Source organism: Vibrio sp. Isolate33 (assembly GCF_022397895.1).
Classification (GTDB): Bacteria; Pseudomonadota; Gammaproteobacteria; order Enterobacterales; family Vibrionaceae; genus Vibrio; species Vibrio pomeroyi.
Genome location: NZ_JAKEUP010000013.1, coordinates 115,343 through 155,837, shown reverse-complemented (window position 1 = coordinate 155,837; position 40,495 = coordinate 115,343). Strand labels below are relative to the sequence as shown.

The 40,495-nt window shown below is 45.5% G+C and carries 34 protein-coding genes and 1 tRNA gene (1 of these 35 only partly in view); 19 read left to right on the top strand and 16 right to left on the bottom strand.

The window, feature by feature from the left end; translation table 11 throughout:
• Positions 1-407, top strand: a 407-nt coding sequence (locus L1D37_RS17530; RefSeq protein ID WP_239848600.1) for a transposase, incomplete at its 5' end; no start/stop codon positions are given.
• 447 nt (positions 408-854) lie between these two features.
• Here L1D37_RS17530 and L1D37_RS17525 read toward each other — a convergent pair.
• The 6 genes from L1D37_RS17525 to rpsU form a co-directional block, all read right to left on the bottom strand.
• Positions 855-2,123, bottom strand: coding sequence for an O-acetylhomoserine aminocarboxypropyltransferase/cysteine synthase (locus L1D37_RS17525; protein WP_239848599.1), 1,269 nt, complete (start codon positions 2,121-2,123; stop codon positions 855-857).
• Between the two features lie 203 nt (positions 2,124-2,326).
• Positions 2,327-2,402 (bottom strand) — tRNA-Ile (locus tag L1D37_RS17520).
• Between the two features lie 163 nt (positions 2,403-2,565).
• Entirely contained in the window at positions 2,566-4,410 is a 1,845-nt protein-coding gene (rpoD, locus tag L1D37_RS17515) for an RNA polymerase sigma factor RpoD (protein ID WP_017629389.1), read from the bottom strand.
• A 99-nt stretch (positions 4,411-4,509) separates the two neighbouring features.
• A complete protein-coding gene (gene dnaG / locus L1D37_RS17510) occupies positions 4,510-6,261 on the bottom strand; it encodes a DNA primase (RefSeq protein ID WP_176680876.1) in 1,752 nt (583 codons plus the stop codon).
• A gap of 119 nt (positions 6,262-6,380) precedes the next feature.
• Entirely contained in the window at positions 6,381-6,824 is a 444-nt protein-coding gene (locus L1D37_RS17505) for a GatB/YqeY domain-containing protein (RefSeq protein WP_123326438.1), read from the bottom strand.
• Between the two features lie 25 nt (positions 6,825-6,849).
• On the bottom strand, positions 6,850-7,065 hold the full coding sequence (gene rpsU / locus L1D37_RS17500; protein ID WP_004396009.1) for a 30S ribosomal protein S21: 216 nt from the start codon (positions 7,063-7,065) through the stop codon (positions 6,850-6,852).
• 258 nt (positions 7,066-7,323) lie between these two features.
• Between rpsU and tsaD the strand changes: the two genes are divergently transcribed.
• The gene (gene tsaD / locus L1D37_RS17495; RefSeq protein ID WP_123284137.1) at positions 7,324-8,340 is read left to right on the top strand and encodes a tRNA (adenosine(37)-N6)-threonylcarbamoyltransferase complex transferase subunit TsaD; all 1,017 of its coding nucleotides are present in this window, start codon (positions 7,324-7,326) and stop codon (positions 8,338-8,340) included.
• 106 nt (positions 8,341-8,446) lie between these two features.
• Positions 8,447-9,262 carry an alpha/beta fold hydrolase gene (locus L1D37_RS17490; RefSeq protein ID WP_239848598.1) on the top strand — a complete coding sequence of 272 codons (816 nt, stop codon included), beginning with the start codon at positions 8,447-8,449 and terminating at the stop codon, positions 9,260-9,262.
• Between the two features lie 43 nt (positions 9,263-9,305).
• On the opposite strand, the gene plsY is transcribed toward L1D37_RS17490, so the two are convergent.
• On the bottom strand, positions 9,306-9,902 hold the full coding sequence (gene plsY / locus L1D37_RS17485; RefSeq protein WP_017629384.1) for a glycerol-3-phosphate 1-O-acyltransferase PlsY: 597 nt from the start codon (positions 9,900-9,902) through the stop codon (positions 9,306-9,308).
• Between the two features lie 138 nt (positions 9,903-10,040).
• On the opposite strand from plsY, the gene folB reads away from it, so the two are divergent.
• From folB to L1D37_RS17470, 3 genes are read left to right on the top strand one after another with little or no spacing between them, the layout of a single operon-like run.
• On the top strand, positions 10,041-10,400 hold the full coding sequence (folB, locus tag L1D37_RS17480; protein ID WP_004735969.1) for a dihydroneopterin aldolase: 360 nt from the start codon (positions 10,041-10,043) through the stop codon (positions 10,398-10,400).
• Entirely contained in the window at positions 10,397-10,879 is a 483-nt protein-coding gene (gene folK, locus L1D37_RS17475; protein WP_123287345.1) for a 2-amino-4-hydroxy-6-hydroxymethyldihydropteridine diphosphokinase, read from the top strand. The genes folB and folK overlap by 4 nt, the downstream gene beginning before the upstream one ends.
• A 15-nt stretch (positions 10,880-10,894) precedes the next feature.
• A complete protein-coding gene (locus L1D37_RS17470) occupies positions 10,895-11,698 on the top strand; it encodes an undecaprenyl-diphosphate phosphatase (RefSeq protein ID WP_239848597.1) in 804 nt (267 codons plus the stop codon).
• A gap of 91 nt (positions 11,699-11,789) precedes the next feature.
• On the opposite strand, the gene L1D37_RS17465 is transcribed toward L1D37_RS17470, so the two are convergent.
• On the bottom strand, positions 11,790-13,106 hold the full coding sequence (locus tag L1D37_RS17465; RefSeq protein WP_239848596.1) for a multifunctional CCA addition/repair protein: 1,317 nt from the start codon (positions 13,104-13,106) through the stop codon (positions 11,790-11,792).
• A 36-nt stretch (positions 13,107-13,142) separates the two neighbouring features.
• On the opposite strand from L1D37_RS17465, the gene L1D37_RS17460 reads away from it, so the two are divergent.
• Together L1D37_RS17460 and L1D37_RS17455 are read left to right on the top strand one after the other, a co-directional pair.
• Positions 13,143-14,813 (top strand): AAA family ATPase, encoded by a 1,671-nt coding sequence (locus L1D37_RS17460; protein WP_239848595.1) that lies wholly within the window; start codon positions 13,143-13,145, stop codon positions 14,811-14,813.
• Positions 14,813-15,790 carry a general secretion pathway protein GspB gene (locus L1D37_RS17455; protein ID WP_239848594.1) on the top strand — a complete coding sequence of 326 codons (978 nt, stop codon included), beginning with the start codon at positions 14,813-14,815 and terminating at the stop codon, positions 15,788-15,790. The genes L1D37_RS17460 and L1D37_RS17455 overlap by 1 nt, the downstream gene beginning before the upstream one ends.
• Before the next feature lie 124 nt (positions 15,791-15,914).
• On the opposite strand, the gene L1D37_RS17450 is transcribed toward L1D37_RS17455, so the two are convergent.
• The 3 genes from L1D37_RS17450 to L1D37_RS17440 all read right to left on the bottom strand — a co-directional run bounded on the left by L1D37_RS17450 (position 15,915) and on the right by L1D37_RS17440 (position 18,803).
• Positions 15,915-16,526 (bottom strand): TIGR04211 family SH3 domain-containing protein, encoded by a 612-nt coding sequence (locus tag L1D37_RS17450; RefSeq protein WP_017629377.1) that lies wholly within the window; start codon positions 16,524-16,526, stop codon positions 15,915-15,917.
• Between the two features lie 205 nt (positions 16,527-16,731).
• Positions 16,732-17,994 carry an inorganic phosphate transporter gene (locus L1D37_RS17445; protein ID WP_017061418.1) on the bottom strand — a complete coding sequence of 421 codons (1,263 nt, stop codon included), beginning with the start codon at positions 17,992-17,994 and terminating at the stop codon, positions 16,732-16,734.
• 128 nt (positions 17,995-18,122) lie between these two features.
• Entirely contained in the window at positions 18,123-18,803 is a 681-nt protein-coding gene (locus L1D37_RS17440; RefSeq protein WP_017629376.1) for a TIGR00153 family protein, read from the bottom strand.
• A gap of 207 nt (positions 18,804-19,010) precedes the next feature.
• On the opposite strand from L1D37_RS17440, the gene L1D37_RS17435 reads away from it, so the two are divergent.
• Positions 19,011-20,528 (top strand): inorganic triphosphatase, encoded by a 1,518-nt coding sequence (locus L1D37_RS17435; protein WP_017629375.1) that lies wholly within the window; start codon positions 19,011-19,013, stop codon positions 20,526-20,528.
• Between the two features lie 51 nt (positions 20,529-20,579).
• Here the strand turns inward: L1D37_RS17435 and L1D37_RS17430 are convergent, their stop codons facing one another.
• Positions 20,580-21,329: a potassium channel family protein gene (locus tag L1D37_RS17430; protein ID WP_239848593.1), complete on the bottom strand. Its 750-nt coding sequence runs from the start codon at positions 21,327-21,329 to the stop codon at positions 20,580-20,582.
• 97 nt (positions 21,330-21,426) lie between these two features.
• Between L1D37_RS17430 and L1D37_RS17425 the strand changes: the two genes are divergently transcribed.
• From L1D37_RS17425 to hldE, 3 genes are all read left to right on the top strand, one after another.
• Positions 21,427-22,683, top strand: a complete 1,257-nt coding sequence (locus L1D37_RS17425; RefSeq protein WP_239848592.1) for a methyl-accepting chemotaxis protein — start codon at positions 21,427-21,429, stop codon at positions 22,681-22,683.
• Between the two features lie 211 nt (positions 22,684-22,894).
• Entirely contained in the window at positions 22,895-25,744 is a 2,850-nt protein-coding gene (gene glnE, locus L1D37_RS17420) for a bifunctional [glutamate--ammonia ligase]-adenylyl-L-tyrosine phosphorylase/[glutamate--ammonia-ligase] adenylyltransferase (RefSeq protein WP_239848591.1), read from the top strand.
• Between the two features lie 120 nt (positions 25,745-25,864).
• On the top strand, positions 25,865-27,295 hold the full coding sequence (hldE, locus tag L1D37_RS17415) for a bifunctional D-glycero-beta-D-manno-heptose-7-phosphate kinase/D-glycero-beta-D-manno-heptose 1-phosphate adenylyltransferase HldE (RefSeq protein WP_176680887.1): 1,431 nt from the start codon (positions 25,865-25,867) through the stop codon (positions 27,293-27,295).
• Between the two features lie 98 nt (positions 27,296-27,393).
• Here the strand turns inward: hldE and tolC are convergent, their stop codons facing one another.
• Positions 27,394-28,719: an outer membrane channel protein TolC gene (tolC, locus tag L1D37_RS17410; RefSeq protein WP_176680888.1), complete on the bottom strand. Its 1,326-nt coding sequence runs from the start codon at positions 28,717-28,719 to the stop codon at positions 27,394-27,396.
• 227 nt (positions 28,720-28,946) lie between these two features.
• Between tolC and nudF the strand changes: the two genes are divergently transcribed.
• The 6 genes from nudF to parC all read left to right on the top strand — a co-directional run bounded on the left by nudF (position 28,947) and on the right by parC (position 35,891).
• Positions 28,947-29,576 (top strand): ADP-ribose diphosphatase, encoded by a 630-nt coding sequence (gene nudF, locus L1D37_RS17405; protein ID WP_239848590.1) that lies wholly within the window; start codon positions 28,947-28,949, stop codon positions 29,574-29,576.
• A 4-nt stretch (positions 29,577-29,580) separates the two neighbouring features.
• A complete protein-coding gene (locus L1D37_RS17400) occupies positions 29,581-30,021 on the top strand; it encodes a DUF1249 family protein (RefSeq protein WP_008222561.1) in 441 nt (146 codons plus the stop codon).
• Between the two features lie 58 nt (positions 30,022-30,079).
• Entirely contained in the window at positions 30,080-30,904 is an 825-nt protein-coding gene (cpdA, locus tag L1D37_RS17395; RefSeq protein ID WP_239848589.1) for a 3',5'-cyclic-AMP phosphodiesterase, read from the top strand.
• Positions 30,904-31,509: an esterase YqiA gene (gene yqiA, locus L1D37_RS17390; RefSeq protein WP_239848588.1), complete on the top strand. Its 606-nt coding sequence runs from the start codon at positions 30,904-30,906 to the stop codon at positions 31,507-31,509. Before cpdA ends, yqiA begins: the two co-directional genes overlap by 1 nt.
• 239 nt (positions 31,510-31,748) lie before the next feature.
• Positions 31,749-33,629, top strand: coding sequence for a DNA topoisomerase IV subunit B (parE, locus tag L1D37_RS17385; protein WP_017629367.1), 1,881 nt, complete (start codon positions 31,749-31,751; stop codon positions 33,627-33,629).
• A 3-nt stretch (positions 33,630-33,632) separates the two neighbouring features.
• A complete protein-coding gene (gene parC, locus L1D37_RS17380; RefSeq protein WP_239848587.1) occupies positions 33,633-35,891 on the top strand; it encodes a DNA topoisomerase IV subunit A in 2,259 nt (752 codons plus the stop codon).
• A 119-nt stretch (positions 35,892-36,010) separates the two neighbouring features.
• On the opposite strand, the gene degS is transcribed toward parC, so the two are convergent.
• The 3 genes from degS to zapG form a co-directional block, all read right to left on the bottom strand.
• Positions 36,011-37,075 (bottom strand): outer membrane-stress sensor serine endopeptidase DegS, encoded by a 1,065-nt coding sequence (gene degS, locus L1D37_RS17375; RefSeq protein WP_176680892.1) that lies wholly within the window; start codon positions 37,073-37,075, stop codon positions 36,011-36,013.
• Positions 37,076-37,233: 158 nt separating this feature from the next.
• The gene (locus tag L1D37_RS17370) at positions 37,234-38,589 is read right to left on the bottom strand and encodes a Do family serine endopeptidase (RefSeq protein ID WP_239848586.1); all 1,356 of its coding nucleotides are present in this window, start codon (positions 38,587-38,589) and stop codon (positions 37,234-37,236) included.
• Positions 38,590-38,716: 127 nt separating this feature from the next.
• Positions 38,717-39,172 carry a Z-ring associated protein ZapG gene (zapG, locus tag L1D37_RS17365; protein ID WP_017629363.1) on the bottom strand — a complete coding sequence of 152 codons (456 nt, stop codon included), beginning with the start codon at positions 39,170-39,172 and terminating at the stop codon, positions 38,717-38,719.
• 220 nt (positions 39,173-39,392) lie between these two features.
• Between zapG and zapE the strand changes: the two genes are divergently transcribed.
• A protein-coding gene (gene zapE, locus L1D37_RS17360) for a cell division protein ZapE (protein WP_239848585.1) crosses the window boundary here: on the top strand, positions 39,393-40,495 show its 5' portion. The gene runs 1 nt beyond the window's last position; only the first 1,103 of its 1,104 coding nucleotides appear in the window; it begins with the start codon at positions 39,393-39,395; only part of the stop codon is in view: it crosses the right edge, with 2 bases visible at positions 40,494-40,495.

Sequence of the window (40,495 nt, the reverse complement as noted above, 5' to 3'; positions counted from 1 at the left end):
CTATTGTTAATAATAATGAAAGTGCTCAATTATTAAAAACTATCCCTGGGATTGGCGATCTTACCTCCACATTGTGTATTGCCGATGTAAGCTCTCCGAGTAACTTTACCAATGGCCGTGAGATGGCGGCTTGGTTGGGGCTTGTGCCAAGGCAATTCTCAACGGGAGGAAAGACCAAACTACTTGGTATGAGTAAACGAGGGAATAAACACCTCAGAACTCTGTTTGTCCATGGGGCAAGAGCTGTACTCTCTAGACTAGAGACGACAGGGAAAGTGTTTGGAGAGTGGCTTGTGAGCCTACGAGCCACCAAACCATTTAATGTAGTGGTAGTCGCATTAGCCAACAAGCTAGTAAGGATAGCTTGGGCGGTGTTATATCACCGCCAAGCTTTTAAGGCTGTTTAGCTATAACCAAGTTTGCAACGCCAATGAACGTGATGACAAAAACGGTCAATCGGCCAGATTAAGAACCTGACACAAAAAATAGCAATCAATGCTTTGGGCTTTTTAAGGATAATCTGGCGCGGNAGCTTTTAAGGCTGTTTAGCTATAACCAAGTTTGCAACGCCAATGAACGTGATGACAAAAACGGTCAATCGGCCAGATTAAGAACCTGACACAAAAAATAGCAATCAATGCTTTGGGCTTTTTAAGGATAATCTGGCGCGGATATCATCKTGGAGCTGGGAAGCTAGTGCTCCCAACAAGGACTCCGAATACATTAGCGCAAACCAACTCCGTTATTACTTAATTGTAGTTGCAATAACGGGGCGGACCATACATTTTTATATCTGTTACTTTTTGAAGCTACAGGGCACTTGGCGCTTTAATCTCTTGGTGTCGCAACCTTGATTAAGCGTTAAGGGCTTGCCCTAAGTCAGCCAAGATATCTTCGATGTGCTCAATGCCTACTGATAAGCGAATCATCTCTGGTGATACACCTGCTTGTTTTTGTTCCGCTTCGCTTAATTGACGGTGTGTCGTAGAAGCAGGGTGACAAGCAAGAGACTTGGCGTCGCCAATGTTCACTAGGCGCTTGAAGATTTGTAGCGCGTCGTAGAAGCGAACACCGGCTTCATAACCATCCTTTAAACCAAAAGATAAAATAGCCGATGGCTTACCTTGCATGTACTTTTCAGCGAGCGGGTAGAATTCTGAACTAGGCAAGCCAGCGTAGCTTACCCAGCTGACTTTCTCATGTTGGCTGAGGTATTCTGCCACTTTTAATGCGTTCTCTGTGTGTCGCTCCATGCGTAGCGACAGAGTTTCCAAGCCTTGCATCAGCATGAAGGCATTCATTGGCGACAGTGCGGCGCCTGTATTGCGTAGTGGAACCGTTCTAGCACGACCGATAAACGCAGCCTCACCAAAGGCTTCAGTATAAACCACACCATGGTAAGAAGGCTCAGGCTGATTAAACACAGGGAAGCGATCTTTATGTTCTGCCCATGGAAATTTACCTGAGTCGACAATCACGCCACCTAAGGTTGTACCGTGGCCACCAACGTACTTGGTGAGTGAATGAACCACGATGTCAGCACCAAAATCGATAGGCTTACAAAGCACTGGAGTCGCGACTGTGTTATCGACGATCACAGGCACACCTTGTGCGTGAGCAAGCTCTGCGACACGTTCTAAGTCGATAATATTACCTGCTGGGTTACCAATACTTTCACAGTAAACCGCCTTGGTTTTCTCATCGATCAGCGCCGCTAAGCTTTCTGGTTTGTCGTCTTTAGCAAAGCGAACTTCAATCCCTTGGTTTGGCAGCATGTGAGCAAATAGGGTGTAAGTCCCACCATAAAGTTGAGGTGTTGAGACGATGTTGTCACCGATTTGTGCCAAGGTTTGAATCGCGTAATTAATCGCAGCACTGCCCGCACTAACCACTAAACCTGCAATACCACCTTCTAAGGCAGCCATGCGTTTTTCTAACACATCATTGGTCGGGTTCATTATGCGAGTATAGATATTACCTGGCACTGCAAGGTTAAAGAGATCGGCGCCGTGTTGTGCATCATCGAATTCATACGCGACGGTTTGATAGATAGGTGTTGCTACCGATTTGGTCGTTGGATCGGTTTCGTAGCCGAAGTGAATCGAGAGCGTTTCGTCTTTCATGTATCTTCCCTGAACAATTGAGTAATTTGTGAACATTTATATTGCCGATTTTTCCATAAAAGAAAAGTAAGCTTAGTCACAGAGAGACAATTGGAGTTGTGTGCGGGATGATTCGTAATCGTTAGGAAGTACAGGGCGTGGTTTGTGCTGTTTCAGAAAAGCAAAAAGCCAGAGCAGTGTGAACTGTTCTGGCTTTTCTAATTTGGTGGCCCCTCCCAGATTTGAACTGGGGACCGAACGATTATGAGTCGTGCGCTCTAACCACTGAGCTAAGGGGCCGTAGGGCATAGATTATAGGGGAAGCATTCAGTGGTGTCTAGACACTATAAGGGGCAATTCCGCTTACATCTTAGCCACTTAAATCACACGGATAAAAAAAAGGTGAGCCAACGCTCACCTTTTCTTATTTATGCTTAAAAGCTAACCACACTTGAGTGTGTGATTACTCGTCTAGGAAGCTACGCAGAGTTTCTGAGCGGCTTGGGTGACGAAGTTTACGCAGTGCTTTTGCTTCAATCTGACGAATACGTTCACGAGTTACATCGAACTGCTTACCAACTTCTTCAAGAGTGTGGTCAGTGTTCATGTCGATACCGAAACGCATACGCAGTACTTTAGCTTCACGAGGTGTTAGGCCAGCAAGAACGTCTTTCGTTGCACCGCGTAGGCTTGTTGCTGTTGCAGAGTCTAGAGGCAGTTCTAGCGTTGTATCCTCGATGAAATCACCTAGGTGCGAATCTTCGTCATCACCGATTGGTGTCTCCATTGAGATTGGCTCTTTAGCGATTTTCAGTACTTTACGGATCTTGTCTTCAGGCATTTGCATGCGCTCAGCCAATTCTTCCGGAAGTGGTTCACGACCCATCTCTTGTAGCATTTGACGAGAGATACGGTTTAGTTTGTTGATCGTTTCGATCATGTGAACCGGAATACGGATAGTACGGGCTTGGTCGGCAATCGAACGAGTGATTGCTTGACGGATCCACCAAGTAGCGTAAGTAGAGAACTTGTAACCACGACGGTATTCAAACTTATCAACGGCTTTCATCAGGCCGATGTTACCTTCTTGGATTAGATCCAGGAATTGTAGACCACGGTTTGTGTACTTCTTAGCAATCGAGATTACTAGACGTAAGTTCGCTTCAACCATTTCTTTCTTCGCACGACGAGCTTTCGCTTCACCGATAGACATACGACGGCTGATGTCTTTAATGCTTTGAACAGTAAGAGATGTCTCTTTCTCGATCATATCCAGTTTTTGGATTGAGCGACGAATATCGTTCTCGTTACGTTTGATCTTTTCTGCGTATGGCTTGTCAGAAGCAAGAACTTCATCCAACCATGCTTCGCTAGATTCGTTGCCAGTAAATAGAGCAATGAAAGATTTCTTCGGCATTTTGCCGTACTCAACCGTTTGACGCATGATTAGGCGTTCTTGAGTACGTACGCGATCCATAGAGTTACGCAGTTCGTTTACTAGGTAATCAAACTGTTTCGGTGTTAGACGGAACTCTTTGAATACGTCTTGCATCATTGTCGTTGCAAGCATAGCTTTCGGGCTTTCATGGCCGTACTCGTTGATCGCTAGTTGACGATTCTGGTAGCTAGTACGAAGTGCTGTGAACTTCTCAAGAGCAAGCTCAGGATCAATACCTGTATCTTCTTCTTCCTCTTCCTCGTCGTCTTCAGCGTCTTCTTTGTCTTCGTCTTCCAGATCAGTTTCAGCAAGTTCTGAACCGATGTGAGTTGCCGTTGGCGCAGCAGTGCCATCGTCATCTGGGTCAACAAAGCCATTGATTAGGTCTGTTAAGCGAATCTCTTCTGCTTGTACGCGGTCAAACTGTTCCAAGATGTATGGAATAGTGCCTGGGTACTCAGCAACAGAAAGTTGAACCGTATTGATACCATCTTCAATACGTTTCGCAATGTCGATTTCGCCTTCACGAGTCAGTAGTTCAACCGTACCCATTTCACGCATGTACATACGAACTGGGTCAGTAGTACGGCCAATCTCGCTTTCTACGCTTGAAAGCGCAGCAGCTGCAGCTTCGGCTGCATCTTCATCTATATTGGCATCGTCATCATTAAGCGCTAGATCATCAGCATCAGGTGCAGTTTCAACTACCTTGATACCCATGTCGTTAATCATTTGAATGATGTCTTCTACCTGTTCAGAATCCACGATTTCTGCAGGTAGGTGGTCGTTTACTTCGGCGTAGGTCAGATAGCCTTGTTCCTTGCCTTTAATAACAAGTAATTTAAGCTGTGACTGCGGATTTTGATCCATAGATGATATCCAACTTCAGGTCTGGTGAAGGACGTTGCATTCTCAAATGCAAACCAATTATGTTAACAAATTTATTAAATGCTGACTAATCAAACAGGGTTACGCTTTTAGATCTAGCATTAAAGCTAGTAGCTCCCTTTTTTCTTCGGCTGATAAACCGACGCTTCTTGCTTTGGCCTGCAGGTTTTCAATTTGTTTTTCAACGCACTGGGCAAGTATATTGTCCAATGAGTCTAAAAATATGTCTTCTTGATTGTCTTCGTCGAGGGGGATTTCCCAGCTCGCGAGACGAGACAGAAGAGCCTCATGTTTATTGTGTCGCCAATGCTCTAATAATTGGCCTGTGTTGATATGGGGATGCTCGTGGCATTTATCAAGTACTTCGACGAATAAACTTAGTCCAGGCAACTGTAAGCCTTTGACACTTGATAAATCCGGTACCATATCAGCATAGCTCGGATTTTGGATAAGCAAAGCGATAACTTCACGCATTGGAGTGCGCTTCAGCTCTTTATGCGGTTGAGGTGTCGGGTTCTGTGTATGAACTCGCGCACGTCGCAATTGGTTATCAAACCCAGTCCGCTCATCGAGCAGTTTTTCGAGCAGTTCTTGGAAGTAACTGTCAGGAATTTTGTTAATCAAGGCGCTAGCGTGTGCACGCAGTGCCGATTTTCCTTCCGTTGTTCCCAAGTTCAACTTGTGTATTTCAATCAGGTTATCGAACAAATAAGTAGAAAGCGGCGTCGCATTATGAACCAGCTGTTCGAAAGCGGCTTTGCCGTGTTCTCTTATATAGCTATCTGGGTCTTCACCGTCTGGCAAGAATAGAAACTTGAGTGTGTTACCTGTTTTCAGGTACTCAAGAGCATTTTCTAAAGCACGCCACGCGGCTTCTTTACCTGCTCGGTCACCATCGTAACAACAAACCACAGTGCTGGTTTGGCGGAACAACATTTGAATGTGGTCGCCAGTTGTTGAAGTGCCCAGTGATGCCACTGAATAATCGACACCGTATTGCGCCAGTGCTACGACATCCATGTAACCTTCAACCACAAGCACTTGCGGCGGTTCACGGTAGGCTTGTAACACTTCATAAAGGCCGTAAAGCTCTTTACCTTTATGGAAGATAGGCGTTTCCGGCGAGTTCAGATATTTTGGAGTGCCATCTTCTAATACACGACCACCAAAACCAATCACACGGCCGCGACGGTCACGAATCGGGAACATCACGCGTCCACGGAATCGGTCGTATCGGTTGCCTTTATCGTTCTCTATTAACATGCCGCCAGTCACGAGCATGTCTTGGGCTTCTTTCTGTTGGCCAAAGTTCTTACGAACTAAGTCCCACTCATCCGCCACATAACCAATGCCAAACTTCTGGACGATTTCGCCAGATAGGCCGCGATTCTTTAGGTATTCAATCGCTGGTTTGTTGGCTGATATTTTCAGCTGAGAGCGATAGAACTGGCTGATGCCGCCCATCAAATCATATAGGTTACGTTTTTGTTCGCTGTTGGCTCTAGGTGTTGTTGATATCTCGCCGCTGCGCTGTTCTCTAGGAACATCGAGCCCTAAGTAAGAAGCTAGTTCTTCAATGGCTTCAACAAAATCGAGACGTTCGAACTCCATAATGAAGTCGATAGCATTACCGTGTACGCCACAACCAAAGCAGTGATAAAACTGTTTTTCTTGGCTTACGCTAAAAGAAGGGGTCTTTTCGTTGTGGAATGGGCAACAAGCACCATAGTTTTTGCCTTTTTTCTTAAGTTTCACGCGTGCGTCCACAATGTCGACAATGTCGAGACGCGCTAGGAGATCATCGATGAAACTACGCGGGATGTGTCCTGCCATAAAACCTTAGAAAAATGCACTAACTGAGAGTGTGGATAATAATAGTTTGAATAGGTTACAGATACAAACAAGCCGTGCGTTCCGAAGGATTGCACGGCTTGTTGCAATTTGATTTGGGATTAAGCGAGTTTAGAACGAACTAAACCACTAACTTTACCCATATCTGCACGCCCTTGAATTTGTGGTTTCAAGATAGCCATTACTTTACCCATGTCTTGCATGCCCGCAGGTTGAGCTTCTGCAATTGCGCTATCAAGTAGTGCAATAACTTCTTCATCAGTTAGCGGTTGAGGCATGAAGCCTTCAAGTACAGCAATTTCTGCTTTTTCCACGTCAGCAAGATCTTGACGATTTGCCGATTCATATTGAGCAACAGAATCGCGACGTTGCTTAACCATTTTAACTAATACAGCAAGAATGTCGTCGTCGTTCAGAGTGATCCGTTCGTCAACTTCACGTTGCTTAATTGCTGAAAGAGCTAAGCGGATAGTGCCAAGGCGCGGTTTGTCCTTGGCTTTCATCGCTAATTTTTGCTCTTCTTTGAGTTGTTCAATAAGAGCCATAACTCAGTCCTTATGGATTAAGTTATTAGTACAGGCGAACGCGACGTGCGTTTTCGCGAGCTAGCTTCTTAGCGTGACGCTTTTGAGCTGCTGCTTTAGCGCGTTTGCGAACTGTAGTTGGCTTTTCGTAATGCTCGCGACGGCGAACTTCAGAAAGGATACCTGCTTTTTCACAAGAGCGCTTGAAACGACGTAGTGCAACGTCGAACGGTTCGTTTTCACGTACTTTAACTATTGGCATATGCCTTTCACCTCAGGGGTTATTCATTATCGCTGGCTACTCAGTACCAAATCAGAGAAGTTACCCATCGAGCTAACTCTCTATTCGCGTTTGGCCATTAACCAGCTTGATCAAAAATGGTGCGGAATTTTAATCCGATCACAGTAGCTTTGTAAAGCACTTTGTCGATTATAGTCTGTACAATATTTGTTTGAAGAGCTTAGGCAGGGTAATATTGCGCTAATTTCCCATTTTAGACGAAAGCGTGCCGAGAAAATTATGCGCATTATTGGTATTGAAACCTCTTGTGATGAAACAGGAATCGCAATTTATGATGATGAGCAGGGGCTGCTTTCTCATCAATTATATAGCCAAGTAAAATTGCACGCCGATTACGGTGGTGTGGTACCTGAGCTTGCTTCACGTGACCACGTGAAAAAGACCATTCCACTGATTAAAGCCGCTTTAGCGGAAGCTAACCTAACATCGAAAGATATTGATGGTGTGGCTTACACGGCTGGTCCAGGTTTGGTTGGCGCACTGCTTGTGGGCGCAACGATTGGTCGCAGTATTGCTTACGCTTGGGGTGTGCCTGCAGTACCTGTTCACCACATGGAAGGTCACCTTCTTGCACCAATGCTAGAAGATAATCCACCGCCGTTCCCATTTGTGGCACTGCTGGTTTCTGGCGGTCACACCATGATGGTTGAAGTGAAAGGTATTGGTGAATACAAGATCCTTGGCGAATCGATTGATGATGCGGCGGGTGAAGCCTTTGATAAAACGGCTAAGCTGATGGGCTTAGATTACCCAGGTGGCCCGTTGCTTTCTCGATTAGCAGAGAAAGGCACGCCAGGTCGCTTTAAGTTCCCTCGTCCTATGACCGATCGTCCGGGCCTAGACATGAGCTTTTCTGGTCTAAAAACATTTGCAGCGAATACGATTCGTGACAATGAAAACGATGATCAAACTCGTGCGGATATTGCTTACGCATTCCAAGAAGCGGTTTGTGGCACCTTGGTAATCAAGTGTAAGCGTGCCTTGGAACAGACGGGCATGAAACGTATAGTGATTGCTGGTGGTGTAAGTGCAAACAAACAACTGCGTGTTGAGCTTGAAGCGCTTGCTAAGAAAATTGGTGGTGAGGTTTACTACCCACGCACTGAGTTCTGTACTGATAACGGTGCAATGATCGCTTATGCGGGTATGCAACGCCTAAAAAATGGTGAGACTGCTGACCTTTCAGTTCAAGCTACACCACGTTGGCCGATTGACCAATTAGAGCCAATTGCTTAATACATCAAGATGTTTCGATAAACGGTCGCCTAGTGCGGCCGTTTTTATATCCTAGCTTACCGACTATATGTCGATAAATAATTGCTGATAGAGATTAGGGAAGAAGATGAACAAGTTCACTGTAGATAATCAATCGATGGCTTACCTAGACGAAGGTGAAGGCCCGGTTGTTGTATTGGGTCACAGCTACCTTTGGGATAGCGCAATGTGGAAGCCACAGATCGAGGCATTGAAAGCTCAGTACCGTTGTATTGTGCCTGAGCTTTGGTCTCATGGTGAATCTGAAGCGGCACCGAGTGCAATGCGTAACCTGAAAGATTACGCTCAACATGTTTTGGCACTGCTTGATCACCTAAACATCGAGAAGTTTTCAGTTGTTGGTTTATCGGTTGGTGGTATGTGGGGAGCGGAGCTTGCCGAATTAGCACCCGCGCGAATTCAGTCATTGGTATTAATGGATACCTTTGTGGGTTTAGAGCCAGAAGTTGCGCACGCTAAATACTTCAACATGTTAGACATCATCACTCAAACTAAGATGGTTCCTCAACCGATTGTAGAAGCGGTTGTGCCGTTGTTCTTTGCTAATGGCGCACAAACTAACACGCCAGGTTTGGTAGAAGGTTTTACTCAGCAGTTATCGGCATTACAGGGCGAGCAAGCAGAGCAAGTAGCTCGAATTGGTCGTATGGTGTTTGGACGTCGTGACATGATTGAAATGATAGAAAACTTTGCGCTACCTGTATTGGTTGCTGTCGGCCAAGAAGATAAGCCACGCCCAGTACTTGAATCTTACCTGATGCATGATTGTATTTCGGGTAGTGAATTAGTGGTGATCCCTGGCGCAGGACATATTAGTTCGCTAGAGCAGCCAGAGTTTGTAAATACTATGCTGAAAGAGTTTTTAGGTAAGCACCTGCTGTAGTTTATCTATCGCTCAAAATGGTCAGCTTAACTTTAAATTAAGGTTAAGCCGATTTTTTTTGCCCGAGTTTTGGTTCGCTGCCATCGAGTAGGCGGCGGATATTTTGGTGGTGACGTAACACGATCAAACAGCACAGCATGGCTACTGGCAATGTGTATTGAGGTTTGACTAACCAAGCGTAGAAAGGCGCAAGTAGTACGGTGACCAGTGCCGCTAAAGAAGAGTAACGAAACAAAAACGCGACCACTAACCACGTCGCCATGATCATTCCCGTTAGATCGAATCCTATTGGAGCGATAGCGCCAAGTGCTGTAGCGACACCTTTACCACCTTTGAAGTGGAAGAATATTGGGTACATATGGCCGAGGCAGGCTGCAATGGCAACAACGCCTAAGATGATTGGGTCGATCTTGAGGTAGTAGCCAAGCCAGACAGGAATGGTTCCTTTGAGCATGTCGCAAAGCAGTACTGATGCGGCAGCACCTTTACCGCCGACACGTAACACATTGGTTGCTCCAGGATTATTCGAACCCACCGTTCTTGGATCAGGTAGCCTCAAGACTCGGCATATCAAGACCGCACTAGAGATTGAACCTAGTAAGTAGGCAGCAATGATCATGATAAGTGCCAATGGGGTCATGTCTGTCCTTAAACGGTTATAAGCCTAACGATGGGAAAATAATGCTCAATCCAAGAGTAATTGATATCATATCTCGAATTACGCAAATAATACGTTTTTTTCCCCAATATGGGTATCCGACCTCTAAAAGGACAAGTCATGGCACTGGATAAAGTTTTCATTGAGCAGCTAGAAGTAATTACAACGATCGGTGTTTACGATTGGGAACAAGAGATCAAACAAAAACTGGTGCTTGATATTGAAATGGCTCATGACAACCGCCCAGCCGGTAAGAGTGATGATGTGGTTGACGCTTTGGATTACTCAACAGTGAGTACCGCTGTGCTTGATCATATTGCTAACGGTCGCTTCCTATTGGTTGAGCGTGTGGCAGAAGAAGTTGCTGAGTTAATCATGACTCAATTCTCTGTGCCTTGGATTAAGATCCGCCTAGCGAAGCCGGGTGCCGTTCCACAAGCAAAAGCTGTTGGCGTGATCATTGAACGAGGCCAAGCATGACAGTAGCCTATGTTGGTGTTGGCACGAACATAGACCGCGACAAGCATGCAAGGGTGGCATGGACAGAGCTTCAATCGTTAGGGATTAACCTTAAATGCTCTAAAATCTATCACTGTGAGCCTGTGGGTTTTAATAGCCACCCGTTTTATAACTTTGTGATAGAGCTCGACACATCACTTTCATTGACTGAATTTTCACAGCAACTTCGTAAAATTGAGTTTAAATGGGGTCGCTCTCAAGATGCGCACAAACTTCAAGATCGAAAACTCGATCTTGATATTGTGCTGTTTGGAGACGTGGTTTCTGAGCGCGAACCAGAATTACCACGCAGTGATATCTATAAATATCCTTTTGTAACACAACCACTTTATGATCTCTGTCCTGCGAGAGTGATCCCGCAAGACGGACGAACCGTCAGTGAAATATGGCAGAAGATGCAGCAATTAGACTCGCTCTCTGTTGTAGATATAAAACTATAATTTTTAAGGTAAGTAATGAGTTATTTTGAAGCGTTTATATTGGCGTTGGTGCAAGGCTTTACTGAGTTTCTACCTATTTCCAGTTCTGCACACTTAATCCTCCCTTCTGCTGTTTTAGGCTGGGAAGATCAAGGCTTGGCTTTTGATGTCGCGGTCCATGTTGGTACTTTGGCTGCCGTGGTTATCTATTTCCGCAAAGAAGTGGTGTCTCTGTTGAGTGCTTTCTTTGGTTCGGTATTTAAAGGCGATCGCAGCAAAGAAGCGAAGCTGGCGTGGATGATCATTCTCGCAACGATTCCTGCGTGTATCTTTGGCTTGCTAATGAAAGACATTGTTGAGCTTTACCTGCGTAGTGCATGGGTGATTGCGACAACCACTATCGTCTTTGGTCTGCTTTTATGGTGGGTGGACAAGAATTCAAGCCTACGTGATGACGAATACCAAGCGGGTTGGAAAAAAGCCTTGTTCATTGGTCTTGCTCAAGCAATGGCGATTATCCCGGGCACGTCTCGTTCAGGCGCTACGATTACTGCAGCGCTTTACCTTGGCTTTACTCGTGAAGCGGCGGCTCGATTCTCTTTCTTAATGTCTATCCCAATCATCACTTTGGCTGGTGGCTACTTAGGTCTTAAGTTGGTGACAAGCGGTGACCCAATCCATGTTGGCACTCTGCTAACGGGCGTTGCAGTGTCTTTCATCAGTGCTTACATCTGTATTCACTTCTTCTTGAAGCTTATCTCTCGCATGGGTATGACACCATTTGTCATCTACCGCCTAATTCTAGGTTGTGGTCTGTTTGCTTTCTTAATGATGCAATAACAGACGCGATAACAGTCTCGTCGTAAAGATTGAAATAAAAAGCCCGCTTAATCGCGGGCTTTTTCATGCGTGTTTACTAGTGTACAGAAGATTACTGATTAGCGAGTTCTGCTAGAGCGCTTTCAATTGCCGCAGCTCTACGCTTTTCTTGCTCTTCTCGAATTGCTTTACCTTGGAAGCCATCGGCAATGATCGCTTTTACCTCTACTTGGAGTGCCGCTTGGTAAGCTGCTTCAAAGCGAGCCTTTTGAGGATAAGGCTGATCTTCTAAACCTTTACGACCAGCGTGGTCAGCTTGGCAGCATAGAAGAATGTCGTTGAGTCTGTCTGGTTTACGCCAAACATCGAACTTGTTCAAAACCTTAAGGAAAGTCGTGGGCTTAAGTTCACCCGCGCGATGAATATTAGAGTGCTGCTCACACACTAACAGTGCGAGATCTCTGAATTCATTGGGTATTCTTACTCGTTCACAAAGCTTCTTGATGATCTTCACGCCTGTATGACAGTGCATTTTGTGGCTTGGCCATTCGGCTTTTGGTGTCACGCCTTTGCCTAAGTCATGCACTTGAGCGGCAAAGCGTACTGGTAACGATGGGCTTAATAACGCTGCTTGTTGAGCCACCATCAGCGTGTGAATACCTGTGTCGATTTCAGGGTGCCATTTCTCAGGCTGAGGGACACCAAATAGAGCGTCAATCTCTGGCAAAACAACCGCGAGTGCTCCGCACTCTTTCAACACAGAAAGGAATACTTCTGGGTGTGGTGTGCTAAGAGACTTATGCCACTCTTGCCAAACTCGCTCTGCCGTAAGATGTGCGAGTTCACCAGATTGAACGATTTCACTCATCATCAACATGGTTTCAGCTGCAATCGTAAAGTTGAGGTGGTGAAGCTTGGCAGCGAAACGAGCAACACGCAGCACACGAAGTGGATCTTCAATAAAGGCATCGGATACGTGTCTAAGAATACGATCTGAGAGATCTTGCTGGCCGTGGTAAGGATCGTGCAGGTTGCCTTCGTCATCTTGAGCTATGGCGTTGATCGTTAGATCGCGGCGCATCAGATCTTCTTCTAGGCTGACATCCGGAGCGAAGTAACATTCGAAGCCTGTGTAACCAGAGCCTGATTTTCTCTCAGTGCGAGCCAGAGCGTGCTCCTCCTTGGTTTTTGGATGCAGGAAGACTGGGAAGTCTTTACCCACCGCAGTGAAACCAAGGCTTTCCATTTGTTGAGGGGTACTGCCGACCACGACCCAATCTTTATCATAGCTATCAATATTGAGTAGCTTATCGCGCACCGCCCCACCGACTAGATAGCGCTGTAGCCCATTCTCTTTTGGTAGGCTATCGTATATTTGCAACTTATCACCTCGAAATGTTTTATCACTGCTGGACTTTACGGCAAGCAATGGTACTTTCCATTAATCGTAATTATAGGGCAGCACATGTATAAGGAATATTTTGGCTTCGTTGAGATGCCATTTTCGATTGTACCAAATTCTCGTTATTTGTTTTTGAGTCAGCGTCATCAAGAAGCGATGCAGAACCTACAAGCCGGTTTAGGCGAGGGTGGGGGCTTTGCGATGCTTACTGGTGAGGTCGGTACAGGTAAAACAACCGTCGCCAAAGCGATGTTGTCTTCACTCGATAATCAGACTCAAGCTGGCCTTATACTCAACCCTACGTTTTCCAACACCGACTTGCTTGAAGCTATCTGTGATGAGTTTGAGGTCGACTACCCTGAACAAGCATCGCTTAAGCAGTTGAGTCAGGCAATTCATCATTTCCTGCTTGATAGCCATGCAGACGGTATTCAAACCTTATTGGTCATTGATGAAGCTCAACACCTCGCTGCCGATGTGTTGGAGCAACTGCGTCTTCTAACCAATTTGGAAACCGACAGTCGTAAGCTGTTAAAAGTGCTGCTGGTTGGTCAACCGGAATTGCAGCAACATCTACAAACCACGCAGCTACGTCAGCTAGCGCAGCGCATTACTGGTCGTTATCACTTACTGCCTCTTAACACGGAAGAAACCGGCAAGTACATCGCGTTTCGTTTGGAAACCGCGGGTGGCGAACAGATGCTGTTTTCGAACCGTTCTATTAAGCTGATCGCCCAATACACTCATGGTATTCCACGGTTGATCAACTTGGTGTGTGATAAAGCGCTGCAATTGGCTTTTCATGACGGAGAGCAGTTACCGAGTAATGAAACTGTCAGCAGAGCCTGCCAACAGGTTATGGCTTTTCAGGCAGACGTATATCATGTCGAGAAACCACGTGGTGTCGGTGTCGCGCCAAAAGTGTTTCAGTATGCAGGTATTGCTACATTAAGTGTCGGTCTTGCCATTGCTACCTTTAATTTCGCGCCATCCTATATCGATTCATGGTTACCTGCAGAGACGGAAAGTGAAGCTAAAACAGAGGTGTTGGCACACGCTCAGCGCTCACTAGTAGCCGATGCTCCTAAGTTGGTTGCTGAACCTAAGCCAACCAAGTTCGCGCTGCCACAACATATCCAACAACACTTGATGCAGGGAACTAACCGTTCTCTTGCGATTAAAGATCTCTACACACTATGGGGGTATCAATCCTCTTTGCGTGATGGCTTGTGCTTAAGTGAGCCACAGAGTGTTTTTGTGTGTGAACAGCATCATTCTGATTTAGCGTCTCTGTTAGAACTCGGCGTGCCTGTGGTACTCAATCTCGAAATAGACCAAGAGCCTGTATTTGCAGTTCTTTATGGTGTGTCTGAGGATTCAGTCGAACTGCTCGTTAACGAAAAGCTACTGGCGATGCCAAAGCAATCGTTAGAACAAGTATGGCTAGGCGACTATGTCGCGATTTGGAAACAGCCGTTAAGAGAGACCCTTAAAGAGGGCTATCAAGGTGAGGCGATTGCTATGCTGGATTTACTGCTTTCAGAAGTCTTGGGTGAAGTGGTGTCTGGCAGTGATGTGTTTGATAATGAGTTAAAAATGAAGGTGGAAGCCTTTCAGATTTGGCAAGGGATGTCTGTCGATGGCATCGCTGGTAAGCGCACGCTAGCAAGATTACAAAGATTAGCTCAGCTTGATTCCCCGAAGTTGATGTCACTGGAAGGAGGGGCAAGTTAATGTCACGCATTATGCATGAGCTTAAACACTCTTCTGGAAAACTGTCGTCTCTGAATCAGCGCTCTCTTAGCAAACCAAGCTTCAAAGGCTACCAGAATCATCATGTGCCTAGCCCTGCTAAAGGGATGAACAACAAACGAGGTTCATCGTTAGCGATGGGGCTGCTCCTAATTTTGGTTCCTTCTTTGCTGGTGGGCGGCGTTCTTGTCTATCAATCTTATAACCAGCAACAGACACACATAGCAAATCAACCAGTTAATGCCGTGATGGCAGAGTCAAAGCTTAAGGCAGAGCCAGAGCTTGAACCGCAAACCGTTGAAGCCGGAACAAAGAGTGAAGCAACAGCAGGCGAGCCTGCACATGATGATGCCTTGTTTGCTGTTCGTGTTGCTCCGACAAGCAAGACGTTAAAAGCCTTACCGCGCCAAGAGGTGTATGCGCAGGTTGAGCTAGAAAGTAACAATGCCGCTGGTGGAACAACAGTAGCGATGGCCAATACCGATAACACACAGCAAACAACAGCGAGTGCAGAACCAGTACCAACCCAACCAACGGTTCAATCCAATGCGAATGATAATACTGACCTACAAGCGGACAGTGATTTGCTGCAAGGGCTGGATCTGACCGAGCTACCACCTGATTTGGCATTAAAGCTCGAATCCATCATGGGTGAGCAACAAAATAATGCACCTGAACCAATGGATTCTAGACCTGCCGGACAAATGGGGTCACAGGTCATCGAGTTAGAAACGCATACTAATAGCCTGTCTGGAGTGCTACCTAAGTTAGATCTACAGACTCACATGTACTCAAGCAGTGAAACCAAGCGTTGGGTAAAAGTGAATGGTCACGAAGTGACGCAAGGGGACTGGATCGACCAAGACATTCAGTTACTCGAGATTAAACCGCAATCGGTGATTATTGAGTTCAATCAGCAGAAGATAGAAATCCCTGCACTGTATGAATGGAAAGGTTAATGACGTTACTGTTGGCATGGTAGCTGAGTAGAAATTCAAGACAAATAAAAAGGAGCACCTCGGTGCTCCTTTTTGATATTCGCTACTGGATTTACCTTATTGAAAGGCAAGTAAAGCGGTTAGCTTACGCCCAGCCGTTTGGTGACTTTCTGCGACGAGGCATGATGTGTGGTAGAACAAGGCCTAGAAGTAGACCAATACCTGCAACACCACCACCGTACATGAAGTACTTCAGTAGTAGGTCATCTTTCTGCGTGTCTAGCTTAGCGCGCAGTTCACGGTTTTCTGTTTGAGAGCTTGTTAGCTGTTGGCTAATTTCGCTGTAGTTCTGTTCAAGCTCAGCAATTTGCTTGTTACGAGAATCTAAAGAGCTCGCTAGGCCAGCTTTTTCACTGTCAGCACTTTGACGAGCGTTTGCTAGCTTGCCTTTTACTTCAGTCAGCTCTTTCTCTAGTTTAGGCATGCGCAGTGCCATGCTTTCTTGAGTGCTTACAAACTTACTTTCAACCCAACCTTTACGGCCGCGGTTGTCTTGAATCTGGGTGTACCCCGTACTCTTATTAGTTTGTAGGTATGTAATCTTCTCACCAGCGTCAACACTACCGATGATACGGAAGGTATTGTTTGGGCCAGAATGCATATAAGTAAATAGTTTGTCAGCAATATAACGGTCTTGTGCAAAGGCAGCTGGAGCCGCAAGCATTGCGAACAAAACTAAGCTAATCAGTTTTTTCACAGTAAATCCCTTAACGATTCAAATTGGGTAGGCGGATGAGTCAGCCTCAATTAGCAAATAATATTTAGTTTCTTTATGCGGTGCAACAAAGAAGGGAGGCAAAGCCTCCCTTTCTGTGCGTTTGAGTCAATAATGACATGGCATTTACATATCGTTACTGAAGCTCACACTATTCTGACGCTAGTTATCACTAACGCAGTCGCGATTACATAGTAAACGCAGCTTGAATTCCGTAGAAGAACACAACAGCAAGTAGAGCACCTGCAGGTAGTGTCACAATCCAAGAAGCTACGATATTACGTACAACGCCTAAGTTCAGTGCTGCGATACCACGAGCAAAACCAACACCCAATACAGCACCAACAAGTGTTTGTGTAGTAGAGATTGGAAGGCCAGTACCTGAAGCAAGTACAACCGTACATGCAGTTGCAAGTTGTGCAGCAAAGCCACGGCTTGGTGTTAATTCTGTAATACCAGTACCAACGGTTGCCATTACTTTATGACCCATTGTTGCAAGACCAACAACGATACCGAAGCCACCTAGAGGAAGAATCCACCATGCGATAGTACTCTTACCTGTGATTTCACCCATGTGCTCAACCGTTGATACAACAGCAGACAGTGGACCAATCGCGTTTGCAACGTCGTTTGAACCGTGTGCGAAAGCCATCGCACAAGCTGTGATAACCATTAGTACAGAGAAGATACCTTCAACGCCAGCAAAGCCGTGGTCTTCTTCGCGGTTAGCGAATTTCTTCTGGATGTATAGGTAACCGCCGATCATAACAAGAGCAGAAACGCCAGCAGCCCAAACCCATGCTTCAGTGTTGCTTAGGTGAAGACCTACGTGCTTAAGACCTTTCTTGATAGTTACAAGTGCAATTACCATTGTAGTAATGAACATGTATACCGGAACAAAGCGCTTCGCATTGAATAGCGGGTTTTCCGTATCAAAGATCAGTCGCTGCGCACTCACAAATATCACGTAAGCAAAGAAGCCGGAAATAACAGGTGTGATAATCCAACTGCCCACAATGCCTTGAACACTGTTCCAGTCAACCGCTTCTGTACCTACAGAGATACAAGCAAAACCGATGATTGCACCGATGATTGAGTGAGTAGTAGAAACAGGCCAGCCCATGTATGAAGCTAGAAGTAGCCATGTACCTGCAGCTAGAAGTGCAGACATCATACCGTACACAAGTACGTCTGGTTGATGAGCGAATAGAGATGTTTCGATTACACCTTTACGGATCGTATCGGTAACTTCGCCACCGGCAAGATATGCGCCAGCGAATTCAAAGATCATTGCGATAATGATCGCTTGTTTAACGGTTAGAGCTTTAGAGCCTACTGAGGTGCCCATTGCGTTCGCAACGTCATTTGCACCAATACCAATAGCCATCAAGAAACCGAAAGCTGCTGCAACAATAATCAGGACAGTGCCGTAGTTAGCAAGGATATCCATCGTAATACCTAGTTGTTTGATAACAAGCGGAGCAAATTTAGACGCAAAAAACCGCTCAGCGAGAGAAATACTCAGCGCATAAGTGGTTTGTTCAAAAAGTGCTCTTCGTTATATGGTTAACGTATGATTTAAGATCGAGAAAGCATTACTTCAAGACGAGCGCCTACACGCTGTGCTTGATCTGCAATACCACCAACCCATTCAAGAATTTTGTATAAGAACATGATATCAACTGGATTTAGACCGTCTTCGATCGCCATCAATTGTTGGCGTAATTCGATCTGCATCGCATCCGTGTCATCTTCAATTACATCTAATTGATGAATCATTTCAGCAACGAGTGTTACTTCGCGGCCTTTAAAGCCAGTTTCAAGTAATTCGTCTAGTTCATTGATTACGTTTTGTGCTTGGTTCGCTGCATCTAGACAACGTTTAACGTAAGCGATGAAATTTTCTTGTAGAGGAGCAGGAATGACAAGTTGACGACCATATACACGGCCAGCAATGTCTTTCGCTAGGTTTGCTAGTTTGTCTTGCTGCGTTAATAGCTCCAACATATCGGTGCGATCAACTGGCATAAACAAACCACGAGGAAGTTTAAGGCGAATTTCACGTTTTAGTACGTCAGCTTCTTTCTCAAGGTGAGAAATTTGAGCTCGAATTTCAGCTGCTTTTTCCCAGTCACCCTTTGAAGAAACTTCAAAGAAATTAACCAGGTGAGAACAACATTCGTTCACGCATACTACGTGACGCTGCAAAGGTTTAATTGGGGACTTTGCAAATAACCCCATAATTGTATTTACTGGCATGGTCATCCAACCTAATAAATAATAACCTTAAAACAACATACACCATATTCATGGTGAAATGTTAAGCGATGGCTACAAAGTCGCGCATGTTAACCTAATCAATCTCTCATTAAAACTGTTTTAGATCATCATAAGGGCGATATTTCTGACTTGCCGAGTTTTTAAATTGGCAATATCCTGTCCCTATCTTCACAGAAAGGTATAACTATGGAAACCGAGATAGAACTGAAGTTTTTTGTTTCTCCTGATTTTTCAGAGACTTTACGCAATAAAATTGCTGAAACTAAAGTACTTCAGCACAGTTGTCGCGAGCTAGGTAACATCTACTTTGACACCCCTGACAACTGGCTACGTAAGCACGATACTGGCTTGCGCATTCGACGCTTTGATGACGTATTTGTACAAACCGTAAAGACCGCTGGACGTGTCGTTGCTGGCTTGCATCAAAGGCCGGAATACAACGCGGAACATGACAGCAATGAGCCTAAGCTCGCCCTGCACCCAGAAGATATTTGGCCAGCAGGTAAAGACATCGAAACGTTGCAAGCTGAGCTTACACCTCTGTTCTCTACTAACTTCACTCGTGAGCAGTGGTTGATTGGTATGCCAGATGGTAGCCAAGTTGAAGTGGCTTTTGATCAAGGCTTTGTTGAATCAGGTGACCAGCAAGAGCCAATTTGCGAAGTCGAACTGGAGCTTAAATCCGGTCAAACCGATGCTCTGTTTACACTGTCTCGTCAATTCTGCGAGCAAGGTGGCATGCGCCTAGGTAATCTTAGCAAAGCAGCTAAGGGTTATCGTCTTGCTCAAGGTTATCAAGGAGATGAAGTTACTCCTTTGACCTTAGTTGATACTGACAAAAGTGACACCGTTGAATCGTGTTTCATTCAATCTTTAGAGCATGCTCTCGCTCATTGGCATTATCACGAGCAGATCTTCACTGAGCGTCAATCGATTGAAGCGTTGCATGAGATCAGTCACTCACTGAGTTTTATTCGCCAAACCTTCACCATCTATGGCGGCATTGTTCCAAGACGAGCAAGTGCGATTTTACGTCAAGAGTTAAAGTGGCTTGAGCAAGAGCTTGAGTGGCTAAAAAGCTATGACCACTTCGAAGATTTGCTCGAAGATAAAGGCCATGTGCTGCGTAAACTTGATGCGCGTAAGTTCTTGGTGGCTGAGCTGAAAGAGATGCAAGAGCAACTACCAGACCGTGAAGACCTGCTTACTTTGCTGAGTTCGGCTCGTTACACTGGTTTATTGCTAGACCTGAGCCGTTGGATTCTGTCTCGTGGTTGGCAGCCTTTCTTAGACGAAAAAGCGCGTGAGCAAATGGCTCGTGGTATCGAATGGTTTTCGGTGAAGCAGCTTGATCGCACATGGGCGGACTTGATGGAAGCTTTCCCACCTGAACGCGTGATGACCAGCCAAGCCTATATTGATCAGCAATACCGTTTGATGCGCAATCTATACTCTGGTGTGGGTTTCGCGAGCTTGTACGATGACGAAGAGCGTAATAGCTTCCGTCTGCCATGGGCTGACATGGTGCAAGGTATTGATGACTTGCTGGCACTTAAAACATTAGAGCCGTTAACTGAGAAGTTAGAAGGCGATGAGAAGGTTCAGCTAGAGCGCTGGTTGGCTCGTCAAGAGGTCTCTATCCTGCATGCGATGGAACAGACACGTCAAATCAGTGTAGAGGTTGAGCCATACTGGCAAGACTAACCTCAACACCATTATTAATATAAGTATGAATTTGAAAATAGGGCTTCGGCTCTATTTTTTTGTTTGTTTTTCCAGAGCATCTAGCCGGGCAAGTATCAGTTGTTGCTGTTCTAAAATCTTATCTAACTTGCGCTCTTTGTTTTCTCGTTGCTGATTTTGAAGATCAGTCGGAGAGGTAATCAGAGAGGTAATCAAACCTGAGATCATACCGAATACACCCACCCCACAGATGATCACCATCGAAGCCACTAACTGACCGGAAGTTGTCACTGGGTAATGGTCGCCATAGCCTACAGTACTAATGGTCACAAACGCCCACCATAAAGCATCATGACCCGTAGTTATGTTGGCGTTCGGATCTTTGTGCTCCAACAGTAAGATCGTGCCAGCGCCGATAGTCAGTAAGATCACCAACAGCAGAATGATCGAGGCGAAGGTGGTTTCTTTACGGTTGCGAAATAGCTCTCTGAACACTCGTTTACTTGAGCGCAGAACGAGAATGACACGCAGGATCTGAAAAATGCGAGCGAAACGAAGCGGTTCGACCATAGGGATGCTTGCTAAGAAATCGATCCAGTGTACTTTTAGGTATTCTTTCTTGTTTTGTGATCTGAATAGATCAATCGTGAGCTGAAAAAGAAAAACACTACAGATTATAAAATCGAGGCCGATAAGGACTTGTTTCGATTCTTTATCAATCGGCGCAAACAACAAGCCAGAGATCACAAATAACGCTAAGAAAGAGAGAATCAGTGATAATAAGCTCATCGGCTTGGTTGTGTCTTTGATACTATTTAACATTCATACGAGGCTCAAAATAAATCGCGAACTGTGACTCCAATAGCCATCTCGCGGATATAGAAGCCATCAATATATAAGAGTTAATGGAGAACTGACAATGACTAAACTGTCATTCAAGCCGTGGGAAAGGGTAATCTCTGACGTTCGTCTCGTTCCAAAAATGGTCATGCTGATGATATTCAGCACTATCTTGATCATTTCGAAGCAACTGTGGGACGCGAGCACGTTTTACGATTCATTGCTTGCAGTAACGAACAATGCGCAAGTTGCACAGCAGCATTACGAGACTTACCTAGTTCAAGTGGTTTGGCAAACAGCCTTGATGATCATTGTGTTTGTGGTTCTTCTATTAGCAGCGGCGCGAGTGATGCTGCGCCAAACTCAATACCTAAATGATGCAATCAAAACCATGGCAGACAAGAACCTGTCAGTGCCAATTCACATGGATTGTAAAGATGAATACGGCGACGTAGCACGCGAGCTTGAGAAAACACGAGTTCAACTGCATGACATGGTTAAAGCTCAGGTGGCATCCTCAGATGAACTGTTTGCTTTGACAGAAGTGATGACCATCAGCATGTCTGAAACCAAAGAGTCGGCTCAAGAAGAGTTCAATGAGATCGACCAACTGGCAACGGCAATGAGTGAGATGACCTCTACGGTTCAAACGGTTGCTGAACATGCACAAAGTGCTTCTTCTCTAACGGAGCAGGCATCAGGCCAAGCATTGACGGGGCAGAAATTCGTTCAGGGCTCTGTGTCTAAGATGAGTGAACTGTCTTCAGATATCGCAGCATCAGCGGCAGCGGTAAACCAAGTTGAAGAGCGCGTTGATTCAATCGGCAGCGTAGTGGGTACTATCCAAGGTATTTCAGAACAAACCAACTTACTGGCACTAAACGCAGCGATTGAAGCGGCGCGTGCTGGTGAAGCGGGTCGTGGTTTTGCGGTTGTTGCTGATGAGGTTCGTAACCTTGCACAACGTACGCAACAAGCGACGGTAGAAATTCAAGACATGATCAGCCACCTACAAACTAGTGCGAACTCTGCGGTAGAGCTGATGGAAAAGAGTGTTGTGGAAGCGGCTGAAGGTGTGGATCTGGTGACCAATGCGGGTTCTGAACTGGATGGTATCGTAAGCCAAGTAAACCAAATCAATGACATGAATTTCCAAATCGCAACCGCTGCAGGCCAACAGAGCAGTGTTGCTGAAGAGATGAGTGTGAACCTAACCAATGTTCGTGAGCTTGTTGAAGCCTCTGTCGTCGTGGTTGGTGAGCTGCTTGAGACCTCTCAACTAATGGAAAGCAACGCGCAAGAACTCGACGGTAAGATTAAGCAATTTAAAGTATAGCTTTGCGCTCTAAATCCTTGTTGCTAGAGCTTGTTTTCTAGAGAGAAAGGTCTAACTCGATAAGTTAACCGATAAAACGCCCACATTGCTAATGTGGGCGTTTTTTATTGGCCCAACTTTGGTATAACTTATCTTTAGTTTTAAAACTCGCTATTGAAGACTAGAACCGATAACCCAAACGTTCGTCGCGCAGCTTATACAAGGAAGAAACATGCCATTGCCTTCTCAACTCGTTACTCACTCACAGTCTGCTTTTGAGCAATTGCTAGAACATCAAAGTGAAGCCATTAATACTTGGTCTGAGCCACTTATTGAAGATCTCAAACGTGTATTAGGCTTGAGTTGTTTTGTGGGTGATTGTTTACAACGCGACACGATCTTATCTACGACCTTGCCTGAGATGTTGGCATGCGAAGAACGTGCAGAAGGGTATCGTGGACGATTGGCTGAATTACTTTCTGGTTGTGCTGATGAGATGAGCGGCCAACGAGTGCTGCGCCAATTCCGTAACCGAGAAATGACCTATATTGCGTGGCGTGACTTCATGGGGTCTTGGGAGTTAGAGGAAAGCTTGAATCATCTATCGATGCTGGCTGAGGCGATGATCTTCGAGACCTATCAATGGCAGTACGATATTTGTTGTAAAGAATGGGGCACACCTTGTAATGAACAAGGCGAAGCGCAGCCGATGCTTATTATTGGCATGGGCAAACTAGGTGGTGGTGAGCTGAATTTCTCTTCTGATATCGACCTGATTTTTACTTACCCTGAAAATGGCGAGACGCAAGGTGCAAGACGCAGCATTGCCAATGCACAATTCTTCACGCGTTTAGGGCAACGTATTATCAAGGCGCTCGATCAGCAAACCTTTGACGGGTTCTGTTATCGTGTCGACATGCGCCTGCGTCCATTCGGAGAGAGTGGACCATTGGTAATGAGCTATGCAGCACTGGAAGATTACTACCAAGAGCAGGGGCGTGATTGGGAGCGCTATGCCATGGTTAAAGCGCGAGTGATGGGTAGCGAAATGTACCCTGAATATCAAGAGCTTCGCCAGATGCTGCGCCCGTTTGTTTTCCGTCGTTATATTGATTTCAGTGCGATTCAATCTTTGCGTCGTATGAAGTCTATGATCAGCAGCGAAGTACGCCGTCGTGGCTTATCAAACAACATCAAGCTGGGGTCTGGTGGTATTCGTGAAGTTGAGTTTATCGCGCAAGTCTTCCAATTGATTCGTGGTGGGCGTGAACCAAGCCTTCGTGGCCGAGGGTTGCTGGAAACCCTAACGGCTATCGAGTCACTGCATTTATTAGAAACAGAAGAGGTAGGTCACCTACGTGATGCTTACCTATTTTTACGTCGCCTTGAAAATCTACTGCAAGCAATGGCCGACAAACAAACTCAAACCCTGCCTGATGGGGAGTTCGAACAACTGCAACTTGCGGTCGCGATGCAGTTTTCTGATTGGGATAGTTTGATTATTGCAACTCGCGCTCACATGGCTAATGTACACACAGTGTTTGAAGACCTGATTGGGGTTGATGAAGAAGACGCCAACCCTATTGCGAGTCACTTTAGTGAGTTGTGGGATATGGCGCATAAGCCGGACGTTATTGAACATGTATTAGAGCATGATATTGCTATCGCCAACCCACCAGAGGCGGCGAAAACGATCATCCAGTTTAAAGCGGACTTGGCGAAGAAGACTCTAGGCCCACGAGGACGCGAAGTTCTCAATCGATTGATGCCAAAAGTCTTCCAAGCTTTGTATACCGCCAAAGATGCAGAGTTTGGCTTATCTCGAGTGCTTCATCTACTACATAAAATCGTTACACGTACCACTTACCTAGAGCTACTGGACGAACACCCTGCCGCGCTGACTCAGCTTGTGCGTTTATGTACCGCTAGTCCGATGATCTCGGAGCAGCTTGGTCGCTATCCAATTCTGTTAGATGAACTTATCGACCCTCAGCAGCTCTATAATCCAGTGCCTTTGGAGTCTTATAAGACGGAACTGCGTGATTATCTTGCTCGTATTCCGGAAGACGATATGGAACAGCAGATGGAAGGTTTACGTCAGTTCAAACAGACTTGTATTTTGAGAATCGCTGCCGCTGATATTGCGGGAGTACTGCCTGTGATGAAGGTCAGCGATCACCTTACTTACTTGGCCGAAGCGATTGTTGAGGCGGGTGTTAACCAAGCTTGGCTGCAGGTGTCGGCTAAATTCGGTGAACCGACTTATGTGAAAGATCGCGAAGGACGCGGTTTTGCGGTTGTTGGTTACGGCAAGGTCGGTGGTTGGGAGCTTGGCTACAACTCAGACCTAGACATTGTGTTTATGCACGACTGTCCGGTACATATCTATACTGATGGTAAGAAAGAGATCGATGGACGCCAATTTTACCTGAGATTGGCTCAGCGCATTATTCATATATTCTCGACCAGAACAGCTTCTGGGATTTTGTATGAAGTCGATACTCGTCTGCGTCCTTCGGGTGCTTCAGGTTTGTTGGTTAGCCCGACCGATGCCTTTGATGAGTACCAGCACAATGACGCGTGGACATGGGAGCATCAAGCACTGACTCGTGCTCGCATGATTTATGGAGATGACCTGTTGGCGTCTGCGTTCAACAAGACACGTCATGATGTGTTGTGTTTGGAGCGCGATGAAGCCACGCTTAAAAAGTCTGTTGTGGATATGCGTGAAAAAATGCGCGGTCATCTTGGTGGTAAAAAAGCAGATAGATTCATGCTGAAACAAGATGCGGGTGGTATTACCGATGTTGAGTTCTTGGCTCAATACTTAGTACTGCGATACAGCAATGAAAAGCCAAAACTGACTCGTTGGTGTGACAATGTACGAATCTTTGAAAGCCTGTTGTCACAAGGAATCATGGACGAGCAACAAGGCATGGCATTGACCAACGCCTATACAACGCTAAGGGATGAAATCCATCATCGCAATCTACTCAACCTAGATGCGGATGTGGCGATTGATAAGTTTAAAATGGAAAGAGAACATGTAGTTCAAGCTTGGAAGCAGTGGATGGAAGCATAAGTTGTCTTTTGCTTATCTATCACAGTACCTATCGAGATAGGTTTTACCCATTTTTATATGGTTTAGCCACTGTAATCAGTGTGCTAGACTCTAGCCAGATTCGATTTTTGGAGTTCAACAATGAAACCAATTCTACCTGACTACAGCCAATCAGGTGTTCTTATTGTCGGTGACGTCATGCTTGATCGTTACTGGTATGGTCCAACTGGCCGTATTTCGCCAGAAGCACCTGTACCCGTTGTAAAAGTAGAAAATAACGAAGAGCGCCCTGGTGGTGCTGCCAACGTTGCAATGAACATTGCCTCTCTTGGTGGTCATGCTCATGTTGTTGGTTTAACTGGTAAAGATGAACCAGCCGAGGTGTTAAAAAATACCTTAGGTGCACTTAAGGTTAAGTGTGATTTCGTTGAGCTAGAAGATTACCCAACGATCACTAAGCTACGAGTGATGAGCCGTGGTCAACAGTTGATCCGTCTTGATTTTGAAGACAAATTTGAAAACACCGACCCTGAATTGGTTTTATCTCGCATGGAACAAGCGCTTCCTAATGTTCGCTCTGTAATCCTGTCTGATTACGCGAAAGGTGCATTGGAGCATGTGCAGAGCTTTATTCAAAAAGCGCGCGCGGCCAACGTTCCTGTATTTATCGATCCGAAAGGTGCTGATTTAGAACGTTATCGTGGTGCGACTCTGCTTACGCCAAACATGGCAGAGTTCGAGCTGGTAGCTGGTAAGGTTAAATCTGAAGAAGACCTTATCGAGAAAGGCATCGCTTTGATTGAGAAGTATGACTTCGAAGCTTTGTTAGTGACTCGTAGTGAGCATGGTATGACGTTACTACGTAAAGGTCAGGCACCATTCCATTTGCCGACTCAAGCGAAAGAAGTGTATGACGTGACGGGTGCTGGTGATACGGTTATCTCTGTCCTTGCTGCTTCTGTTGCCGCTGGTAAGCCACTGGATGAAGCGTGTGCATTAGCGAATGCGGCGGCTGGTGTGGTCGTTGGTAAGCTGGGTACATCGACCCTGTCTACGATTGAATTAGCGGAAGCGATTCACGGTAGCCAAGATACAGACTATGGCGTGATCTCTGAAGCGGCACTGGTCGAAGCGGTGAAGCGTGCTCGTGCTAAAGGCGAGAAAGTGGTGATGACTAACGGCTGTTTTGATATTTTGCATGCTGGCCATGTTTCTTACATGAACCACGCTGCTGAATTAGGCGATCGTTTAATCGTTGCTGTGAATACTGATGATTCAGTGAAACGTTTAAAAGGCCCTGGTCGCCCTGTAAATCCTACCGATCGTCGTATGGCGGTCCTGGCTGGCTTAGGCGCAGTTGATTGGGTTGTTCCGTTTTCTGAAGATACGCCTCAACGTTTGATCTCTGAAGTGCTACCAAGCATCTTAGTGAAAGGTGGCGATTACAAACCTGAAGAGATTGCTGGTGGTGCGGAAGTGATTGCTGCTGGCGGTGAAGTGAAAGTGCTTAACTTTGAAGACGGTTGCTCGACTACTGAAATCATTAAAGCGATCAAAGGCGGTCGAGGTTAACCTTCGGTCTTTTAGCTTCTATGCTCGCTTTTGAATAGATAATAAAAATGCCGCTCAATGAGCGGCATTTTTATAACTGTAACTTTAGTAACTAAGAATTACTTACTTGCTACTTTTAGACCTGCGTTTACATCAACAATGTCTTGTTCACTTAGCGTACCAACCGCTTGGCGAAGCTGAAGCACACTTAGGATGTAGTTGTAACGAGCATCTGAAAGGTTTTTGTTCGCATCGTATAGACGACGAGTCGAATCAAGTACGTCAACAATAGTACGAGTACCAACATCAAAACCAGCTTCTGTTGCTTCTAGAGCAGACTGAGCAGACACTACAGATTGTTCATAAGCGCGTAGAGCACCAATCGAAGCACTGATGTTGTTGTTGAATGCACGTACGTCTTTCACAACGCTACGGTAAGTCGCTTCTAGATCTTCACTTGCTGCAACGTAGTTGTATTCAGCCTGTTTAGTCAAAGAAGTTGTGTTACCACCCGTGTATAGAGGCACAACTAAGTTCAAGCCAATGTTTAGGTTGTCTTGGTCGTAATCTTGGGTGCTGTTTGATTGATCTGAAAGAGCGTAGCTACCATCTAGTGTTAAGCTTGGTAGGTGACCAGAGCTTGCTAGAGAGATGTTGTCTTTTGCTACGTCTTGAGAGATACGTGCAGCCAATAAGCTCAGGTTCTTTTGTTCTGCTTGTTCAACAAGCGCAACGGCAGACTCAGAAGATTTGCTTGCTGAGAAACGATCAGTATCTAGGATGCTTAGGTTAGAGTGTTCCTGACCTGTAATCTCACGAAGCCCTTCGTAGCTATTCGTTAGGTCGTTCTCTGCAAGAACTTCATCAGCCAAAACGGCATCGTACTGAGCTTGCGCATCATGTACATCGGTGATTGCTGAAAGACCTACTTCAAAACGCTGTTTAGTTTGCTCTAGTTGACGAGCAACTGCTGCTTTCTCTGCACGAACAAACTCTAGGTTATCTTGAGCGCGAAGTACTTCGAAATATGCTGTCGCAACACGAAGAATCAAGGCTTGTTGTTCTGCCGCGTAAGCTGAATCAGATTGACGAGCGGTTTTCTCTGCCGTATCTAGTGTGATCCATGAAGAGCGCTGATAAAGCTCTTGGCTGAAGCCGATAGCAGCTCCCCAAGTGTTGTTATCAATGCTTGAATTACCAACACCTGATGTATCTCGATCACCACGATTAATGTCGTAGTTTGCTGTTAGATTAATTTGTGGTAGCAAATCACTACGGCTTGACGTTACTGCTTCAAAAGCGGCATCGCGCTGCGCTGCTGAACGAAGAAGTTGTGGATCGTTCTGTTTTGCTTGGTCGTAAACTTCAGCTAGCGTATCAGCAAAAGCTGACGAACTCAGGCTGCCAATTGCTGCACTGATAAATAGTGGAAGCAGTTTTTTCATTTTCCTATTCCTGCCTTTTATGGAATTTTCTTTAAAAGAGTTTAACCCAGTTTGGTGGTAATTTACTCGAAACTTTGCACTTTTTTACAGTTAACTGTCCACTTGTGCAATATTTATTTTTTAAAACTTAACTTTAATTATAAATTTTATATAAAAAGTTGAACCTTATCCTTGGTAGTTAACTCGGACAATGAGTAAACTATAAAGATCACTTAGTGAGGTACCAAATGCAACAGTATGACAATCAACGACATGAGTTTACTCCGCAAGATGTGGAAATAGTCTCAAAAGAGACGCTGTTTCGTGGTTTTTTCAAAATGGTTAAGTACACATTTAAACATAGACTGTTTGAGGGAGGCTGGAGCCAACCAATACAGCGTGAGATGTTTGAGCGTGGTCATGCTGCCGCTTTGCTACCTTATGATCCTGTGCGTGATGAAGTTGTGATCGTCGAACAGATTCGTGTTGGTGCTTTAGAGCATGAGAATCCATGGCAATACGAAATTGTTGCCGGGATCATTGATACCGAAGAATCACCGCAAGACGTTGCCCGTCGTGAGGCGATGGAAGAAGCGGGAGTCGAAGTCGGATCTGTGTTGCCTATTACTTCGTATTACCCTTCATCTGGTGGTTGCTCAGAAAAGCTCGACGTTTTTGTTGGCTGTGTTGATGCAACGACTGCGAAAGGGGTGCACGGATTGGATTACGAAGGTGAAGACATTCGTGTGCAAGTGATGAGTCGTGAAGCCGCTTATCAGTTAGTAAAAGACGGTGTGTTCGAAAATGGAGCCACGATCATTGCGCTACAGTGGCTACAATTGAACTACCAAGAATTACAGTCAGAGTGGATAGATTAACGTCATGCCAAATATAGCGGTCAAAAAACCGTATCATGTTGATCTTGCTGAATTGATGCGAGTTTACGAGACTAACTATGCCAAACTTAACGCTTTGTTACCGGTTGGGCATGAGGTTGGTGACGTGCGCTGTTACCAAGCCGTTAATATGGTGTATCAATTGACAGTGAATGAGGTCACAAAATACACCACATTAATAGATATATGTCAGAGTGACGCGATGCCAGTGTTTCCTTTGCCAAAAATGTCTGTCAGGCTATATCACGACGCTCGAGTTGCAGAAGTGTGCGCTAGCGGGGATTTTTCGCGTGTCAAAGCGAAATATGACTATCCCAACACTAAGCTTCTGCAAAAGGACGAGAAATTTCAATTGAATAAATTTCTTGGGGAATGGTTAACGTTTTGTTTAAAAACTGGTATCAGCCGAACCCCAATTGCCTTTTAATTGAGCCTATTTAAGAACACTTTAAAGTCTAAACAGTAACGTATCTGGATTTGTTATTTTGGAATTATCACACACTTCAAAATTTGATGAGAGCAGTATTAAGCTTGTGCAGCTAACGGACACGCATTTATTTGCGCCGAGCAATGGCAGCTTATTAAGCATCAACACTCAAGATAGCTTTCGTGCTGTAGTCGATGGCATTGTTAGTCAGGACTTTGACTACCAAGCGATCTTAGCGACGGGTGATATCTCGCAAGATCACAGTGCTGAGTCTTACCAGAAATTTGAATCAGGGATTCAGCCTTTAGAAAAGCCTTGTTACTGGCTTCCGGGCAACCATGACTTCAAGCCGAATATGGGTAGCGTTTTACCATCACCACAAATTCAATGCGTTGAGCATGTCTTGCTAGGTGATAACTGGCAAATGGTGATGTTGGATTCCCAAGTCGTGGGTGTGCCTCACGGGCGACTGAGTGATCAGCAACTTGATCTACTCGAGCAGAAACTATCAGAATTCCCAGAACGCAACACCTTAGTTCTCTTGCACCATCATCCGCTTTTGGTTGGCAGTGCATGGTTGGATCAACACAATCTTAAAGATGCTGACCAGTTTTGGGATGTGGTTCAACAACACACCAATGTGAAAGCCGTGTTGTGTGGTCATGTTCACCAAGACATGAATCGAGACCATCATGGTGTACAAGTCATGGCAACACCGTCGACTTGTGTTCAATTCAAACCTAACTCGAATGACTTTGCGGTGGATACTTTGTCTCCGGGTTGGCGAGAGATTGAATTGCATCAAGATGGCACGGTGACCACGCAAGTTCGCCGTTTACCTCATGGGCAATTCCTACCTGACTTTGCTGCAGGCGGTTATTAATGGCTGGCACCGATAAACAAACAGTTAAGCCATCACTGCTTCTTTATATTCACGGATTTAACAGCTCATCACGTTCCCACAAGGCGACGGTGATGGCTGATTACTGTGCAGAGCATCGCGCTGATATCAAGGTGATTACACCTCAACTGCCGAGTTTTCCTCAGCAAGCGGCACTTCATTTGCAAACGCTGGTGGAGCAATATAAAGATCAGTACCAGATCGCATTAGTCGGCAGCTCGTTGGGGGGCTACCTTTCAACATGGCTTAATAGTCACTATGGTTTTAAAGCGGTTGTGGTTAACCCTGCAGTGAAGCCTTATGAGTTGTTGGCTGACTATTTAGGTGAACAAGTAAACCCATACACAGATGAACGATATGTACTGGAAACAAAGCATATTGATGAATTGAAGGCGTTAGATGTGCCGGCTATCGAAAAGCCGAGCGACTTCTGGCTGCTTCAGCAAACGGAAGACGAAGTTCTGGATTACCGACAAGCGGTAGAGAAGTACCAAGGTGCAACACAGACAGTAGAAGAGGGTGGGGATCATAGCTTTGTTGATTTTGAACGCTACCCACAGCAAATCATCACCTTTCTAAATCTTTAATCTGTTCCACCAATCGAGTGATTTTCTCTTGTTTGCCTGTTATTTCATCTATCAATGGTGAAATATCATAGTTTGATGTCTTAGTTTTTGAACTAGCTTGACATCATTACTCAGCTTCCAGACTATATTCCCCAATACTTCGCTCGTTCGCTCTACTATGACGGTTCATAGTAATGATTCTGCTTTAGTGAAACTAGAGCCAGCGAACTGACGCAAACTTTTTGAGTAAACTCCGTATTATGACTGAACAATATAATGCAAAAGACCTCGAGGTACTTGAAGGTCTCGATCCTGTGCGACACCGCCCGGGAATGTATACCGAGACAGAAAGACCTAACCACCTTGCCCAAGAAGTCATTGATAACTCGGTCGATGAAGCACTAGCGGGACACGCTAAGAAGATCAAAGTTGTGCTTCATGCAGACCAATCGCTAGAAGTTACCGATGACGGCCGTGGTATGCCCGTTGATATCCACCCTGAAAAAGGGATCTCAGGTGTTGAGCTAATCTTAACTAAGCTCCACTCTGGCGGTAAATTCTCAAACAACAACTACAAGTTCTCTGGTGGTTTGCACGGGGTAGGTATCTCGGTTGTAAACGCACTATCAAAACGTGTTGAAGTGACCGTTCGCCGAGAAGGTCAGGTTCACGAGATCGCACTTGAAGGTGGTCATGCCGTAACAGAGCTGACTGTAACAGGCACTTGTGGCCATCGTAACAGCGGTACATCAGTACATTTCTGGCCTGATCCAAAATACTTCGACAGTCCTAAATTTTCGACACTTCGCCTTATCAACAACCTACGAGCAAAAGCAGTACTTTGCCCAGGTTTAGAAATCACCTTTGTCGACAAAGTTGGCGGTGAAGAGCATAAATGGTTCTATGAAGATGGTCTAAAAGACTACCTTGCTGAAGGCGTGAAAGGTTATACCCTGCTACCAGAAGAACCTTATGTGGGTGAATTCGTTGCTGAAACGGAAATGGCTAACTGGGCTATTATCTGGCAACCAGAAGGCGGTGATATGATCACCGAGAGTTACGTGAACTTAGTACCGACCAAGCAAGGTGGTACACACGTAAACGGTCTTCGCCAAGGTCTGCTTGATGCAATGCGTGAGTTCTGTGAATTCCGTAACCTATTACCACGTGGCGTAAAGCTAACGGGTGATGACATCTTCGATCGTTGTTCATACGTGTTGTCTGTGAAGATGCAAGACCCTCAGTTTGCTGGCCAAACAAAAGAGCGTTTATCTTCTCGTCAAACCGCAGCGTTTGTTTCTGGTGTGGTAAAAGATGCGTTCAGCCTTTGGTTGAATGAAAAGCCGCAATTGGCAGAGCAACTGGCTGAAGCATGTATTGCTAATGCTCACCGCCGTATGCGCGCGAGCAAAAAGGTTGTGCGTAAGAAAATCGCATCAGGCCCAGCACTGCCGGGGAAACTAACTGACTGTTCGGTTCAAGATTTAAGCCGCACCGAAATCTTCTTCGTGGAAGGGGACTCGGCGGGTGGTTCTGCTAAACAAGCTCGCGATCGTGAGTTCCAAGCAGTCATGCCACTGCGCGGTAAGATCTTAAATACATGGGAAGTGTCAGCAGACCAAGTTTTGGCTTCACAAGAAGTGCACGATATCTCTGTTGCTTTGGGCATTGACCCAGACAACGACGATTTATCAGGCCTGCGTTACGGTAAGATCTGTATCCTTGCCGATGCGGACTCGGATGGTCTTCACATCGCAACACTTCTATGTGCGCTATTCACTCGTCACTTCAGCGCATTAGTTGAAGCGGGTCATATCTATGTAGCAATGCCGCCACTGTATCGTATCGACTGTGGTAAAGAGGTGTTCTACGCATTGGATGACGATGAAAAAGATGGCGTGCTTGAGCGTTTGTCTAAGAAGAAATCCAAAATCAACGTACAACGATTCAAAGGTCTGGGTGAGATGAACCCACTTCAGTTGCGTGAAACCACCATGGATCCAAACACTCGTCGTCTTGTTCAATTAACCATTGATGACAACGAAGCGACTCTTGAGATGATGGACATGCTGCTAGGTAAAAAGCGCGCTGATGATCGCCGCACATGGCTACAGACTAACGGTGATATGGCCGAGGTATAATGGATGTCTAACGAAATTACATTTGATGGCGTTGAACAGTTGCCAATGCGCAAGTTCACCGAAGACGCCTACTTAAATTACTCAATGTACGTGATCATGGATCGTGCATTGCCTTATATCGGTGATGGCCTTAAGCCTGTACAGCGTCGTATTATCTATGCGATGTCTGAGCTTGGTCTATCGGCCGCTTCGAAATATAAAAAATCAGCACGTACCGTTGGTGACGTACTAGGTAAGTACCACCCACACGGTGACTCTGCTTGTTACGAAGCGATGGTACTGATGGCGCAGCCGTTCTCTTACCGCTACCCATTGGTAGATGGTCAAGGTAACTGGGGTGCACCGGATGACCCGAAATCATTTGCTGCAATGCGTTATACCGAAGCGAAACTGTCTAAGTTTGCTGAAGTTCTTCTGGGTGAATTAGGCCAAGGCACGGTTGAATGGCAACCAAACTTTGATGGCACGATGAAAGAGCCACAAATGTTGCCAGCACGTTTGCCTCATATCCTACTGAACGGTATCACGGGTATCGCGGTAGGCATGGCAACCGACATTCCACCACACAACGTGCGTGAGATTGCGGACGCAACCATTAAGCTGATTGATAGCCCTAAATCTGAGCTATCGGACATCATGGAAAGCGTGCAGGGTCCTGACTATCCAACAGAAGCTGAGATCATCTCTCCGAAGTCGGATATCGAAAAGATCTACAAAACAGGTCGCGGCAGCATCAAGATGCGCGCAGTTTGGCACAAAGAAGGCTCTGATATTGTTATCACAGCTCTGCCTCATCAAGTATCAGGCGCTAAACTGCTTGAGCAAATCGCTAACCAGATGCGAGCTAAGAAGCTACCAATGGTTGACGATCTGCGTGATGAATCTGATCACGAGAACCCAACGCGTATCGTAGTGGTTCCTCGTTCGAATCGCATCGATTGCGATCAGCTGATGAGTCACTTGTTTGCTTCGACGGATCTAGAGAAGAACTTCCGTGTTAACTTGAACATGATTGGCTTAGACAATCGCCCTCAAGTTAAAGGTCTGGTTCAAATCCTGAAAGAGTGGATTGAGTTCCGTCGCACAACCGTTCGTCGTCGTCTGCAATACCGTCTAGACAAAGTATTAGCTCGCCTACACATCTTAGAGGGCTTGCTGGTTGCTTACCTCAATATTGATGAAGTGATTGAAATCATTCGTACAGAAGACGACCCATGTCCTGTACTGATGAGCCGCTTCAATATTACTGAGACACAAGCGAACGCTATCTTAGATATTAAACTTCGTAACTTAGCTAAGTTAGAAGAGTTTAAGATTCGTGCCGAGCAAGAAGAGCTTGAAGCTGAACGCGATAAGCTTGAAAAACTACTCGGTTCTGAGCGTCGTCTAAACACCCTAATCAAGAAAGAAATCCAAGCGGATGCCGAGAAATATGGTGACGCCCGTCGTTCTCCATTGGTTGAACGTGCAGAAGCGAAAGCGCTAACAGAGCGTGACCTTGTTCCAAGTGAGCCAATCACGGTTGTGCTGTCTGAGAAAGGTTGGATTCGTCATGCGAAAGGGCATGAGGTTGATGCTGAGGGCTTGAACTACAAGTCAGGTGATAAATTCTTAGCGAGCGCTAAGGGTAAGAGTAATCAACAAGCGGTGTTCCTTGGCAGTGATGGCCGAAGCTACTCCCTTGAATCTCATTCATTACCGTCGGCACGAAGCCAAGGTGAGCCGATTACAGGCCGCCTGAACGTGAGCCCTGGTACTTCTATTCGCCAAGTGGTGATGGGAGAGAATGAGCAGCTATGGTTAGTCGGTTCCGATGCCGGATACGGGTTTGTTTGTAAGGGCAGTGATCTGCTTTCGAAGAACAAGAGCGGTAAAGCGTTAGTGAACTTGCCACAGTCTTCTGAAGTGATGATGCCAAGCCCGATTGCTGATTTGGACAGTAACCAGATTCTAGCGATTACCAACCAAGGGCGTATGTTGTTGTTCCCGATTAAAGACCTACCTCAGCTGAGCAAAGGTAAGGGTAACAAGATCATCAACATCCCTTCTGCGAAAGCAAAAGAGCGTGAAGAGTTTGTATCGCACTTGATGGCTATCCCTGAGAACGCGACGCTGACTATCTACGCGGGTAAACGTAAGCTTGGTTTGAAACCATCGGATCTTGAAAACTTCCGTGGTGAGCGTGGTCGTCGTGGTGGGTTACTGCCGAGAGGATTACAACGAGTGACTCGTATCGACATCGATGAGCCAAGTGAATCATAGAGAAACTTGATACCATCTTCGGATAAAAGAAAACCCAGCCTGATAGCTGGGTTTTTTGTATCTGTATTCTTTTGTATTCGTACTTTAGTGCTTTGAACAGCTAACCTATAGAGCTTAACTTACAAACGAGTATCTTCAGCGATGGTGACCTTAAGCGTCTTGTTCTCACCTTGGCGTAAAATACCGACATCAATAACCGTGCCCGGGCGTAAGTCAGTAACAATGTCCATCACGCTCTGACGTCCATTAACTTGGGTGTTGTTGATGCTAACAATGATATCTTGCGCTTCAAAGCCTGCATCAGCAGCTGGCCCGTTCGGGTCTATACCTAATACAACAATCCCGCCAATATTCTTGGTGCCAAGCAAACGTGACGTGACTGAATTGATGTCTTGACCATCGATGCCGATATAACCACGAATGACACGACCATCCGCGATGATCTTCTCCATGATTTTATTAGCCAGTGGGTAAGGGATAGCAAATGAGATCCCGTAGGTTTCCATATCCGTAGCTTGCTGGAAAGAAGCGGTGTTGATGCCAACTAACTCACCTTGTGAATTAACCAGTGCACCACCAGAGTTACCCTCATTGATCGCCGCATCGGTTTGGATAAAGGCTTGATGGCCATCGGCACTGATCGAAGAGCGACCCGTTGCTGAGATGATGCCGAAGGTTGTTGTTTGGCCTAGGTTATATGGGTTACCGATCGCCAGTACCACATCACCGACATTGGCTTTGTAGCTTGGGTTTAATGGAATCACTGGTAGGTTGTCACCGCTGACTCTCAGTATCGCGATATCGGTGCGTTTGTCTGAGCCGACAAGTTGTGCGGCAGCGACTCGGCCATCTTGAAGTGCCACTACGATTTGGTCTGCCTGAGCAACCACGTGGAAGTTGGTAATGATGTAGCCTTTTTCGCTGACAATTACTCCTGAACCCAAACCTTGAGTCAGCAGTTTGTTGCGATCGCTTTCTGCGTATTTACGGCTATAAATATTGACTACAGCTGGCGCCGCGCGGCGTACAGCTTGATTAAATGAAATCTGAAGTGAACCGATGTTATCCACTTTAGGGCTGGTAACATCAGAAACAATAGCGGGTCTCAAGCTTGGAAATGCAAGAAGGATAAGCGCCGCTGAAACAAGTCCAAGGGAAATAGAACGAAATAGAAAGGACAGCATGTTTCCCTCTTCAACAAGTAAGGTGTAAAGCCTCCGTAGATGGATGACTGACTTGATTACTAGTGAAGCATAGCATTTTGATTCATCTAAAGAAAAGGGAGACTGAGTAAGTTTAAAGCAAACTTACTGAGCCTCCCTGTTATTACGCTGACGTATGACTATCTAATAACGAGGTAGATAGTCCTGTCGCCACGTTGGATATTTAGCGCTAGTACGCCCGGCTGTTTCTCAAGTATCTCTCTAAATTCAGCAAGATTCTTAACGGTTTGGCGATTGACGCCAATAATGATGTCGTCTTTGAGAAGTTGATAAGCTTCTGCTGGTGAGCCTTGAGCCACACTTGACACTTTCACGCCCGTTGCTGAGTCGCTGTCTGTTGTGTTGGTGAGCTCTGCACCAGCTAAGCCTTCATGCAGTTTTTCTGCTTGTGTCTTGCTGTTGGTTGATTCACCAAGAGTTACGTCAAAGGTCTTACTCTTTCCATCGCGAACTACACCAAGCTCAATTTGTTTACCCGCACCTAGAGTTGCCACTTTAGCTCTCAGCTCACTAAAGGTATCAATGCGCTTACCGTTGATAGAGACAATAATATCGCCTGCTTTCAGACCTGCTTTGTCTGCGGCACTATCAGGTACAATTTGGCTAACAAAGGCACCTTTACTGGATTCATAGCCTAGTGCCTCTGCCAATTCAGAGGTGACTTCACCACCTTGAACACCAAGCATGCCGCGTTTTACTTCACCGAAGTCGAGGATTTGTTCTGTCAGGTTTTTCATCATATTGGACGGGATTGCAAAGCCGATACCGACATTGCCTCCGTTAGGGCCAAGAATGGCAGTGTTGATACCAATCAGTTCACCGTTGAGGTTCACTAGTGCGCCACCGGAGTTACCGCTGTTGATTGCTGCATCGGTTTGAATGAAGTTCTCAAAGTTCTCTAGGTTTAGGCCACTACGACCGAGCGCAGAAACAATGCCTGATGTCACGGTTTGCCCGAGTCCAAACGGGTTGCCAATTGCGACACTAAAATCACCGACTCTTAACTTGTCTGAGTCTGCCACTTTTATCTGGGTAAGGTTCTTGGCTTTTTCGAGTTTAAGCAGTGCGATATCCGACATCTGGTCGCCACCGATAAGCTCGGCATCGTATTCTCGACCATCATAAAGTTTTACTTTGATATCGTCGGCACCATTAATCACATGATAGTTAGTCACGATGTGGCCTTTCTTGGCATCAATGATGACACCAGAGCCTAATCCGCGGAATGGGCGCTCTCGTGTTTGTTCGGGACCAAAAAAGAATTGAAATTGTTCAGGGATTTGCTGACGTTGTACCTGTTTGCCTTCTACGGCAATACTAACCACAGCGGGGGTCACTTGTTCCAGCATGGGCGCTAGGCTTGGTAATTGTTCGTTACCCACACTTAATGGTAGTGCGGCCGTTGCTTGAATGGGGGTGATGATTGAACTTAAGCTTAAAGTCAGTACTGATAAAGCAAGCAAAGGTTTTTTCATCATAAACTCCTCTCTAGTTAAGGTCTTACCCCTCTCACTACGTGTAATAAGTATGAGAAGTTTCAAATGACCTGAGTGAAAGTTATGACTCAAAAACCTTTGTAAAGTTCACAGAAGTGTTAAATGTTTATGATGCTTTTGCTGTCACTACATCAGGAGCATCAATGATCTCTTTCTTCTGTTCTGTAAATAAACCGGTTGCGCCATTCGCGTAATCTTTCGGTTGTTCCTCAAGTGTCGCTTCTTTAATTGAAGGTTTATCTTGTGATTTGTCCGAATGAGCCGCGGCTGTTTTCACAAACGGGTTGTCTTGCTCTGGCAGGTTAGGAATCAGCTCTGAGCTTGTTTTTTCCATGTGTTGGTACAGTTTTGTGTAGTCCTTACCTAAGGTGTCCAACATTTCTGCTGATTTCGCAAAGTGGTCAGCCAGCTCTTGTCGCTGCTGTTCCAGGGCAAACTTTGCGCTATCCAATTCTTTCTGTACGTTCTTTTGTTTTTTGTATTCAGGTGTCATAAGACGAGAAATAGCGACCCCTAAAATAACTCCGACTAGTAAACCGGCAACGGCATACATCCAAGGCATAACAGCTCCTTATTATTGTTTTTTAACATGTTTGTTACTGCTTAGTTACACGTGCTACGGCTCCATGGTACTATGAGAAAGCCGCAGTATAAAGAGAAATGCGTGTGCGCTAGTTAGCAGTTTAGTGCTGCATTATTCACCGCATTACTTAATCTCTCGTGCTGTCTGAGCCCATTTTTATTTGCTGTCTGAATATCGCTTTCATTGTGGAAATGTCGTCATGAATCCCATCAAAAAATACGAACAAGATATAAAAGAACATGGATTTCAAAGAGATCCAGCACAAGAGCAAGCAGTTAAATCTTTAGATGAACTCTTTCATCAATTCCAAGATTACATGAATACGCCCATTCCTCAACTGACTCGATTCCAGAAATTAATGGGTAAAAAGCCAGAACTGCCACAACCACCAAAGGGTCTCTATTTTTGGGGCGGTGTAGGGCGTGGTAAAACTTATCTAATGGATACGTTCTACGATGCCTTACCGACCACTAAAAAAATGCGTGTTCACTTTCACCGCTTTATGTATCGAGTGCATGATGAGTTGAAGGCTCTCGGTAACGTTAGCGACCCATTGCCTTTGGTTGCAGATAAATTGAAAGAAGAGGCGGATATTATCTGCTTCGATGAATTTTTTGTTTCTGATATCACGGATGCCATGATCCTAGGGACTTTGTTCCAAGAGTTATTCGCTCGTAACGTTATCTTGGTGGCAACCTCAAACATTCCGCCGGCAGATCTGTATCGTAACGGTTTACAACGCGCACGCTTCTTACCTGCAATTAAGCTGATTCAAGATAACTGCCACATTCTTAATGTTGATAGTGGCATTGATTATCGTTTACGTACCTTAGAGCAGGCTGAAATTTATCATTACCCGTTGGATAGCCAAGCGAATATCAACCTTGAAAAATATTACGCACAGTTAGTCGGTGAAGATAAAGAGAAGCTTAAGCAGATCGAGGTCAATCATCGACAACTAGATGTCGTTGAAGCGAGTGATGGCGTACTGCATGGTACTTTTGCTCAGCTTTGCCAGTCGGCTCGTAGCCAGAATGACTACATTGAGCTTTCTCGTGTCTACCATACCGTTCTGTTGGCTGATGTGTTGCAAATGGGCGCGACTTCAGATGATGCAGCGAGACGCTTTATCGCGTTGGTGGATGAGTTCTACGAGCGTAATGTGAAATTGATCATTTCAGCGGAAGTTGAGCTAGAAAAATTGTATACCCATGGCCAGCTAGAGTTTGAATTTAAACGTTGTCAGTCGCGTTTAATCGAAATGCAGAGCCATGAATATTTGGCAAAAGAACACTTAAGTTA

Excerpts from the sequence above, each read along its gene's own strand:
- L1D37_RS17525 (WP_239848599.1), bottom strand. The coding sequence starts at position 2,123 with ATGAAAGACGAAACGCTCTCGATTCACTTCGGCTACGAAACCGATCCA.
- rpoD (WP_017629389.1), bottom strand. The coding sequence starts at position 4,410 with ATGGATCAAAATCCGCAGTCACAGCTTAAATTACTTGTTATTAAAGGC.
- dnaG (WP_176680876.1), bottom strand. The coding sequence starts at position 6,261 with ATGGCAGGACACATCCCGCGTAGTTTCATCGATGATCTCCTAGCGCGT.
- L1D37_RS17505 (WP_123326438.1), bottom strand. The coding sequence starts at position 6,824 with ATGGCTCTTATTGAACAACTCAAAGAAGAGCAAAAATTAGCGATGAAA.
- rpsU (WP_004396009.1), bottom strand. The coding sequence starts at position 7,065 with ATGCCAATAGTTAAAGTACGTGAAAACGAACCGTTCGACGTTGCACTA.
- tsaD (WP_123284137.1), top strand. The coding sequence starts at position 7,324 with ATGCGCATTATTGGTATTGAAACCTCTTGTGATGAAACAGGAATCGCA.
- L1D37_RS17490 (WP_239848598.1), top strand. The coding sequence starts at position 8,447 with ATGAACAAGTTCACTGTAGATAATCAATCGATGGCTTACCTAGACGAA.
- plsY (WP_017629384.1), bottom strand. The coding sequence starts at position 9,902 with ATGACCCCATTGGCACTTATCATGATCATTGCTGCCTACTTACTAGGT.
- folB (WP_004735969.1), top strand. The coding sequence starts at position 10,041 with ATGGCACTGGATAAAGTTTTCATTGAGCAGCTAGAAGTAATTACAACG.
- folK (WP_123287345.1), top strand. The coding sequence starts at position 10,397 with ATGACAGTAGCCTATGTTGGTGTTGGCACGAACATAGACCGCGACAAG.
- L1D37_RS17470 (WP_239848597.1), top strand. The coding sequence starts at position 10,895 with ATGAGTTATTTTGAAGCGTTTATATTGGCGTTGGTGCAAGGCTTTACT.
- L1D37_RS17460 (WP_239848595.1), top strand. The coding sequence starts at position 13,143 with ATGTATAAGGAATATTTTGGCTTCGTTGAGATGCCATTTTCGATTGTA.
- L1D37_RS17455 (WP_239848594.1), top strand. The coding sequence starts at position 14,813 with ATGTCACGCATTATGCATGAGCTTAAACACTCTTCTGGAAAACTGTCG.
- L1D37_RS17445 (WP_017061418.1), bottom strand. The coding sequence starts at position 17,994 with ATGGATATCCTTGCTAACTACGGCACTGTCCTGATTATTGTTGCAGCA.
- L1D37_RS17440 (WP_017629376.1), bottom strand. The coding sequence starts at position 18,803 with ATGCCAGTAAATACAATTATGGGGTTATTTGCAAAGTCCCCAATTAAA.
- L1D37_RS17435 (WP_017629375.1), top strand. The coding sequence starts at position 19,011 with ATGGAAACCGAGATAGAACTGAAGTTTTTTGTTTCTCCTGATTTTTCA.
- L1D37_RS17430 (WP_239848593.1), bottom strand. The coding sequence starts at position 21,329 with ATGTTAAATAGTATCAAAGACACAACCAAGCCGATGAGCTTATTATCA.
- L1D37_RS17425 (WP_239848592.1), top strand. The coding sequence starts at position 21,427 with ATGACTAAACTGTCATTCAAGCCGTGGGAAAGGGTAATCTCTGACGTT.
- glnE (WP_239848591.1), top strand. The coding sequence starts at position 22,895 with ATGCCATTGCCTTCTCAACTCGTTACTCACTCACAGTCTGCTTTTGAG.
- hldE (WP_176680887.1), top strand. The coding sequence starts at position 25,865 with ATGAAACCAATTCTACCTGACTACAGCCAATCAGGTGTTCTTATTGTC.
- tolC (WP_176680888.1), bottom strand. The coding sequence starts at position 28,719 with ATGAAAAAACTGCTTCCACTATTTATCAGTGCAGCAATTGGCAGCCTG.
- nudF (WP_239848590.1), top strand. The coding sequence starts at position 28,947 with ATGCAACAGTATGACAATCAACGACATGAGTTTACTCCGCAAGATGTG.
- L1D37_RS17400 (WP_008222561.1), top strand. The coding sequence starts at position 29,581 with ATGCCAAATATAGCGGTCAAAAAACCGTATCATGTTGATCTTGCTGAA.
- yqiA (WP_239848588.1), top strand. The coding sequence starts at position 30,904 with ATGGCTGGCACCGATAAACAAACAGTTAAGCCATCACTGCTTCTTTAT.
- parE (WP_017629367.1), top strand. The coding sequence starts at position 31,749 with ATGACTGAACAATATAATGCAAAAGACCTCGAGGTACTTGAAGGTCTC.
- parC (WP_239848587.1), top strand. The coding sequence starts at position 33,633 with ATGTCTAACGAAATTACATTTGATGGCGTTGAACAGTTGCCAATGCGC.
- degS (WP_176680892.1), bottom strand. The coding sequence starts at position 37,075 with ATGCTGTCCTTTCTATTTCGTTCTATTTCCCTTGGACTTGTTTCAGCG.
- L1D37_RS17370 (WP_239848586.1), bottom strand. The coding sequence starts at position 38,589 with ATGAAAAAACCTTTGCTTGCTTTATCAGTACTGACTTTAAGCTTAAGT.
- zapG (WP_017629363.1), bottom strand. The coding sequence starts at position 39,172 with ATGCCTTGGATGTATGCCGTTGCCGGTTTACTAGTCGGAGTTATTTTA.